This window comes from Lentzea sp. HUAS TT2, assembly GCF_051853195.1.
Lineage (GTDB): Bacteria > Actinomycetota > Actinomycetes > Mycobacteriales > Pseudonocardiaceae > Lentzea.
The window spans coordinates 5,923,451-5,978,707 of the sequence record NZ_CP196667.1 but is presented as its reverse complement, the minus strand read 5'-3'; the positions used below and the strand labels follow the sequence as shown (position 1 = coordinate 5,978,707).

56 protein-coding genes and 1 pseudogene (2 of these 57 only partly in view) are annotated in these 55,257 nt (G+C 70.7%); 21 read left to right on the top strand and 36 right to left on the bottom strand.

What is annotated here, in order from left to right; all coding sequences use genetic code 11:
- The 3 genes in view from ACSHWB_RS29205 to ACSHWB_RS29195 are tightly spaced (each overlapping or abutting the next) and all read left to right on the top strand, a layout consistent with a single transcriptional unit that may run on beyond the window.
- Positions 1–1,104: the 3' portion of an ATP-binding protein gene (locus tag ACSHWB_RS29205; RefSeq protein WP_439656484.1), read on the top strand. It extends 201 nt beyond the left edge of the window; 1,104 of the gene's 1,305 nt are visible here — the last part of the coding sequence; its start codon lies off the left edge, out of view; the stop codon is at positions 1,102–1,104.
- Positions 1,101–1,964: a TAXI family TRAP transporter solute-binding subunit gene (locus ACSHWB_RS29200; protein ID WP_439656483.1), complete on the top strand. Its 864-nt coding sequence runs from the start codon at positions 1,101–1,103 to the stop codon at positions 1,962–1,964. Before ACSHWB_RS29205 ends, ACSHWB_RS29200 begins: the two co-directional genes overlap by 4 nt.
- The gene (locus ACSHWB_RS29195) at positions 1,961–2,494 is read left to right on the top strand and encodes a dihydrofolate reductase family protein (RefSeq protein ID WP_439656482.1); all 534 of its coding nucleotides are present in this window, start codon (positions 1,961–1,963) and stop codon (positions 2,492–2,494) included. The genes ACSHWB_RS29200 and ACSHWB_RS29195 overlap by 4 nt, the downstream gene beginning before the upstream one ends.
- Here the strand turns inward: ACSHWB_RS29195 and ACSHWB_RS29190 are convergent.
- The 5 genes from ACSHWB_RS29190 to ACSHWB_RS29170 all read right to left on the bottom strand — a co-directional run bounded on the left by ACSHWB_RS29190 (position 2,491) and on the right by ACSHWB_RS29170 (position 6,716).
- Complete coding sequence (locus ACSHWB_RS29190) at positions 2,491–3,456, bottom strand: VWA domain-containing protein (RefSeq protein ID WP_439656481.1); 966 nt, start codon at positions 3,454–3,456, stop codon at positions 2,491–2,493. The genes ACSHWB_RS29195 and ACSHWB_RS29190 overlap by 4 nt on opposite strands.
- Complete coding sequence (locus ACSHWB_RS29185) at positions 3,453–4,334, bottom strand: DUF58 domain-containing protein (protein ID WP_439664687.1); 882 nt, start codon at positions 4,332–4,334, stop codon at positions 3,453–3,455. The genes ACSHWB_RS29190 and ACSHWB_RS29185 overlap by 4 nt, the downstream gene beginning before the upstream one ends.
- 59 nt (positions 4,335–4,393) lie before the next feature.
- Positions 4,394–5,443: an AAA family ATPase gene (locus ACSHWB_RS29180; RefSeq protein ID WP_093588020.1), complete on the bottom strand. Its 1,050-nt coding sequence runs from the start codon at positions 5,441–5,443 to the stop codon at positions 4,394–4,396.
- A gap of 62 nt (positions 5,444–5,505) precedes the next feature.
- Positions 5,506–6,036, bottom strand: coding sequence for a molybdenum cofactor guanylyltransferase (gene mobA, locus ACSHWB_RS29175; RefSeq protein ID WP_439656480.1), 531 nt, complete (start codon positions 6,034–6,036; stop codon positions 5,506–5,508).
- The gene (locus ACSHWB_RS29170) at positions 6,033–6,716 is read right to left on the bottom strand and encodes a TetR/AcrR family transcriptional regulator (protein ID WP_439656479.1); all 684 of its coding nucleotides are present in this window, start codon (positions 6,714–6,716) and stop codon (positions 6,033–6,035) included. The genes mobA and ACSHWB_RS29170 overlap by 4 nt, the downstream gene beginning before the upstream one ends.
- Positions 6,717–6,792: 76 nt before the next feature.
- Here ACSHWB_RS29170 and ACSHWB_RS29165 point away from each other — a divergent pair, with 76 nt between their 5' ends.
- Together ACSHWB_RS29165 and ACSHWB_RS29160 are read left to right on the top strand one after the other, a co-directional pair.
- Positions 6,793–7,701, top strand: coding sequence for an ATP-binding cassette domain-containing protein (locus tag ACSHWB_RS29165; protein ID WP_439656478.1), 909 nt, complete (start codon positions 6,793–6,795; stop codon positions 7,699–7,701).
- Complete coding sequence (locus tag ACSHWB_RS29160; RefSeq protein WP_439656477.1) at positions 7,698–8,441, top strand: ABC transporter permease; 744 nt, start codon at positions 7,698–7,700, stop codon at positions 8,439–8,441. The genes ACSHWB_RS29165 and ACSHWB_RS29160 overlap by 4 nt, the downstream gene beginning before the upstream one ends.
- Here ACSHWB_RS29160 and ACSHWB_RS29155 read toward each other — a convergent pair.
- Entirely contained in the window at positions 8,428–9,300 is an 873-nt protein-coding gene (locus tag ACSHWB_RS29155; protein WP_439656476.1) for an oxidoreductase, read from the bottom strand. The two genes, ACSHWB_RS29160 and ACSHWB_RS29155, sit on opposite strands and share 14 nt — an antisense overlap.
- A gap of 27 nt (positions 9,301–9,327) precedes the next feature.
- On the opposite strand from ACSHWB_RS29155, the gene ACSHWB_RS29150 reads away from it, so the two are divergent.
- From ACSHWB_RS29150 to ACSHWB_RS29135, 4 genes are all read left to right on the top strand, one after another.
- Positions 9,328–9,669 carry a DUF2203 domain-containing protein gene (locus tag ACSHWB_RS29150; RefSeq protein ID WP_439656475.1) on the top strand — a complete coding sequence of 114 codons (342 nt, stop codon included), beginning with the start codon at positions 9,328–9,330 and terminating at the stop codon, positions 9,667–9,669.
- Between the two features lie 83 nt (positions 9,670–9,752).
- Positions 9,753–10,301, top strand: a complete 549-nt coding sequence (locus ACSHWB_RS29145; protein WP_439656474.1) for an isochorismatase family protein — start codon at positions 9,753–9,755, stop codon at positions 10,299–10,301.
- Positions 10,298–11,200: a GlxA family transcriptional regulator gene (locus ACSHWB_RS29140; protein ID WP_439656473.1), complete on the top strand. Its 903-nt coding sequence runs from the start codon at positions 10,298–10,300 to the stop codon at positions 11,198–11,200. The genes ACSHWB_RS29145 and ACSHWB_RS29140 overlap by 4 nt, the downstream gene beginning before the upstream one ends.
- Before the next feature lie 73 nt (positions 11,201–11,273).
- Positions 11,274–11,825 carry an isochorismatase family protein gene (locus tag ACSHWB_RS29135; protein WP_439656472.1) on the top strand — a complete coding sequence of 184 codons (552 nt, stop codon included), beginning with the start codon at positions 11,274–11,276 and terminating at the stop codon, positions 11,823–11,825.
- Here ACSHWB_RS29135 and ACSHWB_RS29130 read toward each other — a convergent pair.
- Genes ACSHWB_RS29130 through ACSHWB_RS29115 form a run of 4 tightly spaced genes read right to left on the bottom strand, consistent with a single transcriptional unit; the run spans position 11,822 to position 13,600 of the window.
- On the bottom strand, positions 11,822–11,992 hold the full coding sequence (locus ACSHWB_RS29130) for a hypothetical protein (RefSeq protein ID WP_439656471.1): 171 nt from the start codon (positions 11,990–11,992) through the stop codon (positions 11,822–11,824). The genes ACSHWB_RS29135 and ACSHWB_RS29130 overlap by 4 nt on opposite strands.
- A 56-nt stretch (positions 11,993–12,048) precedes the next feature.
- Positions 12,049–12,438: a hypothetical protein gene (locus ACSHWB_RS29125; RefSeq protein WP_439656470.1), complete on the bottom strand. Its 390-nt coding sequence runs from the start codon at positions 12,436–12,438 to the stop codon at positions 12,049–12,051.
- Complete coding sequence (locus ACSHWB_RS29120; protein WP_439656469.1) at positions 12,435–13,076, bottom strand: epimerase; 642 nt, start codon at positions 13,074–13,076, stop codon at positions 12,435–12,437. The genes ACSHWB_RS29125 and ACSHWB_RS29120 overlap by 4 nt, the downstream gene beginning before the upstream one ends.
- The gene (locus ACSHWB_RS29115; protein WP_439656468.1) at positions 13,073–13,600 is read right to left on the bottom strand and encodes a TetR/AcrR family transcriptional regulator; all 528 of its coding nucleotides are present in this window, start codon (positions 13,598–13,600) and stop codon (positions 13,073–13,075) included. The genes ACSHWB_RS29120 and ACSHWB_RS29115 overlap by 4 nt, the downstream gene beginning before the upstream one ends.
- Before the next feature lie 47 nt (positions 13,601–13,647).
- Here ACSHWB_RS29115 and ACSHWB_RS29110 point away from each other — a divergent pair, with 47 nt between their 5' ends.
- Positions 13,648–14,022: a GNAT family N-acetyltransferase gene (locus tag ACSHWB_RS29110; protein ID WP_439656467.1), complete on the top strand. Its 375-nt coding sequence runs from the start codon at positions 13,648–13,650 to the stop codon at positions 14,020–14,022.
- A 262-nt stretch (positions 14,023–14,284) separates the two neighbouring features.
- On the opposite strand, the gene ACSHWB_RS29105 is transcribed toward ACSHWB_RS29110, so the two are convergent.
- From ACSHWB_RS29105 to ACSHWB_RS29090, 4 genes are all read right to left on the bottom strand, one after another.
- The gene (locus ACSHWB_RS29105; protein ID WP_439656466.1) at positions 14,285–15,193 is read right to left on the bottom strand and encodes a hypothetical protein; all 909 of its coding nucleotides are present in this window, start codon (positions 15,191–15,193) and stop codon (positions 14,285–14,287) included.
- A gap of 61 nt (positions 15,194–15,254) precedes the next feature.
- A complete protein-coding gene (locus ACSHWB_RS29100; RefSeq protein ID WP_439656465.1) occupies positions 15,255–16,565 on the bottom strand; it encodes an NlpC/P60 family protein in 1,311 nt (436 codons plus the stop codon).
- Positions 16,566–16,882: 317 nt separating this feature from the next.
- Entirely contained in the window at positions 16,883–18,397 is a 1,515-nt protein-coding gene (locus ACSHWB_RS29095; RefSeq protein WP_439656464.1) for an AMP-binding protein, read from the bottom strand.
- A gap of 10 nt (positions 18,398–18,407) precedes the next feature.
- On the bottom strand, positions 18,408–19,217 hold the full coding sequence (locus ACSHWB_RS29090) for an SIR2 family NAD-dependent protein deacylase (RefSeq protein WP_439656463.1): 810 nt from the start codon (positions 19,215–19,217) through the stop codon (positions 18,408–18,410).
- 17 nt (positions 19,218–19,234) lie between these two features.
- Between ACSHWB_RS29090 and ACSHWB_RS29085 the strand changes: the two genes are divergently transcribed.
- The 3 genes from ACSHWB_RS29085 to ACSHWB_RS29075 all read left to right on the top strand — a co-directional run bounded on the left by ACSHWB_RS29085 (position 19,235) and on the right by ACSHWB_RS29075 (position 22,605).
- Entirely contained in the window at positions 19,235–19,687 is a 453-nt protein-coding gene (locus ACSHWB_RS29085) for a hypothetical protein (RefSeq protein ID WP_439656462.1), read from the top strand.
- Complete coding sequence (locus ACSHWB_RS29080; RefSeq protein WP_439656461.1) at positions 19,684–21,219, top strand: flagellar basal body protein FliL; 1,536 nt, start codon at positions 19,684–19,686, stop codon at positions 21,217–21,219. Before ACSHWB_RS29085 ends, ACSHWB_RS29080 begins: the two co-directional genes overlap by 4 nt.
- Before the next feature lie 84 nt (positions 21,220–21,303).
- The gene (locus ACSHWB_RS29075) at positions 21,304–22,605 is read left to right on the top strand and encodes an FAD-dependent monooxygenase (RefSeq protein WP_439656460.1); all 1,302 of its coding nucleotides are present in this window, start codon (positions 21,304–21,306) and stop codon (positions 22,603–22,605) included.
- Here ACSHWB_RS29075 and ACSHWB_RS29070 read toward each other — a convergent pair.
- From ACSHWB_RS29070 to ACSHWB_RS29060, 3 genes are read right to left on the bottom strand one after another with little or no spacing between them, the layout of a single operon-like run.
- Positions 22,525–25,314: an ATP-binding protein gene (locus tag ACSHWB_RS29070; RefSeq protein ID WP_439656459.1), complete on the bottom strand. Its 2,790-nt coding sequence runs from the start codon at positions 25,312–25,314 to the stop codon at positions 22,525–22,527. The two genes, ACSHWB_RS29075 and ACSHWB_RS29070, sit on opposite strands and share 81 nt — an antisense overlap.
- A complete protein-coding gene (locus tag ACSHWB_RS29065; protein WP_439656458.1) occupies positions 25,314–25,946 on the bottom strand; it encodes a hypothetical protein in 633 nt (210 codons plus the stop codon). Before ACSHWB_RS29065 ends, ACSHWB_RS29070 begins: the two co-directional genes overlap by 1 nt.
- Positions 25,943–26,653: an ATP-binding cassette domain-containing protein gene (locus ACSHWB_RS29060; protein ID WP_439656457.1), complete on the bottom strand. Its 711-nt coding sequence runs from the start codon at positions 26,651–26,653 to the stop codon at positions 25,943–25,945. The genes ACSHWB_RS29065 and ACSHWB_RS29060 overlap by 4 nt, the downstream gene beginning before the upstream one ends.
- Before the next feature lie 200 nt (positions 26,654–26,853).
- On the opposite strand from ACSHWB_RS29060, the gene ACSHWB_RS29055 reads away from it, so the two are divergent.
- Together ACSHWB_RS29055 and ACSHWB_RS29050 are read left to right on the top strand one after the other, a co-directional pair.
- Positions 26,854–29,670, top strand: a complete 2,817-nt coding sequence (locus tag ACSHWB_RS29055; protein WP_439656456.1) for an aconitate hydratase — start codon at positions 26,854–26,856, stop codon at positions 29,668–29,670.
- Positions 29,671–29,791: 121 nt separating this feature from the next.
- Positions 29,792–30,217 (top strand): DUF1761 domain-containing protein, encoded by a 426-nt coding sequence (locus tag ACSHWB_RS29050; protein WP_439656455.1) that lies wholly within the window; start codon positions 29,792–29,794, stop codon positions 30,215–30,217.
- Here ACSHWB_RS29050 and ACSHWB_RS29045 read toward each other — a convergent pair.
- The 7 genes from ACSHWB_RS29045 to ACSHWB_RS29015 are packed head-to-tail and all read right to left on the bottom strand — an operon-like array spanning position 30,214 to position 35,199.
- Positions 30,214–30,645 (bottom strand): PH domain-containing protein, encoded by a 432-nt coding sequence (locus tag ACSHWB_RS29045; RefSeq protein WP_439656454.1) that lies wholly within the window; start codon positions 30,643–30,645, stop codon positions 30,214–30,216. The genes ACSHWB_RS29050 and ACSHWB_RS29045 overlap by 4 nt on opposite strands.
- The gene (gene ribH, locus ACSHWB_RS29040; protein ID WP_439656453.1) at positions 30,645–31,142 is read right to left on the bottom strand and encodes a 6,7-dimethyl-8-ribityllumazine synthase; all 498 of its coding nucleotides are present in this window, start codon (positions 31,140–31,142) and stop codon (positions 30,645–30,647) included. The genes ACSHWB_RS29045 and ribH overlap by 1 nt, the downstream gene beginning before the upstream one ends.
- Positions 31,139–32,401 (bottom strand): bifunctional 3,4-dihydroxy-2-butanone-4-phosphate synthase/GTP cyclohydrolase II, encoded by a 1,263-nt coding sequence (locus tag ACSHWB_RS29035; protein ID WP_439656452.1) that lies wholly within the window; start codon positions 32,399–32,401, stop codon positions 31,139–31,141. The genes ribH and ACSHWB_RS29035 overlap by 4 nt, the downstream gene beginning before the upstream one ends.
- The gene (locus tag ACSHWB_RS29030) at positions 32,398–33,018 is read right to left on the bottom strand and encodes a riboflavin synthase (protein ID WP_439656451.1); all 621 of its coding nucleotides are present in this window, start codon (positions 33,016–33,018) and stop codon (positions 32,398–32,400) included. Before ACSHWB_RS29030 ends, ACSHWB_RS29035 begins: the two co-directional genes overlap by 4 nt.
- An 8-nt stretch (positions 33,019–33,026) precedes the next feature.
- Positions 33,027–34,010: a bifunctional diaminohydroxyphosphoribosylaminopyrimidine deaminase/5-amino-6-(5-phosphoribosylamino)uracil reductase RibD gene (gene ribD / locus ACSHWB_RS29025; protein WP_439664686.1), complete on the bottom strand. Its 984-nt coding sequence runs from the start codon at positions 34,008–34,010 to the stop codon at positions 33,027–33,029.
- Between the two features lie 14 nt (positions 34,011–34,024).
- Positions 34,025–34,675 (bottom strand): ribulose-phosphate 3-epimerase, encoded by a 651-nt coding sequence (rpe, locus tag ACSHWB_RS29020; protein WP_439664685.1) that lies wholly within the window; start codon positions 34,673–34,675, stop codon positions 34,025–34,027.
- 26 nt (positions 34,676–34,701) lie between these two features.
- The gene (locus tag ACSHWB_RS29015) at positions 34,702–35,199 is read right to left on the bottom strand and encodes a flavoprotein (protein ID WP_439656450.1); all 498 of its coding nucleotides are present in this window, start codon (positions 35,197–35,199) and stop codon (positions 34,702–34,704) included.
- Between the two features lie 83 nt (positions 35,200–35,282).
- On the opposite strand from ACSHWB_RS29015, the pseudogene ACSHWB_RS29010 reads away from it, so the two are divergent.
- A pseudogene (locus tag ACSHWB_RS29010) lies at positions 35,283–35,456 on the top strand (LysR family transcriptional regulator); the annotation flags it as partial.
- A 78-nt stretch (positions 35,457–35,534) separates the two neighbouring features.
- On the opposite strand, the gene ACSHWB_RS29005 reads toward ACSHWB_RS29010, so the two are convergent.
- The 5 genes from ACSHWB_RS29005 to ACSHWB_RS28985 all read right to left on the bottom strand — a co-directional run bounded on the left by ACSHWB_RS29005 (position 35,535) and on the right by ACSHWB_RS28985 (position 39,078).
- On the bottom strand, positions 35,535–35,660 hold the full coding sequence (locus ACSHWB_RS29005; RefSeq protein WP_439656449.1) for a hypothetical protein: 126 nt from the start codon (positions 35,658–35,660) through the stop codon (positions 35,535–35,537).
- Positions 35,661–35,852: 192 nt separating this feature from the next.
- The gene (locus ACSHWB_RS29000; RefSeq protein WP_439656448.1) at positions 35,853–37,295 is read right to left on the bottom strand and encodes an RsmB/NOP family class I SAM-dependent RNA methyltransferase; all 1,443 of its coding nucleotides are present in this window, start codon (positions 37,293–37,295) and stop codon (positions 35,853–35,855) included.
- Positions 37,296–37,404: 109 nt separating this feature from the next.
- A complete protein-coding gene (fmt, locus tag ACSHWB_RS28995; protein WP_439656447.1) occupies positions 37,405–38,331 on the bottom strand; it encodes a methionyl-tRNA formyltransferase in 927 nt (308 codons plus the stop codon).
- A gap of 2 nt (positions 38,332–38,333) precedes the next feature.
- The gene (def, locus tag ACSHWB_RS28990) at positions 38,334–38,882 is read right to left on the bottom strand and encodes a peptide deformylase (RefSeq protein ID WP_439656446.1); all 549 of its coding nucleotides are present in this window, start codon (positions 38,880–38,882) and stop codon (positions 38,334–38,336) included.
- Positions 38,883–38,928: 46 nt separating this feature from the next.
- Positions 38,929–39,078, bottom strand: coding sequence for a hypothetical protein (locus tag ACSHWB_RS28985; protein ID WP_439656445.1), 150 nt, complete (start codon positions 39,076–39,078; stop codon positions 38,929–38,931).
- Positions 39,079–39,220: 142 nt separating this feature from the next.
- Here ACSHWB_RS28985 and ACSHWB_RS28980 point away from each other — a divergent pair, with 142 nt between their 5' ends.
- Complete coding sequence (locus ACSHWB_RS28980) at positions 39,221–39,739, top strand: DinB family protein (RefSeq protein WP_439656444.1); 519 nt, start codon at positions 39,221–39,223, stop codon at positions 39,737–39,739.
- 3 nt (positions 39,740–39,742) lie between these two features.
- On the opposite strand, the gene ACSHWB_RS28975 is transcribed toward ACSHWB_RS28980, so the two are convergent.
- Both ACSHWB_RS28975 and ggt read right to left on the bottom strand, forming a co-directional pair.
- A complete protein-coding gene (locus tag ACSHWB_RS28975) occupies positions 39,743–39,940 on the bottom strand; it encodes a hypothetical protein (RefSeq protein WP_439656443.1) in 198 nt (65 codons plus the stop codon).
- Between the two features lie 189 nt (positions 39,941–40,129).
- Complete coding sequence (gene ggt / locus ACSHWB_RS28970) at positions 40,130–41,899, bottom strand: gamma-glutamyltransferase (RefSeq protein ID WP_439656442.1); 1,770 nt, start codon at positions 41,897–41,899, stop codon at positions 40,130–40,132.
- Positions 41,900–41,964: 65 nt separating this feature from the next.
- Between ggt and ACSHWB_RS28965 the strand changes: the two genes are divergently transcribed.
- Positions 41,965–42,432 carry a hypothetical protein gene (locus ACSHWB_RS28965; protein WP_439656441.1) on the top strand — a complete coding sequence of 156 codons (468 nt, stop codon included), beginning with the start codon at positions 41,965–41,967 and terminating at the stop codon, positions 42,430–42,432.
- A 14-nt stretch (positions 42,433–42,446) separates the two neighbouring features.
- Here ACSHWB_RS28965 and ACSHWB_RS28960 read toward each other — a convergent pair whose 3' ends face one another.
- The 4 genes from ACSHWB_RS28960 to ACSHWB_RS28945 form a co-directional block, all read right to left on the bottom strand.
- The gene (locus tag ACSHWB_RS28960) at positions 42,447–44,711 is read right to left on the bottom strand and encodes a primosome assembly protein PriA (RefSeq protein WP_439656440.1); all 2,265 of its coding nucleotides are present in this window, start codon (positions 44,709–44,711) and stop codon (positions 42,447–42,449) included.
- Between the two features lie 30 nt (positions 44,712–44,741).
- Entirely contained in the window at positions 44,742–45,938 is a 1,197-nt protein-coding gene (locus ACSHWB_RS28955) for a hypothetical protein (RefSeq protein ID WP_439656439.1), read from the bottom strand.
- Positions 45,939–45,948: 10 nt separating this feature from the next.
- The gene (locus ACSHWB_RS28950; protein ID WP_439656438.1) at positions 45,949–47,895 is read right to left on the bottom strand and encodes a phosphocholine-specific phospholipase C; all 1,947 of its coding nucleotides are present in this window, start codon (positions 47,893–47,895) and stop codon (positions 45,949–45,951) included.
- A gap of 91 nt (positions 47,896–47,986) precedes the next feature.
- Entirely contained in the window at positions 47,987–49,315 is a 1,329-nt protein-coding gene (locus ACSHWB_RS28945) for a S8 family peptidase (protein WP_439656437.1), read from the bottom strand.
- 137 nt (positions 49,316–49,452) lie between these two features.
- On the opposite strand from ACSHWB_RS28945, the gene ACSHWB_RS28940 reads away from it, so the two are divergent.
- From ACSHWB_RS28940 to ACSHWB_RS28930, 3 genes are all read left to right on the top strand, one after another.
- Positions 49,453–50,196, top strand: a complete 744-nt coding sequence (locus ACSHWB_RS28940) for a hypothetical protein (protein ID WP_439656436.1) — start codon at positions 49,453–49,455, stop codon at positions 50,194–50,196.
- A gap of 49 nt (positions 50,197–50,245) precedes the next feature.
- Positions 50,246–52,771, top strand: a complete 2,526-nt coding sequence (locus ACSHWB_RS28935; protein ID WP_439656435.1) for a BTAD domain-containing putative transcriptional regulator — start codon at positions 50,246–50,248, stop codon at positions 52,769–52,771.
- Between the two features lie 63 nt (positions 52,772–52,834).
- Positions 52,835–53,317 (top strand): calcium-binding protein, encoded by a 483-nt coding sequence (locus ACSHWB_RS28930; RefSeq protein ID WP_439656434.1) that lies wholly within the window; start codon positions 52,835–52,837, stop codon positions 53,315–53,317.
- Here ACSHWB_RS28930 and ACSHWB_RS28925 read toward each other — a convergent pair.
- A protein-coding gene (locus ACSHWB_RS28925) for a hypothetical protein (RefSeq protein WP_439656433.1) crosses the window boundary here: on the bottom strand, positions 53,307–55,257 show its 3' portion. 950 nt of this gene lie beyond the right edge of the window; only the last 1,951 of its 2,901 coding nucleotides appear in the window; its start codon lies beyond the right edge, outside the window; it ends in the stop codon at positions 53,307–53,309. The genes ACSHWB_RS28930 and ACSHWB_RS28925 overlap by 11 nt on opposite strands.

Sequence of the window (55,257 nt, the reverse complement as noted above, 5' to 3'; positions counted from 1 at the left end):
GAGGAGATCGTGGTGGTCGACGCGGCCGGCACGCCCGTCGTGGAGTCGGGCATGACGGCGGAGGACGTGTCCGCGCAGATCGACGCGGCGCTGCGCAACCAGCCCGCCGCGCCCGTGCCGACCGTGTTGCCGTGGAGCGGTGGCGACGTGCTGTTCGCGCGGCCGGTCGGGATCGGCACGAAGGTCGCGGGTGCCGTGGTGCTGCGGGCCTCCACCCGCGTGGCCGCGCTCGACGTGGCGCGGCGCTGGGCGATCGTGCTGGCCGGGGCGTTGCTGGCGGCCTGCGCGTGCGTGCTGCTGGCGTTCGTCGTCTCCCGCTGGCTGATCAGGCCGTTGAAGGAACTGGACCGGGGCGTGCGGGCGGTCGCCGAGGGCCAGCGGCGCACCCACGTCGCCGACACCGCGGGACCGGCGGAGCTCAGGGCGTTGTCGGAGTCGTTCAACCGCATGTCCGACGCCGTCGCCGAGGCCGCGGACCAGCAGCGGCGACTGATCGCCGATGCCTCGCACCAGCTGCGCAACCCCATGGCGGCACTGCGGTTGCGCGTCGACATGCTGCCGTCCAACGGCTCGTTGCTGACCGAGGTCGAACGCCTGGAGTCGTTGCTGGACGGCCTTCTGGCGCTGGCCTCTGCCGAGAGCACCGCCACCGAACGCGCTGCGGGCGGCGTCGAACCCGAGCTCGCCGACCTGCAGGTCGTGGCGCACGACCGGGTCGACGCGTGGCGCGCCGCGGCCCAGTCCGAGGGTGTCACGATCACCATCGACGACCGCGCGCCCGGACTCGTGCGCTGTGCGGTGTCGGACCTCGCGCAGGTGCTGGACGTGGTGCTGGACAACGCCATCAAGTACGGCGGCACGGAGGTCGTCGTGGTGTGCGACCGCGCGACGCTGACCGTGCGCGACAACGGCCCCGGATTGTCCAAAAAGGACATCAAGCACGCCACCGAACGGTTCTGGCGCGGCGACGACACCCGGCGCGGCACGGGTCTGGGCCTCGCGATCGCGGAACGCATCGTCACCGCGCACGACGGGAAGCTGAGGCTGCACACCGACAACGGCCTGGTCGTCACGGTGGAACTGCCGAAGGAGCCACTGCTGTGAGGCGCCGGACGTTCCTGCTGGGCGCCCTCGCCCTCACCGCTTGCGGCTCCTCCGAACCCGACGGCACGATCAGGATCGCGGGCGGCGAGCCCGGCGGTTTCTACAACGACTTCGCCGCGCTGATCTCGCGCCTGTCCCCCGCCCCGCTGACGATCACCCCGATCGAGACCGGCGGCAGCGCGGACAACCTCAAACACCTGCGCGAAGGCACCGCCGACATCGGTCTCTCGTTGAGCGACAGCGCCCACATGGAACCGGGTCTCGTAGCCCTGGGCCGCGTCTACGAGAACTACTTGCAGCTCGTCGTCCTGAAGTCCTCGCCCTACACCTCCGCCGCCGACCTGATCGGCAGGCCGGTGTCGCTGGGCGCCGACGGCTCCGGCGCCGCCCTGCAGGGGTCACGCCTCGCGCTGGGCGTGCAGGAGGAGCACTACCCGTTGCGCAACGCCGTCGACGCCCTGAAAGCGGGCGAGATCGCCGCCCTGCTGTGGTCCGGCGGCGTCCCGACCCCGGAGCTCGACAAGGCCAGCGGGATCAGGCTGCTGCCACTGGACGGCTTCCTGCCGAGGCTGCGCCAGGACTACGGCAAGGTCTACGAACGCGTGGACGTCCGCATGGGCGTCTACGGCTCCCCCGCCGACGTCCCCACGATCGGCACGCCGAACCTGCTGGTGTGCCGCCCCGACCTGAGCGCGGAGTTCGCGGGCGCCGTCGTGCGGCTGCTCGTGGGCAGGGCCGCCGAACTGGTGCCGGACCAGGCGCTCGGCACCCAGTACCTCGACGTGCGCAGTCTCATCGACACGGGCAAAGTGCCCCTGCACCCTGGCGCGGCGGCGGAATACCGGAGGCTCCACGGATGATCATCACGATGGCGTCGATCTCGCTGGACGGGTTCATGGAGGGGCCCGACCACGACCTCAGCTGGCACGTGGTCGACGACGAGCTTCACGAGCACTTCAACACCGGGCTCGCGCGGATGAGCAGGTTCATCGACGGCCGCCGCAACCACGAGACGATGGTCGAGACGTGGCCGCACACCGACGCGCATCCCGAGTGGCCACGACCGATGCACGACTTCGGCCGCATCTGGCGGGACATGCCCAAGATCGTCTACTCGCGCACGCTGGAGACGATCGACTGGAACACCACGGTCCAGCGCGAGATCGTGCCCGACGAGATCAGGGCGTTGCCCGGCGACAGCATGGTCGGCGGCGCGCAGCTGGTGGGCTCGTTCTTCGAGCACGGCCTGATCGACGAGGTCCGGCTCTACCTGAACCCGGTCGCGATCGGCGCGGGCACGCCGTTCTTCAAACAGCCGATCGCCCTGGCACTGAAGAGCACCAGGGCGTTCGGGTCAGGTGTGGTCGAGCTGGTCTACGGCAGGCCCTAGGGAAGTCTCTGCCCCAGCACCAGTGCGGCCGCGGCGGCGAACATCGCCGTCATCGTGCCGAGCAGCAGCCACGGCTTCGACGCGTCGGCCTGCTTCTTCTCGTAACCGATCTGCTCGCCGAGCGTGTCGTAGACGCGGCGCAGTTCCTCGGCGGACGCGGCCTTGAAGAACTCGCCGCCGGAGATCTTCGCGATCTCCTTCATCGAGTCGTCGTCGACGGGCACGGACTGCTGCCGTCCCTCGATGTCGACCACGCCGTCCTCGGTGCCGAACGAGATCGTGGAGATCGGGATCCCGGCCTTCTTCGCGTCCTCGGCCGCGTCGAACGCCTTGCGGGTGCCGACGGTCTCCTTGCCGTCCGTCATCAGCACGATGCGGGCGGGCGGTGGTCCCTCGGCTCCGCCGACGACCTTGCCGAACGAGTCGATCGACGCCATCGCGGCCACCAGCGCGTCACCCGTGGCGGTCGACTGGGCGAGCTTGAGCCCGTCGATCGACTGCGTGACGGCGGCACGGTCCGTGGTCGGCGCGACCAGCACGGTCGCGGAGCCGGCGAACGAGATCAGGCCGAGGTTGATGCCCGGCGTGAGGCCCTCGGCGAACGACTTGGCGGCCACCTGCGCGGCCTCCAGCCTCGACGGCTTGACGTCGGTGGCCTTCATCGACAGCGACACGTCGACCACCAGCATCACGGTCGCCCGGTTGCGCGGCACCCGCTGCTCGGACGTCGGGCCGGCCAGTGCGACCGTCAGCAACGCGAGCGCGGCCAGCAGGAACGCCGCCGGGACGTGCCGCGACCAGCGTTCCCGCTTGGGCGCGACCTTCTCCAGCAGCTCCAGGTTCGTGAACCGCAGCACCCGCTTGCGCCGGACCCGTTGCGCCACCACGTATCCGGCGGTGAGCAGGCCCACCGCGAGCAGCAGCAGGAACCACAGCGGGGCGACGAAGTTCGAGAAGCTCATGCGACACCCCCAGACCAGCGGCGCTTGCGCGCCACCACGAAACGAACCGTGTCCGCGATCCAGTCCGAGTCGGTCCGCAGCACCAGGTGCCCGGCGCCCGCACGACGCAGGCCGGCCGCCACCTCGCCCCGGTGTTCCGCGGCCGCGGCGTTGAACTCCTTGCGCAGCAAGGCGGACGCGGTCACCTCGCGCTGCCGGCCGCTCTCCGGGTCGGACAGCACCACGGTGCCGACCTCGGGCAGGTCGACGTCACGCGGGTCCACGACCTCGATGGCCACGATGTCGTGGCGCGCGGACAGGGCGCGCAACGGCCGTTGCCACTCCATGCCGCCGAGGAAGTCGGAGACCACCACGATCAGGCCACGCCGGCGCGGGGGCCGCCGCAGCTGTTCGAGCAACGCCGCCAGGTCGCCTCGGGTGCCCTCGGGCGCCCGGTCGATCTCGGCGATCTTGCGGATCATGCCGCGCGCGTGCGCCAGTCCACCGCGCGCCGGGATCCGGACGTTGTCGGCACCCGTCGAGACCGCGGCGCCGATCCGGTTGCCGCCGCCGCGCGTCAGGTGCGCGACCGCGGCCGTCGCGGCGATGGCCAGATCACGCTTCTCGCACGCGGCGGTGCCGAAGTCGAGCGACGGCGACAGGTCGATCGCCATCCACGTCTCCAGCTCGCGGTCGGCGACCGTCTCGCGGATGTGCGGGATCGTCGTGCGGGCCGTGACCGCCCAGTCCATCCTGCGCACGTCGTCGCCGGGCTGGTAGGTGCGCGCCTCGCCCGGTTCGGTGCCCGGCCCCGGCACGAGGCCGAGGTGGTTGCCCTGCAGCAGGCCGTCGAGCCGGCGCCGGACGTCGAGCTCCAGCATGCGCAGTGCGGCTTCCATCCGGACGCCGCGCAGGACGGGCGGCGCCCAGGAAGGACGCTCTTCTGCTTGCTCCCGGCTCACGGCCTACCAGCCGGAACCGGCTGCTGCGGACGGGCCGACACCTGCGGCAACGGCACGATCTGCAGCACACGGGTGATGATGTGGTCCAGCGGCACGCCGTCGGCCAGCGCGTCGTAGGAGAGCACCAGGCGGTGACGCAGCACGTCCGGGACGACGTCCACGACGTCCTGCGGCAGCACGTAGTCACGGCCGCGCACGAGCGCGAGGCCACGCGCGGCGGCGATGATGCCGAGCGACGCACGCGGCGAGGCACCGTAGGCGACCCAGCCGGCGACGTCGGTGAGGCCGTGCTCACCGGGCGCGCGGGTCGCGATCACGAGGCGTACCACGTAGTCGACGAGCGCGTGGTGGACGAAGACGCGCGACGCCACGCCCTGCAGGCGCACCAGCTCCTCCGGCGAGAGGACCTGGTTCGGCGTGGGCGCCTCGACGCCCATGCGGTAGACGATCTCGCGTTCTTCCTCGGCGGTCGGGTACTCGACCTGGATCTTGAACAGGAACCTGTCGCGCTGCGCCTCCGGCAGCGGGTACACGCCCTCGTTCTCGATCGGGTTCTGCGTCGCCAGCACCAGGAACGGGTTCGGCATCGGGAACGTGCGGCCACCGATGGACACGTGCCGCTCGGCCATGACCTCGAGCATCGCCGACTGCACCTTGGCGGGCGCGCGGTTGATCTCGTCGGCGAGCACGAAGTTCGCGACGACGGGACCGAGCTCGACGTCGAACGTCTCGGTGGACTGGCGGTAGATGCGGGTGCCGAGGATGTCGGCGGGCACCAGGTCGGGCGTGAACTGCACGCGGGAGAACGAACCACCCACAACGCGGGCGAACGTCTCGACGGCGAGCGTCTTCGCGACACCCGGCACACCTTCGAGCAGCAGATGGCCCTTGGCCAGCAGACCCACGAGCATCCGCTCGACGAGCCGGTCCTGGCCGACGATGACCCGCTTCACCTCGAACACGGTGCGTTCGAGCAGCTGGGCGTCACGAGCCGGGGTGACGGGCGCCGATGCGTTCGGCGTTGCCTCGGCGGCGGGCTCGGTCACGTGCGGGCCTCCATGCAGAACAGGGTTTTACCGATCGTTGAACAGTCTTACCCCTCGCCTGTTCAACCGCTGTGAAGGGTGTCCAGGTCGGCGGGCGTGTCGACGTCCCTCGCCTCACCGGGCAAAGCGGACACTTCGACGGGGTGCAGTGCCAGCAGAGTCTTGCGCAACGGCAGGTTCCGCGACTCTTCGGGTAGGGCTTCACGCAGCTCAGCGACGTTCCAGTAGCCGATCAGCCACTGCACGCGGTCGTCCTTCAGCACGGCGTTGCGGCCGGCTTCGCGCAGTCTCGCGATCGTGTCCTTCGTGAGGCCGGGCTGGTCCACGGCGAGCACGGCGACCCAGTCCTCGGTGATCTCCGCCAGTCCGGCAGCCAGACCGGCGAGCGGGCCTCCGCCGGGTGGGTCCTCACGCGCCCAGACGACACCGGGAAGATCCTTCTCCGGTCCCACAACGACTTTCTGCACGGCGTCGTCCACAACGGACAGCACGTGGTCGAGCAGTGTCGCGTCCCGATAGGACAGTTCCGCCTTGTCGACGCCACCGAGCCGCTCACCCTTGCCGCCGGTGAGGATGATCGCCGCGTACGTCATGACCGTCCTCCGATGTGCGCCGCGACGCCTTCCAGGAACAGGTGCAGGCCGAAGTCGAACTCCGCGGCCATGTCGTCCGCGTCGAGGAGGTCGTCCACGTCGAAGACACCGGCCGCGACGATCTTCGCGAGCGCAGGCATCCGGTGCGGGTCGACGATCTCCCGCAGCCGCTGCCCGTACTGACGGCTGAACTGGGCCGGGTCGCTCTCGAACCCCTGCGTCAGCGCGACGCTCAGCCACGCCTCGCCGTGCACGAACGTCATCAGGCTCATCACCACGCCGACCTTCTCCCCCGGCTGGAGCGGGGTGTCGTCGAGCGCTCCGAGGGCGCTGTCGAACCAGGCGAGGCTCTTGGGGCCGCTCGGCGGGCCGTTCAGGGGGATCTGCAGGAACCACGGGCGCACGCGGATGCCCGCCAGCAGCGCCTTCGCCCAGACCTCGAACTTGTCGCGCCACCCGCCGTCCGGCAGCGGGGGCGGGTCGTCGAACGCGGCGTCGGCCATCAGCTGGAGCAGCTCGTCCTTGCTCTTCACGTGCCGGTAGAGCGCCATCGTCGCGTTGCCCATCTCCTGCGCGACGCGGGCCATCGACACGGCGGCGAGCCCCTCGGCGTCCGCGATCGCGATGGCGGCCCTCGTGATGTCGGCGGCGTCGATGGTCGGCTTGCGCCCCCTCTTCATGCCCCCTAGTCAAACAGATGCGTATGTCATACGCTAATTCAGGTTTTGCGTATGAGATACGCATAAAGGGGGTTCGATGATCGTCGAGACAGAGGGTCTGACGAAGAGATACGGGTCAGCCACGGTGCTGACCGGGCTGGACCTGAAGGTCGCGGAGGGGTCCGTGCTCGCGTTGCTCGGGCCCAACGGCGCCGGCAAGACCACCACGATCCGCATCCTGAGCACGCTGACCAGGCCCGATGGCGGGACAGCGCGCGTGTGCGGGTTCGACGTGGCACGGGAGGCCACCGCTGTTCGCGGCGTGATCAGCCTGACCGGGCAGTACGCGGCGGTGGACGAGGAGCAGACCGGGCGCGAGAACCTGGTCATGATCGCCCGGCTACGTCGTTTCGCGAGGTCGGCGGCTCGTGGTCGGGCCGTCGAGCTGCTGGAGCGGTTCGGTCTGACCGACGCCGCGGACCGCCGGGTGCGCACCTACTCCGGCGGCATGCGGCGGCGCCTGGACCTGGCGATGAGCCTGGTGGCACAGCCGCGGCTGCTGTTCCTGGACGAGCCGACCACCGGCCTCGACCCGGTCAGCCGCACGACCATGTGGGACGCGATCGGCGACCTGGTGCGCGACGGCGTGACGATCTTCCTCACCACGCAGTACCTGGAAGAGGCCGATCGGCTCGCCGACCGGATCGTGGTGCTGCACAACGGAAGTGTCGTCGCGGACGGCACCGCGGACGCGTTGAAGAACTCGGTCGGCGGCGCCCGCCTGGACCTGACCTTCTCCTGCGCCGAGGACGTGTCGCGAGCTTTGGCCGTGGTCGGCGGGGTGGCCGGCGGGCGGACGCTGAGCGTGCCGTCCGACGGCAGCGCGGCTCATCTGCACCGCGTGCTGGACGACCTGCGGGTGGCGCGGGTGGGCGTGCTGCGGGTGTCCGCGCACCGCCCGACCCTGGACGACGTGTTCACCTCGTTGACGGCGGTGGCCGCATGACCGCCTCGCTGACGATGGTCGGCCGCAGCGTCCGGCTGAGCCGCCGCAACCTCGACACCCTGATCATGGCGATCGTGCTGCCGGTGCTGATGATGGCGTTGTTCGTCTACGTGTTCGGCGGCGCGATCAGCTCAACGCAGTCCTATGTGGACTACGTGGTGCCCGGCATCCTCGTGCTGTGCACGGGTTATGGCGCCACGTCCACCGCGATGTCGGTGGCCGACGACATGAAGAAGGGCGTGGTCGACCGGTTCCGCTCGATGCCGATCAGCGGCTTCTCCGTGCTGACCGGCCACGTCCTCGCCTCGGTCGCCCGCAACGCCCTGGCGACGTTCGCGGTGGTGCTGGTGGCGTTGCTGATGGGCTTCCGCCCGACCGCGTCGCTCGGCTCGTGGGTCCTCGCGATGGGTCTGCTGCTGCTCTACGTGCTGGCGTTGTCGTGGCTCGCGGCGGGCTTCGGCGTGATCGCGGGCAGCGTCGAGTCGGCCGGCCTGCTCGGGTTCTTCATGCTGTTCGTCCCGTACCTGAGCAGCGCTTTCGTACCGGTGGCGACGATGCAGCCCTGGCTGCGCGCCGTCAGCGAGCACCAGCCGATCACGCCGGTCATCGAGACCGTGCGCGCGTTCCTGAACGACCAGCCCGTGACGTCCGGCTGGCTCGCGCTGGCGTGGTCGGGCGGACTGCTCGTGGTGGCCTTCCTGTGGTCCACCTGGCTGTTCGGGCGGATCAGCCGCCGTTGAGGTGCGCGGCGTCGAGGCGGGTGAGCTCCTCGGTCGTGAGGCCGAGCCGCCCCGCCTCGACGTTCTCCCGCAGGTGAGCCGGATCGCCGGTGCCGGGGATGACCAGCACGTGCGGCCCCCGCGCGAGCGTCCACGCCAGCCGGACCTGCGACGGCGACGCGCCGTGGGCCTGAGCGACCTCGGTGACCACGTCGTCGTCGGCCGACGTCCCCGCCTCCTGGTTGGCGCCGGCCAGCGCGAAGAACGGCACGAACGCGATCCCCCGCTCCCCGCACACACCGACGAAGTCGTCGTGCTCGGCGTGATGCCCGAGCCCGTAGGAGTTCTGCACGCACACGACCTCGGCTATCCGCTGCGCCTGGTCGAGGTGGTGCGGCTTCACGTTGGACAACCCGAGGTGCCGGATCAGCCCGTCCTGCTGCAGCGCCGCGAGCTGCTCGAAGTGCGCGCTCACATCGTCCAGCCCGCTCACCCGCAGGTTGACCACGTCGAGGTGGTCGCGGCCGAGCTGCCGCAGGTTCTCCTCGACCTGCCCCTTGAGCTGCCGCGGCGTGGCGAGCGGCAACCACTCCCCCTGCGGTGTGCGGCCGGGCCCGACCTTGGTGACGATCACCAGGTCCTCCGGGTACGGCGCGAGCGCGCTGTTGATCAGCTCGTTCGCCGACCGCGTGGCGGAGAAGTAGAAGGCGGCGGTGTCGATGTGGTTCACCCCGAGCTCGACGGCCTGGCGGAGCACCTCGATCGCCTGCGCGCGGTCCCGCGGCTGCGCCCGGCGGTCGAACGCCGTCCCGCGCTGCGGCAGTCGCATCGCGCCGAACCCGATCCGGTTCACGGTGAGGTCACCCAGTCGCCACGTCATCGTGCCCACTGTGCCAGCCTTGGCGGCGTGGAACTGTTCACCCGCTCCGAGGCCGAGGCCGAACTCCTGCGCCTGCTGCCGGTCCTGGACGAGATCGTGCGCCTGCGCGCCGACGCCGCCGAGCTGGCCGCCGGCGAGTCCCCTCTGGGTGGGCTTCCGGAGTTCAAGGCGGCGCAGGCCCGGCTGGACGAGCTGATGGAGACCGTGCAGGGGACAGGGGCGGAGCTGAAGGGCTTCGCGCCGTTGCTCGTGGACTTCCCGTCGGAGAGGGACGGTGTGCCGGTGCTGCTGTGCTGGCTGGAGGGTGACCGCGAGCTGGCCTGGTACCACCGGACGGATCTGGGGTTCGCGGGCCGCCGCCCGCTGTGATCTTCGCTCGGTGACCGGATCCGTCCGCTCCTCGCCCGGCTCGTGCCTCGTGCCCGCGTCCGGCACCGACCAGGCTGAGGGTCATGAAGCGAGCATTGATCGTCATCGACGTGCAGGAGTCGTTCCGCCAGCGCCCCAACTGGGCCGAGGTGTCCAACCCGGACGTGGTCGGCAAGGTGAACCAGCTGGTCGACATGAGCCGCGACGCCGGTGACCTCGTCGTGTGGGTGCTGCACTCCGAACCCGGCTCCGGCGACGTGTTCGACCCCGCGCTGGGGCACGTGCGGCTGATCGACGGGCTCAAGCCGCTCGACGACGAGCCGGTGCTGACCAAGACCGCGCACAACGCGTTCACCACGACGAACCTTCAGCAGACGCTGACGCAGCGTGGTGTGCGGGAGCTGCTGGTCAGCGGCATTCGGACCGAGCAGTGCTGCGAGACGACCACGCGGGTCGGGTCGGACCTCGGGTTCGACATGACGTTCGTGACGGACGCGACCGCCACCATGCCGTTGCCGCACTGGCGGACCGGGAAGGTGCTCGGGGTCGAGCAGATCATCGAGCGGACCGAGTACGTGCTGGCGGGCCGGTTCGCGCGGATCTCGGATGTCGCTACGCTGACCGGATCGTGACCAGAGTCGTCTTCCTGCTCGTTCCTGGACTGCACCTGCTCGACCTCGCGGGGCCGGCGCAGGTGTTCTCCAGCGCTGCCGACCTCGTGGACGGGTACACGCTGTCCTACGTCGGCGACATGGACACCGTGCTCAGCCATCAGGGCGTGCCGCTCGGTGCGTCGCGTGAGTTGCCCTCTCTCGACGCGGACGACCTCGTGTTCGTGCCGGGGTGGCGGTCGCCGAAGATCGCCGGGACCGGGCATTTGAGCGAACGTGCGTTGGCGTGGTTGCGCGCGCATCACGACCGTGGCGGCACGGTTGCGAGTGTGTGTGCCGGCGCGGATGCGTTGGGGCGCGCCGGTTTGCTCGACGGACGGCGTTGCACCACGCACCACGAACTCCAAGAAGAACTCGCACGGCGCTACCCCGCCGCACACGTCGTGCGTGACGTCTTGTTCGTGGAGGACGGCAGGGTTGTGACGTCCGCGGGCATCGCGAGCGGTATCGACCTGGCGTTGCACCTCGTCGCCGTGCGCCACGGGCCCACGGTCGCCGCCGCGATCGCACGCACGATGGTCATCTACGCGCGCAGGAACGGCGACGATCAGCAGGCGAGTGTGTTGCTGCGGCACCGTTCGCACATCAACGAGACCGTGCACCGCGTTCAGGACGTCATCGAGTCACGGCTCGCCGACCGCCTCTCTCTCGCGGAGCTCGCTGTGCACGCGGGGTGCAGCGAACGGACCGTGACGCGGTTGTTCGGCCGTGCGACGGGCATGACGCCGTTGAAGTACCAGCAGGCGTTGCGCGTCGAACGGGCCGAGCACCTGATCGGTCAAGGCGCCACCGTCGAGACCGCGGCGCGCAACGTGGGTTTCGAGGACGCCCGGATGTTGCGGCGGCTGCGTTCCCGCTGAGCCGCACGCGTGCGGCCGTCCACAGTCGACGGAACACCCTTGCACACCACCGGAAGCGGCCTAAGCTGGCCGCGTGACGACTCTGGCGAACCGCCCCAACACCGCGTTGCTCGTGATCGATGTGCAGAACGGCGTGGTGAACCACGCCCACAACCGCGACGAGGTCGTGGCCAACGTCGCGGCCCTCGTGGACAAGGCGCGCGCGGCCGGCGTCGACGTCGTGTGGGTGCAGCACAGCAGCGAGCACATGCCCAAGGAGTCCGACAGCTGGCAGTTCGTGTCCGAGCTCAAGCTCGCCGACGGCGAACCGGTGGTGCACAAGACCTACGCCGACTCGTTCGAGGCGACCGACCTCGAGGAGGTGCTGGCGGGCAAGGGGGTCGGCAGCCTCGTGGTGTCCGGCGCGCAGACCGACGAGTGCGTCCGCTCCACCCTGCACGGCGCGATCGTGCGCGGCTACGACGCCCTGCTGGTCAGCGACGCGCACACGACCGAGGACCTGTCGGAGTGGGGCGCCCCCACCCCGGACAAGGTCGTCGCGCACACCAACCTGTACTGGGAGAACCACACGGCGCCGGGTCGCACGGCGGGCGTGGTGAAGACCGAGGACGCGTTCAAGTCCTAGCCGGAGAACCTCTTCAGCTCGTCGGCGGTGAAGTAGTTCTGGGTCTGGTCCGTGATCCGGACGAGGATCTTCTCGCGCTCGGTGTCGAAGTGCACCACGGTGCCGACGTTGCCCGTCATCGTGCTGCCGGTGACCTGAACCGTGTCGCCGATCTTGAAATCGCCCATGGAGACCGATCGTAACGACGGGGTCCGACACCGGCATCTCGAACTCGGGACGCAGGTCAGGCCTGCGTGATGAGGTGTCTGCTCGGCGTGTAGTCGATCTTCCAGTCCTCGTACACGCCGCACAGCCCGCACTCCAGGCACCGCAGCCCGACGGTCAGCCAGCGCACCTCGCCGTCCGGGCGGCACGACGACCCGAGCGCGGCGGCGAACCTCTCGCCGCCGCAGGTGCACGCGCACTCCTCCGCGTCGTCGTCCTCCCAGAAGTCGGCGGAGTCGGCGATGAACTCCACGAGACCGCAGTCGAGGCAGGTCCGGCGCAGCGCGCTCGCGTCGGTCACCTGCACCTCGAACGTCCTGCCACCGCAGCCGCGGCACACCGACTCGACGACGTGCGTGACCTCGTAGCCGTCCTCCTGGTACTCGCGGATGGCCTCTTCGAGCGTCATCCCGCGACCCGGTTGATCTCGTCGCTGCGCAGCACCCGCGTCGCCTGAGCGCCCTTGGCCAACGCGACCATCGCGCGCCCGAGCTCGTCGGTGCTCGTGACGTACTTGGGCGCGACCTTCTTCAGCAACGGCATGAGCCACGAGGACCACGAGTAGATGTACCGGTAGATGCGCGTGCGCGACGTGATCCCGTGCCGTGGCTGGATGAAACCCGGTCGCACCACGAACACCGGCCGGTCCAGCGCCAGCAGTTCGTTCTCCGTGCGTCCCTTCACCCGTGCCCACATGGTCTTGCTCTCGGCATCGGCGCCCTCACCGGACACGTACACATAGGTGCCGCCGACGACACGTGCGGCTTCGAGCGCGTAGTCGTGCGTCACGGGCGTGTACTCGGCCTCGGTCAGACCCGCGGACGTGACGCCCATGCAGTAAAAACATGCATCGGCATCGCCCAGGTCCGCGGCGATCGGCGACAGGTCACCGAAGTCGGCGTGCACCACGTGCCGCAGCTTGGGATCGCTCGCGCTCGACGGCGAACGTCCCACGGTCACAACGGAATCCACCGCGGGGTCGAGCAGGCACTCCCGCAACGCGCCCTGGCCCACCATGCCGGACGCACCGAACACCACGATCTTCACGGCACCAACCTAGTCGCCGCGGTGACGCGCTCGCCGTCGCCTGTCGCGAGCAGATCCAGCAACGCACCCCGCAGCAACGCGAGCTCACGCGTGCGCAACGCCAGTCCGTCATCGGTGTCGCGCACGTCCTCCGGCTGCGATGCCTTGAGCACCTCCAGCCAGTCCTCCACGGTCGCGCGCGCGAAACCCGCCCACGGCCCGTCAGGCTCCACAAGAGAGCGTGCGTACGCCTCCAGCCACAACGTCAGCAACGGACGGTGCGCCGGCGCGGACAACCACTCCCACAACCGCCGCACCACGCCCGGACCGGTGCCGATGTCGGCGAGCAACGCCAGCTCGTCGGCCCGTGCCCGCGCGAGCAACGCCCTGACCAGGCCCTCCTTGCTGCCGAACAGGTAGAGCAGCACGCGCGTGCTCGATCCGATTGCCGCCGCCAGCGGACGCAGCGACACGTCAGCGAGGCCGTGCGTGAGCACGTACCGGTAGGCGGCTTCGAGCAGTTCGGTCTCGCGGGCGGACGGCATGGCGGTATCTTGGCATGACTGAAACAGTCGTGTCAGTGGAGGCGACCATGCTGATCCGCCCACTCGGCCACCCCGGCGACCTGGGCTGGGTGATCCAGGCGCACGGCGAGCTCTACGCGGCCGAGCACGCCTGGGACACCTCGTTCGAGGCGCTGGTCGCCAAGATCGTCAGCGACTACGCGGAGGACCACGACCCCACGAGAGAGGGCGCGTGGATCGCCGAGCTCGACGGCCAACGCGTCGGATGCGTGTTCTGCGTTCGCGAGGACGACAAGACAGCGAAGCTGCGCGTGCTGCTCGTGCATCCGGACGCACGTGGCCACGGCGCGGGCAACAGGCGGTCTCTCGTCCGCGCGGAAGATCTACGAGGCGCACGGGTTCGAACTGGCCGAGGAGACGCCCCAGCACAGCTTCGGCCATGACGTGACCGGCCAGCTCTGGGCGCGTGCTCTCTGAGCTGCGGATTTCACGATCGCCGAACAGTCCGCGGGCGCGGCAAGACCGACGTCTACGACTTCACGCTGTCCGAGGCCGGCCCGCTGACGTCCGCGGTCCGCAGGGCGTGACGATCCACCCGCACCACAACTGGCTGCGCAGCGCCACGACGAAGACGAACCCGCTCCGTCTCGGCGCCGCCTGACGCGCTCCGGTGGCCCGCTCACCGGCGGGCCACCGGTCGCCGCGCTACGAACAGGCCCAGGTGGACGGACCCCAGAAGTTGTCCTCGGCGCGCCACCGGCGGAAGCCCGCCATCAGGCCGGTGTCCGTCACGCCCACGACGTGCAGGTCGGAGCTGGAGCCGACGTCACCCACGAGCATGCTGCCCTGCCACGCGCCGTACCTGTTGCCGGACTTGAAGTACCCGCTCGCGAGCAGGCCGTCGCGGTTGATGCCGATCGGGCTGCTCGGGTTGATCACGTAGTCGCGCACCACCTCGCCCGCGGGGGTCCACTCCCGCAGCTTGCCGAACGCGCGGTCGACGCGGCCGATCACCCTGCCGCTCTGGAACTTCTCGAGCTGCACGGCGGGATAGCCCGCGATCCGCACGGTGGTGCCGTCGGCCGACCGGATCACGCCGGTGCGGAACGCGATGCGGCCCTCCTCGTCGATCCCGACCGCACCGCCGGTCCCGATGACCTCGTACGCGCCGGGGTTCGCGGCCTTCCACACGATCGTCGTGTTCCCGCCGTCGAGGTAGCCGAGGACGTCACCGGCCTCGTTGATGTCCCGGACGTAGGACTTGCGCCCGGCAGGAACCGGCAGGTACTGCTTCGCGCCGTCGCGGTACACGAACGAACCGGTGCCGTCGGTGGCGATGACGTGCCCCTTGCCGTTGACGCCGTAAGGCGCCCCGCTGTCCTCGGTGCCGGCGAGCTCGATCAGCTGACGGTCGTGCCAGAGCAGCAGCACGCCTTCCTCGACCTGCCCGGCGAAGTACCGGCCGTCCGGGCTCGCGGCGTTCAGGATCCCGCTGGGCGCGGTCTCCGGAAGTGGCAGATCGGTCGGTCTCCAGACACAACCGGCCTGTGCCTGAGCGGGCACGGCGGCCGCCAGGACGGTGATGACGGCAGCGCACAACGCGGCCACGCGCATGATGGATCCCCCAGGTCGAAATGATGATGCTCTTGCGAGAGCAGCATCATCTACGACGAGGTCACAGCACGCGAGTGACATACGGCATGATGCCGCCGTACCTCACAGGGGAGATCCTCACCACGGCACCGGAATGCGGCGCCTCGACCATCATCCCGCCGCCCAGGTACAGCGCCACGTGCGTGCCGCCGCCCGGTCCCCAGAAGATCATGTCGCCGGGGGCCATCTGCGACAGCGGCACCTTGCGGCCGGAGTTGTACTGGTAGCCGCTGTAGTGCGGCAGGAACACACCGGCGCCCGCGAAGGCGTACATCATCAGGCCGGAGCAGTCGAAGCCGATCTTGCGGAAGTCGCCGTACGAGTCGGCGACGCCGCCGTCGCGCACGCCGTACGTCGGGCCGTAGTGGTTGCCACCGCCCCACGCGTAGATGACACCGCGTTGGGCCAACGCCCGGTTGATCACGGTCTGCACGCGGTTGCCGGACGGCGCCGGGGCCGCCGCGATCGGACGGCGGGGTGCCGGGGCCTGCGGTGCGGCTGCGGCAGCGGCGGCCGCGGCGGCGCGACGGGCGTTCTCCTCGTCCTCGCGCCTCTTCGCCTCGGTCCACTGGTCGTACTGCTGGCGTTGCGCCTCCAGCCCGCTGACCGCGCCGCGCGCCGAGGCGAGCTCACGTTCGACGGCGTCCTTGTCGGACTGCAGCTCCTCGGTCGCAGCGGCCTGCGCGGAGTGCGCGGTCACGGCCACCTGCTGGGCCTGCTCGGCGACCTTCTTGGCCTCGTCGGCGGCGGCCTGCTTGAGCTCGGACTTCTTGAGCGCGGCACGGGCGGACGAGTCGAGGTTCGCGGCGGTGCCCTGGTCGCGGGTCACCTGGTCGAGCCGGTTCAGGCTGGACGCCGACACCGCCTCCAGCATCTGTGCCCTGGCCAGCAGGTCCTCCGGCGACTTGGCGCCGATGTAGGCGGAGAACGACCCGACGGTCGTGCCCTGCGCGTAGGAGGCGGCGGCGAACTCGTCGAGCGCGCGTCTGCTCTCCTCCACGGCGGCGGACGCCGCGTCGGCCTGCACGCGTGCGGCGGCGGCCTCCGTGCGGGCGGCCTCGGCCTCCGAGATCGCCGTCTCCAGGTCGACACGCGCCTTGTTGGCGAGCTCGCGCTTGTACGAGACGTCGTCGAGCAGCTCCTGCAGGCGCGACTCCGCCTGCGTGAGCCGCCCGGTCAGCTCACCGACGCGGGCCGCCTTCGCGTCCGCCTCCGCCCGCGACGCCGAGATCTCCGCGTCACTGGGGTTCGGCGGAGGTGGCGGCACAGCGGCGGCAGTCCCCGTGAGGACGGCCGTCATCAACACCAACACGGCGGAGAGTCGTGTCAACACTGGACATCACCTCCGACCGCATTAGACCAACCAGACTCATTCAGCGCATCCGGAACTAACGCACCGTCAGCCACACGTGTCACAGTGGAACACGCGCGGTGGTCCTTTTGGGACGATCGGAGGCCCGGCGTGTCGCCGGGATGGCCTAGCGCTACTAGTGGCGTGGCCCGGAACGTTGCCGGGCGAATTCGCGGTCAGACGGGCGCATCGCGGCGCCGCCCCCACGTCCTCGTACTGGACGTACGGGGGCGTGGGGGCGGTGTCGTGAGGCGTCCTGCTGAGCGTGAATCACCCAGCCAACGTTCCGGGTCACGCCACTAGTTCACGCCGCGGCCGCGGCCGGTCCAGTACGGCTCGCGAAGCTTGAACTTCTGGATCTTGCCGGTCGCCGTGCGCGGGATGGAGTCGCGGAACTCGATCGACGTCGGCGCCTTGTACCCGGCGAGCCGCTCCTTGCAGTGCTTGACCAGCTCGGCCTCGGTGGCCTCGCCGGAGAGCACGACCAGCGCCTTGATCGTTTCACCCCACTTCTCGTGGGGCACGCCGATCACCGCGACCTCGGCGACGGCCGGGTGCGAGAACAGACAGTCCTCGACCTCGATGGACGAGACGTTCTCGCCGCCGGTGATGATCACGTCCTTCTTGCGGTCGGAGATCGTCAGGTAGCCGTCGTCGTCGAAGTAGCCGCCGTCGCCGGTGTGGAACCAGCCGTCCTCGATCGCGTCCGCGGTGGACTCCGGGTTCTCCCAGTAGCCCTCCATGACCACGTTCGACCGCGCGAGCACCTCGCCGTTCGCGGAGATCCGCAGCTGCGCGCCCAACGCCGGCGCGCCCGCCCGTGACTGCTTCTTCGCCTTCTCCTCACCCGCCGGCCCCGGCTGGGCGCGGTTGAAGGTGAGCAGCGGCGCCGTCTCGGTCAGGCCGTAGATCTGCAGGAACTCCCAGCCGAGCTCCTCCGTGACGCGCTGGATCGTGCGCGAGGGCGGCGGCGCACCGGCGCACACGATCCGCACGGTGTCACGGCCGGGGATCTCGCCGTCCCACGTCTGCGCGGCGTCGAGCACCGCGTTCCACACGGCCGGTGCGCCGCACATCAGCGTGACGCCGTGGTCACGCACACGACGCAGGATCTCGGCGCCGTCGACCTTGCGCAGCACCACCTGCGGCACCCCGAGGCCCGCGAGACCGAACGGCATGCCCCAGCCGTTGCAGTGGAACATCGGCAGCACGTGCATGTACACGTCGCCCTCCCACGCACGGGTGTGCATGGCGAACGTCACCGCGTTGAGCCAGATGTTGCGGTGCGTCAGCTGCACGCCCTTGGGACGCGCGGTCGTGCCGGACGTGTAGTTGATCGTCGCGGTCGCGTCTTCGTCGGGCGCGCTCCACGGCCGTGGGTCCACATCGAACCGGAGCAGCGACTCGGACTCCTCGCCGAGCGTGAACCGGTGGCGTGCCACGACGTCGTCCAGTTCCAGCTCGGGGTCGACGAACAACGCCGACGCGCCGCTGTGCTCGACGATGTACTTCACCTCGTCGGGGCGCAGGCGGAAGTTCACCGGCACGCAGATCCGCCCGCTGCCGGGCAGCGCGTGCAGCAGTTCCAGCATCCGCGCGGAGTTGTGGCTGACGACGGCGACGCGTTCGCCCTCGCCGACGCCCAGTGCGTCGAACCCCGCCTGCCACGCGCGCGCACGGGTGGCCATCTGTCCGTACGTCGTCGTCGCGACCGGTTTCGCCGGCTGGTCCGGCTCGTCGATGGTCGCCGTCGTCGCCGCGAACGCGAACGACGCCCGGTCCAGGAAGTCGGTGGTGATCAGCGGTACGCGCATGGACCCGACCCTACGACCAGGTGCTCGGATCTCCCCAGGACGAGAATCGGCCTCCCCCGGATGGAGGAACGGCGCTGAGGTCGGGCAGCACCTCGCCGACGGGTTCGTGCAGCACCACGGCCGCCACGTCGTCGTACGGCGTCGGCTCGGCGTTGCAGATGATGACCTGGGCACCGGCCTTGGCCGCGAGCGGCACGAGACCCGCCGCGGGCTGCACCGACAGCGACGTCCCCGCCACCAGCAGCACGTCGCAGTCCAGGGCGGCGAGCCGGGCGCGGCGCAGCACCTCGCCGTCGAGCTCCTGCCCGAACGAGACCGTGGCGGACTTGAGGATCCCCCCGCAGCGCGGGCAGTCCGGCTCCTGTTCCCCCTCGGCCACGCGCTTGAGCGCGTCCCGCATCGGGCCCGTGGCACCGCATCCCAGGCACGCGGTGGCGTGCAGCGTGCCGTGCAGCTCCAGCACGCGGTGGGGGTCGGACCCGGCCTTCTGGTGCAGGCCGTCGATGTTCTGCGTGACGACCGTGCGCAGCCGGCCGGACCGTTCCAGCTCCACCAGCGCCTTGTGCGCGGCGTTCGGCTTGGCCGTCCACACGGGACTGCCGAGCTTCGCGCGCCAGGCGAGCCTGCGCAGTTCCGGATCGGAGAGGTAGGCCTGCAGCGACGAGGCGCGCCCGGCATCGGCGTCGCGCGTCCAGAGACCGCCCGGTCCGCGGAAGTCCGGAATGCCTGAATCCGTGGAGACTCCCGCTCCCGTCAGCACCGTGATCCGGTGGGCGGACGCGACCAGCGCCCGTGCCACTGCGCACGCCTCCGAGGCCATCGGTTCACACTAGTCGCGTGCGCAGCGCTGTGGGAGCCGCGATCGCGGCAGTGGGCTTGGTCACGACCATCGCAGGGACTTTCCTTCCCTGGCTGAAATCCGGATCGACCACGAGGGACAGTTACGAAGTGCTCTCGCTGCGTGATCTCGCCGGGTTGGACGGGGTGGCGGGCACCGTCGTGACGTCGGTCTGGGTGGGACTGACACCCCTGGCGATGATCGCGATCGCCCTGTACGTCGTCCGATTTCCTCGGTTTGCCGCATGCGTGGCTGTTCTCTTTGGCACGATCGGGGGAACCGTGGCCCTGGTTGCCACAGTCCAAGGGGACAACAAGGGCGCATTGGTCGGCATCTCCATCGCCGGACCGGTCACGACCCTTGCCGGTGCCGTGCTGACGATCGTGGGGGCGATCACGGTGCTCACCTCGACCAGGCGCAGCACAGTGAGAACCTCAGGAGGGAACCCGTGAGCTACCCAGGTGGTGGCGGCCAGTGGCAGCCGCAGAACGACCCGTACGGGCAGCAGCCCCAGCAGGGCGGCTACCCGCAGCAGGGGGGCCACCCCCAGCAGCCGCAGCAGCCGGGTGGATACCCGCAGCAGGGCGGCTACCCGCAGACCGGGCCGCAGGGCTTCCCGCAGCAGCCCCAGCAGGGCGGCTACCCGCAGCAGGGTGGTTACCCGCAGACGGGACCGCAGGGCTTCCCCCAGCAGGGTTTCCCGCAGCAGGACTACGGCCAGCAGCCGTACGGCTACGCGCCGATGGGCGGCGAGCCGCCGAAGAAGAAGCGCACCGGTCTGGTCGTCACGGCCGTCGTCGCGGTGCTGCTGCTGCTCGGCGGCGGTGTCACGTTCTTCGCGCTGCAGAAGTCCAACCCCGCGGCGAACGCGGGCCAGGACACGCCGGAGGTCGCGGCGAAGAACCTGATCGAACAGCTCGGCAGCGGTGACGTCGTCGGCATCATGGCCTCGCTGGCGCCCGCGGAGGCGGCGCTGTCGAAGGACTACATGGAGTCGATGACGAAGGAGATGAAGCGTCTCGAGATCCTGAAGCCCGACGCCGACCCGAACAAGCTGAGCGGCGTCGAGTTCAAGAGCGAGAACATCAAGTTCGACGAGGCCAAGGCCGAGAAGATCAACGACCACCTCACCATCAACAAGCTGGTCGAGGGCAAGATCACGATCACGTCGGACGCGTCGAAGATCCCGCTCACCGACAAGCTCGTCGACGCGCTCGGTGACGACCTGAACCTGACGTCGTCGAAGTCCGAGACCCTCGACATCACCGCCGAGGTGCAGAAGCGCGGCACCCCGATCGGCATCGCGTCGATCAAGGTCGGCGACAAGTGGTACCCCAGCGCCTTCTACACGATCGCCAACGCGGTCCTGGAGGAGGACAAGAAGAAGTGGCCCGCGCAGGGCATCGCCCCGCAGGGCGCGTCCTCCGCCGAGGACGCCGCGAAGCAGATGGTGAACGCCGCGCTCGACGCCGACCTGTCGAAGGTCATCGCACTGCTGCCGCCCGACGAGGCCGGTGTGCTGCAGGACCTCGGCCCGCTGCTGCTGGCGGAGGCCGGCAAGCAGAAGCCGACCGGCGCCAAGCTGAACGCGCTGGAGACCGACGTCAAGGACGTCGTCGGCGGCAAGCAGGTCACGGTGAAGAAGCTGTCGGTCACCGCCGAGGGCGAGACCGTGACGATCACCCGCGAGGGTGACTGCTACGCGGCCGACGTGCCCGGCCAGGGTTCGCAGAAGCTGTGCGCGGACGAGATCACGCAGCTCCTGCAGCAGCAGGGCGGCAAGAAGGTCCCCGCGGAGGCCGTCGAGATCATCGGCCGCGTCGCCGGGTCGATCATGAAGACCGGTGTCGGCGTCGTCGCCACCGAGGTCGACGGCAAGTGGTACGTCAGCCCGGTCCGCTCCTACTACGAGCTGGCGCTCACGCTGTTCCGCGGCTTCGAGCCGAAGGACGTCGACGCGCTGATCGAGCTGCTCAAGAAGTAAGTTCCCGCAGTTCAGCCCTGGCCCTGTCACCCGCAACAGCGCGGTGACAGGGCCGTGGCAGTTCCTGGGCCGAACGTGGGCGCCATGGACACACAGGTTCTGATCATCGGCGCCGGCCCGACCGGCCTCACCCTGGCGCTCGACCTCGCCCGCCGCGGCGTCCCGTTCCGCATCGCCGACGCGTCACCGGCGCCGTTCGCCGGCTCGCGCGGCAAGGGCCTGCAGCCGCGCAGCATGGAGGTCTTCCACGACCTGGGCGTGATCGACCAGGTGCTGGCGTCCGGCCGGTTCCACATGACCATGCGCGCCTACCAGGGCCGCGAGGTGCTGCGCGAGTGGAACGTGCACGAGGGCCGCGTCCCGACAGAGGAACGCCCGTACGCGAGCACGATGCTCATCCCGCAGTTCCGGGTGGAGCAGATCCTGCGCGAGGCACTCCCCCAGCCCGTCGAGTACGGGAAGCCGCTGACCTCGTTCACCCAGGACGAGTCCGGTGTCACGGCGGTCGTCGGCGGCGAGACCGTGCGGGCGAAGTACCTCGTCGGCTGCGACGGCGGGAAGTCGTTCGTGCGCAAGGAGCTCGGCGTGCGGTTCGTCGGCGAGACCCACGAGGACCAGCGGATGCTCGTCGGCGACGTCCGGATCTCCGGCCTCGACCGCGACCACTGGCACCAGTGGGGTGGCCGTCTCGACAAGTGGCTCGCGCTCTGCCCGTTGCCCGGCACCGACCTCTTCCAGTTCCAGGCGACCGGCGACGGCGAGCCGTCCTTGGAGCTCTACCGGGAGATCGTCCGCGACCGCACCGGCCTGGACGACGTACTCGTGCACGACGCGACGTGGATGTCGTTGTACCGCATGAACATCCGCATGGTCGACAGGTTCCGCGTGGACCGGGTGTTCCTCGCCGGCGACGCGGCGCACGTGCACTCCCCCGCTGGCGCGCAGGGCATGAACACCGGCATCCAGGACGCCTACAACCTGGGCTGGAAGCTCGCGATGGAGACGTTGCTCGACACCTACGAGTCCGAGCGCAAGCCCGTCGCGGAGTGGCTGCTGGGCATGACGACCGCGATCATGATGTCCGGCAACCCGTTCGAGCGCCGCGGCGACGAGACGCTGCAGCTGTCGCTCTCGTACCGGACCACCGACGGCGAGGGCCTGCAGCCCGGCGACCGCGTGCCCGACGGCGTCACCGAGCAGGGCAGGATCTTCGACCTGCTGCGCGGCCCCGACTTCGTGACGCTCGACTTCCCGGACGGCCCGGTGCTCGTGCGCCCCGACGGCTACGCCGCCGCGATCGGCCGGTCAGCGATCGACGCCTACTTCGGCGCGAACCCGGTCACGCAGCTGCACCACCGCAGGGTCGCTGCTAGGACCGCCGCGTAGCCGTTCCGCCTCGCCCAGGGCCTTCCTCGCACCGCGGGGATCGCCCTGGGCGAACAGCCAGTCCGCGTACCACTCCAGCACCAGCGCCCTGGCCGGCCCGTCCGCACTCCGGTTGACGGTGTCGAGCGCCCGGCCGTGGTGCTCGCCGGCCTCACCGAGCTGCCCGAGCCGGGTCAGCGCCAGCCCCAGTCCGGCGTGGACGGTGGCGCGGAACTGGTTGGCGGGCAAGTCCTCGGTGTCGTCGAGCGACTGCCGGTACAACGTCACGGCCTGCTCGAAGTCACCGCTGAAGTACGCCATCTCCCCATAGGCCTGCGTGAGCCGCGCCCGATCCAGCCCGAACGGCGAGGCCGGCACCAGCTCCAGGTCCTCACGGGCGCCGGCGAGGTCGCCGATCCGGATCTTGATGCGCGCCGCCTGCATGAGCACGGACATCGGCACCAGCACGGACTCCGGCTCGCCCAGCTCAGCGGCCACCTGCCGCGCCTCGGACACCGCCTCGAACCCCTCGGCGAACGCGCCCCGGTTGATCAGCACCATGACCAGGCACGACAGCCCGAACACCACGGCCCACCGGTCCCCCACCGCCCGGAACCCGTCGAGCGCCACCCGATACGCGGCCTCCGCACGCGGCGCGGCCCCCTCGCTGAACTCACCGGCCACCAACCCACGCACGAGCGACGCGAACGCACGCATCCACACGTCCGGCGACAGCTCCAGCCTGCTGGCCAGCACCTCGAGTCGTTCTGCCAGCGCGGTCTGCCCCCAGACCTGACCGCTGGTCAGCATCAACGCGCACAGCGCCGTCGGCAGGTCCTCCTCCCACAACCGCTCCGCCGCGGCGAGGGCGGCCGGCGTGCCGAGCGAGGCCAGCACCTCCGAGAGCGGGTCGTCCGGCGTCAGCGCGGCCCAGCGGCGGATCTCCTCGAACCGCTTGGTCATCACCAGCCAATGCCACGTGCGCGCGGCCATCAGGCGCCGCGCGACGGCCAGGTCGTGGCGGACCGCCCACGCTTGCGCGGCGTCCAGGTTGGCCCGTTCTACGTCGAAGACCTTCAGCGCGGTCAGTTGGTCGGGGCCTCGCAGGAGAGGTTCGTTGCGCTCGGCCAGATCCACGTAGTAGGCGGCGTGCCTCGCCGGGTCGGTTCGGGCCTGTTCCAGGGCGTACTCGCGGACGGTCTCCAGCAGGCGGTAGCGCTCGCCTGTGCGGACGATCAGGGACTTCTCGGCCAGTGCGGCCAGGAGGTCCTCGGTGTCCCAGAGGTCCTGATCTTGTCGGACCTCCTGAGTACGTTGAGATGCAGGGGTTCCCGGTTCGGGGGTACCCCTGCGCGAGCCTGCCCCGCACACGAAGTGCACCGCCGCAGCCGTCGCCCCACCCGCGAACACCGCCAGCCGCGCCAGCAACCCCCGCTCGGCGTCGTCCAGCAGCTCCCAGCTCCAGTCGATCACCGCCCGCAACGTCCGATGCCGAGCCGGCCCGGTCCGCGCACCCCGGTCCAGCAACCGCAGCCGGCTGCCCACCCGAGACTCCAGCTGCGCAGCCGACAACGACCGCGCCCGTGCCGCAGCGAGTTCCAGAGCGAGCGGAATCCCTTCCAGCGCAGCACAAATCCGGCGCAGCACATCGGGATCGAACGCCGACCCGACCCGTGCCGAGAACAGCCGCACGGCGTGGTCGAGGTCGAGCGGCGTCACGGGCAGCACAACCTCACCCGGGATCCCCAACGGCTCGCGTGACGTCGCCAGCACGCGCACGTCCGGCGCCTCGGCGAGCAGCCGGACGCACAAAGCCGCGGCCGCGTCCACCACGTGCTCGCAGTTGTCGAGCACCACCAGCGACGAGCCGAGCCGTGAGAACACCGGCGCCGCCAACGGGTTCGGACCCAGTGCGGCGTCCAGGGCCGCCAGCGGTTCGGCCGTCGAGTCCAGCTCGACGAACCACGTCTGCGGCAGAGACGCGGCGTAGGTCAGGGCGAGGCGCGTCTTGCCCACGCCGCCGAAACCGGTCAGCGTCACCAACCGGTTGTCGCGCAACAGCTCCGCCAGCGCAGCCAGGTCCGCGTCACGCCCGACGAACGACCCGACCGGTGCGGGGAGGTTCCCGCGCGCCACGCGTTCGCGCAGCACCGTCAGATGGGCGGCCGCCAGCGCCTCACCGGGGTCCACGCCCAGTTCGTCGGCCAGGGCCGAGCGGACGCGCGCGAACACCGCCAGCGCGTCCGAACGCCGTCCGGCGGCGTTCAGCGCCAGCATCAGCCGGGCCTGGACGTCCTCGCGCAGCGGGTGCGCGGACGCCAGCGCCTCCAGGCCCGCGAGGTCGTCGCGCAGCAACGCCAGGCGCACGGCCTCGTCCACCGCGAACGGCGCCTCCTCGAACGCGGCACCGCGCCACAACGCCGCGTCGCGCGTCCGGACGAACGCCTCGACATCGGTCGGGGCCTCCAGCCGGTAGCCCGTCGCGTGCGACGAGATCACCGCGGCGCCCAGCACGCGCCGCAGCCGCGACACGAGCGACTGCAACGCCGCCGCACCGTCCACGGGCGGATCGTCCGGCCACAGGTCGGCGATCAGCCGCTCCGGTGCGACGACGGCGCCAGGCTCCATCGCCAGCCGGATCAGCAGCCACCGCAGCCGCCTGCCGCGCACCTCGACCGGTGCGCCGTCCGCGGCCAGGACGCGCAGCGGCCCGAGCACGTCGACCCGCATCAGGCCCGCCGCACCCCGGCCACCACCGCGGCCGACACCAGCGCGACACCGACCGCCGCCGCCCCCAGCAAGGACAGCGACACCCTGTTGTGCCCCAGCGCGTCCAGCACCCACCCGAGCGGAGTCGCTCGCCCGAGCGGATACGTCAGCACCACCACCGAGAACACCGCCAGCACAGTGCGCCCGTTGGAGTCGAGCACGGGGCGGGAGAACAGCAGGCCCACACCGACGCCGAGCAACGCACATCCAGTATGCGCGGCGAGTCCGACAAAAAATTCGCCCCACGTGTACGGGTGCGGGTTCGTCACGACCGGCCACACCGCGGCCAGCAGCGCCATCGCCAGCGCGATCAGCACCGAGACCAGCGCCACCGCCGTCAGCACGCGCGGCCAGCCACCGGCCGACACCACGGTGATCTCGCGGCGCACCACGTCCTCGGACGTCGCCACCACGACGGCCATCCACGCCGCGACCGGGTAGAGCAACGCCGACGACCCCGAGTAGGCCTCCAGCGGCTGCCCGGCGTCGGAGGAGAACAGCATCCCCATCACACCGAGGAACACCAGCAGCGGCGCCAGGTACCGTTGCCCGCGAAAGACGTCGGCCGCGACGTACCGGACGAGGGCGATCACCGCACGCTCCGCACCGAGCACCCGAGCCGCAACGCCTCCGCCAGCACCTGGTCACTGCTGCCCGGCTCGACGACCACCCGCACCGACGACCCGCGGGCCTGCACGGAACGCACGCCCTCCAACGCTTCCAGCGCATCCGGTTCAGCGACCCGGCTGAGCTCGATCGTCACGTGCCCGCCGGCGAGGTCCACGCGCGTCGCCGACGCGAGGTGTCCCTCGTGATCGGACACCAGCGCCGTCCGCCCCTCCAGCATCGCCACCAGCTCGGCGGACGCGGCGGGGTCGAGGCCGGTCCACGGCTCGTCGAGCACCAGCAGGTCCGAAGCCAGGAAAGCCTGCGCCAGCGCCACCTTCTGCGCGTTGCCCTTGGACAGCTCCGACATCGGCGCCGTCCTGGATCCGACGAACCCCAGCCGCTCCAGCACGTCGTTCGCCCCGGCACGCCGGATCCGCCCCATGTGCGCCAAATACGCCGAAGCGGACATCCTGACGTCAGACGGAAAGCGCTCCGGCACATACCCGACCGACGCGGGCCGCGCGACACGTCCCGACGTCGGCTTCAGCACCCCGGCGGCGATCTTGAGCAGCGTCGACTTGCCGGTGCCGTTCGCGCCGGTCAGCACTGTCAGCCCGGACACCTCCAGCGTGAGGTCGCGCAGCACCCAGGGCCCGCGCCCGTACCGCTTCGAAACCTGATCGAGGTGCACCACGCCAAGATAGCCATCCGCGCGGCGGTCATCCCGCGGAACTGATCAACACCCGCACCGTGACTTAGGGCAACCTGGGTTGAACCGGCTTACAGGACAAGCGTACTGTTTGGGGTCGAGGGGCAGGGGTCGACCAGGTGAGGAAGACTCTCCCCCATCCCGAACTGACCACCGCGCTGTCACCAGTTATGGAGTTGCACGTGACTGCACCAGCTAGCAAGGACAGCTTCGGCGCCCGCGGCACGCTCAACGTCGGCGACGCCTCGTACGAGGTGTTCCGGCTGAGCGCCGTGGAGGGCGCCGAGCGTCTTCCGTTCAGCCTGAAGATCCTGCTGGAGAACCTGCTGCGGACCGAGGACGGCGCGAACATCACCGCCGACCACGTGCGCGCTCTCGCCAACTGGGACCCGGCCGCCGAGCCGAGCACCGAGATCCAGTTCACGCCGGCCCGCGTCGTGATGCAGGACTTCACCGGTGTGCCCTGCGTCGTCGACCTCGCCACCATGCGCGAGGCCGTCACCCAGCTCGGCGGCGACGCCGAGAAGGTGAACCCGCTCGCGCCCGCCGAGCTCGTGATCGACCACTCGGTCATCGCCGACATCTTCGGCCGCCCGGACGCGTTCGAGCAGAACGTCGACCTGGAGTACGAGCGCAACCGCGAGCGCTACCAGTTCCTGCGCTGGGGCCAGACGGCGTTCGACGAGTTCAAGGTCGTCCCGCCCGGCACCGGCATCGTGCACCAGGTCAACATCGAGCACCTCGCGCGCGTCGTCATGGTCCGCAACGGCCAGGCGTACCCCGACACGCTCGTCGGCACCGACTCGCACACCACGATGGTCAACGGCATCGGCGTGCTGGGCTGGGGCGTCGGCGGCATCGAGGCCGAGGCCGCGATGCTCGGCCAGCCGGTCTCCATGCTGATCCCGCGCGTCGTGGGCTTCAAGCTGTCCGGTGAGCTGCCCCCCGGCGCCACCGCCACCGACCTGGTGCTCACGATCACCGAGATGCTGCGCAAGCAGGGCGTCGTCGGCAAGTTCGTCGAGTTCTACGGTGAGGGCGTCAGCGCCGTGCCGCTGGCGAACCGCGCCACGATCGGCAACATGTCGCCGGAGTTCGGCTCCACGGTCGGCATCTTCCCGATCGACGGCGAGACCATCGACTACCTGCGCCTGACCGGCCGAACCGAAGAGCAGATCGCGCTCGTCGAGGCCTACGCCAAGGAACAGGGCCTCTGGCACGACGCGTCCAACGAGCCGGTGTTCTCCGAGACGCTGGAGCTGGACCTGGCGACGGTCGTCCCGTCCATCGCCGGCCCGAAGCGCCCGCAGGACCGCATCGAGCTGACCAACGCCAAGGAGTCGTTCCGCCAGGCTCTGGGCGCCTACGTCGCGCACACCGAGTCGGCGGAGCTGACCGGCGTGGACGAGGCCGTCGACGAGTCGTTCCCCGCGAGCGACCCGGCCGCCATCCACGAGGGTGGCAACGGCTCCGGTGCGCCGAAGGTGTTCCAGTCCGCCGCGGAGGGCGCGACCGGCCGCGTGTCGAAGCCGGTCAAGGTCTCCCTCGACGGCAACGAGTTCGAGCTGGACCACGGCGCCGTCGCGATCGCCGCGATCACGTCGTGCACCAACACCTCGAACCCGTCCGTGATGCTCGGCGCGGCCCTTCTCGCGAAGAAGGCCGTCGAGCGCGGTCTCGAGCGCAAGCCGTGGGTCAAGACGACCCTGGCGCCGGGCTCGAAGGTCGTCATGGACTACTACGAGCGCGCCGGCCTCATGCCGTACCTGGAGAAGCTCGGCTTCCACCTGGTCGGCTACGGCTGCACCACCTGCATCGGCAACTCGGGCCCGCTGCAGGAGGAGATCTCGGCGGGCGTGCAGGAAGGCGACCTCGCGGTCGTCTCGGTGCTGTCCGGCAACCGCAACTTCGAGGGCCGGATCAACCCGGACATCAAGATGAACTACCTCGCGTCGCCGCCGCTGGTCGTGGCGTACGCGCTGGCCGGTTCGATGGACAAGGACATCACCACCGAGCCGCTCGCGTACGACCCCGATGGCAAGCCGGTGTACCTGTCGGAGATCTGGCCGACCCCGGCCGAGATCGCCGAGGTCATCTCGACCTCGATCTCCGCGGAGGGCTTCACCAAGGGCTACAAGAACGTGTTCTCCGGTGACGAGCGCTGGCAGTCGCTGCCCACGCCGACCGGCAACACGTTCGAGTGGGACAGCGAGTCCACCTACGTGCGCAAGCCCCCGTACTTCGAGGGCATGGAGATGGAGCCGAAGCCGGTCACCGACATCTCGGGTGCCCGCGTGCTCGCGCTGCTGGGCGACTCGGTCACCACGGACCACATCTCCCCCGCCGGTTCGATCAAGGCCGACTCGCCCGCAGGCAAGTACCTGACCGAGCACGGCGTGGAGCGCAAGGACTTCAACTCCTACGGCTCCCGCCGCGGCAACCACGAGGTGATGATCCGCGGCACGTTCGCGAACATCCGCCTGCGCAACCTGCTGCTCGACGACGTCCAGGGCGGCTTCACCCGCGACTTCCTGGCCGACGGCGCGCCGCAGACCACGATCTACGACGCGTCGGTCTCCTACGCGGAGGCCGGTGTGCCGCTGGTCGTGCTGGCGGGCAAGGAGTACGGCTCCGGCTCGTCGCGCGACTGGGCCGCCAAGGGCACCTCGCTGCTCGGCGTCCGCGCCGTCATCGCCGAGTCCTACGAGCGCATCCACCGCTCGAACCTCATCGGCATGGGCGTGCTGCCGCTGCAGTTCCCGGCGGGCGAGAACGCGGCGTCGCTGGGCCTCGACGGCACCGAGACGTTCGACTTCAGCGGCGTCACGGACCTGAACAACGGCACCACGCCGTCGACGGTCCACGTCGTCGCCACGAAGACGGACGGCTCGAAGGTGGAGTTCGACGCGGTCGTCCGCATCGACACGCCTGGTGAGGCCGACTACTACCGCAACGGCGGCATCATGCAGTACGTGCTGCGCAAGATGGTCCGCAGCTAGTCGCTTTCGCAGCGAGAGGGCCGCTCACCAACGGTGGGCGGCCCTTTCGCCGTCTATGCACTCGTAACGACGGACGCGCACCCCGCGATGCCAAGTAACCCTGATCATTGCGGAGATCCTCATGAGCTTGAGCGTGCTCGGCGACCTCAACTGGTTGGCCGTCGTCGTTGCCACGATCGCCTACTTCGCGCTGGGCATGGTGTGGTACGCGGAGTACGCCTTCGGCAGGGCCTACCAACACGCGTCCGGCCAGGACCTGAGTCCACCGGAGAACCAGAGCGCGGCGGTCTACGCCATCCCGCTGCTCACCTGTTTCGTCATCACGCTCGCGACCGCGATGATCGGCCACGCCTCGCGCACCGACAACATCATGGAAGGCATCCTGCTCGGGCTCGTCGTCGGCATCGGCATCGCGTTGCCGGTCAGGCTCGTGACAGGCGCCTACGACATGACGAAGCCCGCCCCGCTCACCTTCGCGGCGATCGGGGCGGGCTATCACATCGTCGGACTCACCCTCGCGGGTGCGATCCTGGGGCTCTGGGTCTAGACCCGCGCGGCCTTGTGCAGCTCACGCAACGCGCGCACGGACGAGACGGCGTACTCGCGGTCCACGGCCTGCACGGCCATCACCGAGATGTACTCGTCCTCCGGCAGCTCCAGACGGGCCCACGCGGCGCCGTCAGGGAAGCTGACCGACAGCACGTCGTTCCAGTCGTAGTGGTGCGACGTCACGACGTTGCGCACGTCGACACCCTCGGCGTCGGCCGTGACGCGCGGACGGGTCAGCAACAGCACGCCACCCGCCAGCAGGAAGCCCAGCACGATCATGGCGACCTGGTCGGAGGTCCGGAAGATCACGCCGGTCGGCGTGTTCCCCAGCAGCAGCCCCACCACCGTGAACACGACGACGAGACCGACCGCGCACGCCCACGCGACGCGGCGGATCTTCTTGGGGCGCAACACGATGGACGTCATCACTCGAAACCCCGCTCGGTCCAGGGCTGACGCAGGCCGCGCAGCACGAGTGCCGTGTCGATCGCGGCGACGGTCGCCTCGTATCCCTTGTCCTCCACCGAGTCCGGCAGGCCGGCGCGCGCCAGGGCCTGTTCCTCGGTGTTCGTCGTCAGCACGCCGTTGCCGACCGGCGTGGACTCGTCCAGCGCGACGCGGGTGAGCCCGTCGGTCACCGAGTCGCACACGTACTCGAAGTGCGGGGTGCCGCCGCGGATGACCACGCCCAGCGCGACCACCGCGTCGTGGTGACGCGCGAGTTCCTGCACGACAACGGGAAGCTCGATCGCCCCCGCCACGCGCACGACGGTCGTGTCGACGCAGCCCGCGTCCTGCGCGGCCTGGAGGGCGCGCTCGACGAGCTGGTCGGTGATCTTGGTGTGCCAGCGCGTCGCGGCGATCGCGACGCTCAGGCCCTTGCCGTCGAGCCTGGTCTGCTCTGGACGGCCCTCGCCGCTCATTCCTGGTCCTCCGTAGCGGAAACAACGGTCTCGTACTGCTCCAGCTGGTGCAGCTCGTGACCCATCCGGTCGCGCTTGGTGCGCAGGTACCGCAGGTTCTCCGGGTTCGGGGAGATCGGCAGCGGCACCCGGTCGAGCACCCGCAGACCGTATCCGGCCTCCAGTCCGACGCGCTTGGCCGGGTTGTTCGTCAGCAGCCGCATGGACTTGATGCCGAGCTCCACCAGGATCTGCGCGCCCGTGCCGTAGTCGCGCGCGTCGGCGGGCAGGCCCTGCACGAGGTTCGCGTCCACGGTGTCCGCGCCCTCGTCCTGCAGCTGGTACGCCTGCAGCTTGTGCATCAGGCCGATGCCGCGGCCCTCGTGACCGCGCATGTACAGCACGACACCACGGCCTTGTGCCGCAACGGCTTCCAGCGCCGCGTCGAGCTGAGGGCCGCAGTCGCAGCGCAACGAGCCGAGCACGTCACCGGTGAGGCACTCGGAGTGCACGCGCACCAGCACGTCCTCGCCGTCGCCGATCTCGCCGTAGACCATCGCGACGTGCTCGATGCCGTCGAGCAGGCTGTCGTAGCCGTACGCGGTGAACACGCCGTGCGCGGTCGGGATGCGGGCCTCGGCGGCGCGCACGACCTGGGTCTCGACCCGGCGGCGGTACGCGATGAGGTCGGCGATCGTGATCAGCGCGAGGTCGTGGTCGGCCGCGAAGACCTCCAGCTCGTCGCGCAGCGCCATGTCCTCCTCGACCTTCTGCGACACGATCTCGCAGAGCACGCCGGCGGGCGCCAGCCCCGCGAGACGTGCGAGGTCGACGGAGGCCTCGGTGTGGCCGGGGCGGCGCAGCACGCCACCGTCCCTGGCACGCAGCGGAACCACGTGACCGGGCCGGTTGAAGTCGCTGGCCTGCGCGGCCGGGTCGGCGAGCAACCGGATCGTGCGGGCGCGGTCGGCGGCCGAGATGCCGGTGGTGATGCCGGCGCGCGCGTCCACCGTGACCGTGTACGCGGTGCCGCGCTGGTCCTGGTTCGTGTGGTACATCGGCGGCAGGTCGAGACGGTCGCAGTCGGAGTCCGTCAGCGCCACGCAGACGTACCCGGACGTGTAGCGGACCATGAACGCGAGCAGCTCCGGCGTCGCCTTCTCGGCGGCGAAGATCAGGTCGCCCTCGTTCTCGCGGTCCTCGTCGTCCACGACGACGACCGGCCGACCGGCGGCGATGTCCTTGATCGCCCGCTCGATGTCGGAGAAGTCGGTGCTCACTGGGCCTCCTCGCCCGCGATGGCCCGCAGGTGCGGGATCGCCAGTCGTTCGACGTACTTCGCCAGCACGTCGACCTCCAGGTTCACCAGGTCGCCGGGCGAACGACGCCCGAGCGTGGTGAGGTCGAGCGTCGTCGGGATGAGGCTCACGGTGAACTCGTCCTCGGAGACGGTCACGACCGTCAGCGAGACCCCGTCGACCGTGATGGAGCCCTTCTCCACGACGTAGCGCGCGAGCGACGGCGGGAGTCCGATGTGGACGATCTCCCAGTGCTCGGCCTTCTCCCGCGCGAGGATCGCGCCGGTGCCGTCGACGTGGCCCTGCACGATGTGGCCACCGAGGCGCTGGCCGACCGCGGCCGCGCGCTCCAGGTTGACGCGGTCGCCGGCGGCGACCTTCGCGAGGCTGCTGCGCAAGAGGGTCTCGCGCATCACGTCGGCGGTGAAGGTGTCGTTCTCGACCTCCACGACGGTGAGGCAGACGCCGTTCACCGCGATGGAGTCGCCGTGCTTCGCGTCGCTGGTCACGATCGGCCCCGCGACGCGGATCCGCGCCGCGTCCGGCAGGTCCTCCGTCGCGACGACGTGGCCGAGTTCCTCGACGATCCCGGTGAACAACGCTCCTCCTAAGTTTGCGGAACCGCGCTGATCCGCAAGTCCGGTCCGCTCATGGTGACGTCTTCCACGGTCAACCGGACAGCGTCCGTGATGGTTGACACGCCCGCGTCCAGCACCGCCGCGGGACCGTTCCCGAGCAGCGCAGGCGCGATGTAGGCGAGCACGCGGTCGACCCTGCCGGCCCGCCAGAACGCGCCGGCCAGCGTCGGTCCACCCTCCAGCAGCACGTCGACCAGCCCGCGTTCCGCCAGTGCGGCGAGGACGTCGTCCGGGTCGTGCGTGCGCAGGTGCAGTGCGGTGTGCTGGAGCTTCGCTCCTTCCGGCAGATCGCTGGTGCCCACGACCACCGGCAACGGCTGGCGGGGCAACGGCATTCCATCGGCGTCCCTGGCCGTCAGCGCGGGATCGTCCTTCCGGACGGTGCCGGAGCCGACGATGATCGCGTCGAGCTTCGCGCGCGTGCCGTGGACCTCCTCGCGGGAGGTCTCCGAGCTGATCCACTGGCTGGTGCCGTCCTGGGCGGCGATCCTGCCGTCGAGCGAGGCCGCGTACTTCCACGTGACGTGCGGACGGCCCGTGCGCGCGTAGTGCAGCCACGCCCGCAGGGGGCCCCTGCTGACCTCGGTCGCGAGCAGCCCGCCCTCGACCGTGATGCCCGCGTCCTCGAGGACCTTCGCACCACCCGCGGCGCGCGGGTTCGGGTCGCTGAGGGCGTGGAAGACGTGTTCGATCCCGGCTTCGCGCAACGCCTCTGTGCACGGCGGCGTGCGGCCGAAGTGCGAACACGGCTCCAGGGTGACCACCGCGGTGCCGCCCTGGGCTTTCGCGCCCGCTTCCCTCAACGCCATGACCTCGGCGTGTGGTCCGCCGACGGGCTGGGTGGCGCCGAACCCGACCGCGTTGCCGTCGGCGTCGAGGATGACGCAGCCCACCGGGGGGTTGGGGCTGGTCGTGCCCCGCACCCGTTCGCTCTGCGCGATGGCGAGCACCATCGCGTCCTCGGGGGTCACCTCGACCCGGCTGCCTGGGCGCGCAGGGCCTCGACGGCCTTGCCGGGGTCTGCGGCGTCGTACACGGCGGAACCGGCGACGAAGCAGTCCACCCCGGCCTGCGCGGCCTGTTCGATCGTGTCGGCGTTGATGCCGCCGTCGATCTCCACGAGCAGCTTGAGGTGCCCGGTGTCGACGAGGTGGCGGGCCTGGCGGACCTTGTCCAGCACCTCGGCCATGAAGCTCTGGCCGCCGAAGCCCGGTTCGACCGACATGACCAGCAGCGTGTCGTAGTGCTTGAGGACCTCGACGTACGGCTCCAGCGGGGTGCCGGGCTTGATGCTCAGGCCCGCCTTGGCCCCGGCGGCCCTGAGGTTGCGCGCCAGTGCGATGGGGTCGCTGGCCGCCTCGACGTGCACGGTCACGTTGTACGCGCCCGCCTCCGCGTAACCGATGGCCCAGCGGTCCGGGTCCTCGATCATGAGGTGGCAGTCGATCGGGATGTCGGTGACCTTCAGCAGCGACTTCACCACGGGCAGGCCGAGCGTCAGGTTCGGCACGAAGTGGTTGTCCATGACGTCGACGTGGATCCAGTCCGACGTGGGCACCGCGGCGAGCTCGTCGGCGAGGCGCGCGAAGTCGGCGGACAGGATGCTGGGGGCGATCATCGGCGTGTGGACCACGAGGGTGAAGTCTAGGTGTCCAGCAGGTCGAGCAGCCTGCCGGGAGCCTCGTCTGAGACCACGACGACACCCGCTCCGGTGAGCGTCGTGACGTGCGTCTCCCACAGAGGGTGACGGCGCTTGTCGGCGCTGGCCTGGGGCATGACGACGACCTTGCAGTTCTCGGTGCCGATGGCCTCGTTCAACGCGGTCAGCGCCTGGTTGTCGCCGATGCCCAGTGCCAGCTTCGCCACCGAGTTCGCGCTGGCAGGGGCGAAGATGAACGCGTCGGGCGTGCGGTAGGGCTTCGGCTGGCTCGGCAGCCTCGGCTCCCAGCGGATCGGGAGGTCGGTCAGCGCCTGGAGCTTCTCCAGCTCGCCCGCCTCCTCGAACCACGGGACGACCGTCGGGGTGAGCGTGATGGCCAACTGCCACCCCAGTTGTGCGGCGGGCTCGGCGAGCTCCGTGCGGAACCAGCCTTCGACCCCGCCGCAGCCTGAGGCGACCAGTCCGAGCAGCCCACGTGTCATGTGGACGATCTTAGAGAAGCAGGCCGACCTTGCCGGGGGCGTGGCCGCCGGCAAGGTCGTGACCTCGAGGCAAGGATCAGCGGCTGGAGACCAGGGAACCGGCCTATTTCGCCGCGGTCGCCGAGGAGCTCCCCTCCGGACGTGCCGCCGCACGGCCCGGCATCGCCGCACCGCCCCTGTCGCGAGCGATCGCCCAGCTCGAACGCCGGGTGGGCGCGCGGCTGGTCGACCGCACCAGCCGACAGGTCGAGCTGACCGAGACGGGCCGCGTGTTCCTGACAGACAGCCGGGCCGCCCTCGCCGCCGTCGACACGGCGCCGCGCCCGGCAGGCGGGTCAATCGGGGAAGCCGGCGGCGGCGATCCAGATCGTCGACGTGGTGACGCTGAAGCGGCTGATCGTCATGGTCGGGCGCCGCGCGGTGAACCGGGTCGGGGCCGATGTGACGGCGGTGCCGCTCACGGCGTGCCCCCGACGAAGCTCGCGCTCGCCCACCCGTCGGGTGTTCCCGTACCGGCCGTGCGCGCCTTCGAACGCGGCGCGGCGGACGTGACCTACCGCCGCGCCTCCACAGCCAGGGTCTGAACCTGGATCCCTTGCGGCACAAGGGATCCAAAACTGTCAGACCTCGTCGTTAGAGTCTTCCCCGAGCGCTCACACAGGGCGTCGCAGCACCACGCAGAACATCGCGTCGGTGCCGTGCAGATGGGGCCAGAGCTGAACGTGCGGTCCTTCCCCGAGGTCCGGAACTCCCGGGAAGAACTCCCGCGTGTCCAGCACCTCGGCCCCGGTGCGCTTCGCGACGTCCGTCAACACCCCTACGGTCTCCGAGAGATGAGGTGAGCACACGACATAAGCCACCACGCCGCCAGGGCGCACGAGTCGCAACGCCTCGGTCAGCAGCTCGCGCTGCAGCTTCGTGAGCGTGCCGACGTCGGCGGGCTGGCGCCTCCACCGCGCCTCCGGGCGCCTGCGCAGCGCACCGAGACCGGTGCAGGGCGCGTCGACCAGCACGCGGTCGAACGCCCCTTCCAGGAAGTCGGTCTCACGGCCGTCGGCCACCTCCACGGTGACCGGCAGGCCGGTGGTGAGCTTGCGCACGAGCTCGGCGCGGTGGGGCGCCTTCTCGACGGCGATCAGCTCGCCGCCCTCGATGCCGACGAGTGCGCCCAGCAGGGCGGCCTTGCCGCCGGGGCCGGCGCAGAGGTCCAGCCAGCGGTCGTCTGTGTCCGTGCCCTCGAGCGGCGCGCGGGTCAGGGCCAGGGCGCAGAGCTGGCTGCCCTCGTCCTGCACGTTGGCGAGGCGTTCCCGGACGGGCTCGAGATCGCCCGGGTCGCCCGCGCCGGTCTCCAGGTGCACGCCGTAGGGCGAGTAGGGCGCCACGTCGCCGCCGGTGATGGCGGCGAGCTCGTCGGCGCTCACCTCGCCGGGGCGTGCCACCAGGTGCACGGCCGGGCGCGCGTCGTCGGCCTGCAGGGCCAGCCTCAGCGGCTCCTCGCGGCTGCCGAGGGCCTCCGCGAACGCCTGCGCGATCCAGCGCGGGTGGGCGTGGGTGAAAGCCAGGTTGCCGATCGGGTCGGTGTCCGGGTCGGGCGCCAGCTCGTCGACCCAGGCGGCCTCGTCCTGCTCTGCCACCCGGCGCAGGACGGCGTTGACGAAGCCCGCGATGCCGGACCCGAGCTCGCCCCGCACGAGGTCGACGGTCGAGGCGACCGCGGCGTGGGACGGGATCCGGGTGCGCAGCAGCTGATACGCGCCCAGCCGCAACGCGTCGAGCGCCGAGCCGTCCACTTCGGACAGCGGGCGGTCCGAGCACGCCTCGATGACGGCGTCGAGCAGGCCCTGTGCCCGCGCCGAGCCGTAGGTGAGCTCGGTGGCCAGCGCGGCGTCGCGGCCGGTGATGCGCCGGTCGCGGAGCATCTGCGGCAGCACCAGGTTCGCGTAGGCGTCCCGCTGCCGCACGGCGCGCAGGGTCTCCAGCGCGGCGAGGCGGGCCGGGTCCTCCACGGGCGGCCGGGAGGGCCCGGTGCGCCGGCTCGGCGGGTGCGGCCTGCTGGGGCGGGAAGGCTTCGAGGCGCCTCGCGAGTGGCCGGTCATGCGTTGTACTCCACTGTCTCTGGCTCCCCTGCGGCTGCGCGGATCACGCGCGCCACGTTCCTGTCCTGCCGCTCACAGGCGACGCCTGCCGAGCTCGTCCGGGAGCACGTCATGCGATGCGCTCCCCTGATTCGATCCGCACGCCGCGTGCCCAGTCGGTGGCGGCCATGCGCTTCTTGCCCTGTGCCTGGACCTCACCGAGTGCCACCGCCGTGGTCGCGGTGCCCACGAGCACGCGCTTGCGCTCGACGAGCACCTCGCCCGCCGGGAGCGTCACGTCGGCCACCGGCGTCACCGGGCCGAGCTTGAGCCGTTCGCCGCGGAACTCGGCCCATGCGCCGGGTTCCGGTGTCACGGCGCGCGCCAGGCGGTCGAGCGCCGTGGCGGGCGTGGTGAAGTCGAGGCGCGCGTCCTCGACGGAGATCTTGGCGGCGTAGGTGATGCCGTCCGCGGGCTGTTCGACGGCCCGCAGGGTGCCGTCCTCAATGCCGTCCACAGTGGACAGCAGCAGGCCGGCCCCCGAGACGGACAGCCGGGTCAGCAGGTCGCCGGAGGTGTCGCGGTCGCGCACCTTCTCGGTCACCACGCCGAACACGGGGCCCGCGTCGAGCTCCTTGACGATGCGGAACGTCGAGGCGCCGGTGATGTCGTCGCCGTTGCGCACGGCGGCCTGCACCGGCGCGGCGCCGCGCCACGCGGGCAGCACGGAGAAGTGGAGGTTGACCCAGCCGAACCTGGGGACGTCGAGCGTGCGCTGCGGAAGCAGGTTGCCGTAGGCGACGACCGGGCAGAGGTCGGGTTCCAGCGCGCGCAGGCGCTCCAGGAACTCGGGCTCTCCCGCCTTGACGGGGGTGAGGACCTCGATGCCGTGCTCGTCGGCGAGCGCGGCCACCGGGGAGCGCTCGAGCCTGCGGCCACGGCCGGAGGGTGCGTCGGGACGGGTGACCACGGCGACGACGTCGTGGCGGGAGGAGTCGATGAGGGCGCGCAGCGAGGGAAGTGCGACCTCGGGCGTACCGGCGAACACGAGTCGCATGGTCAGCTGGACCTGCCGAAGAGTGGGTGCGGGCTCTGCTTCAAGGTGGGGACCGTACCGTCGAACCACTCGGACTGCCGGATCTCCCGCATGGCCTGCTTGCGGGTGTCGGCGTCGAGGCGGTCGAGGAAGAGCACTCCGTCGAGGTGGTCCGACTCGTGCTGGATGCAGCGCGCGAGCGTCTCGGTGCCCTCGACCTCGACGGGCTCACCGTGCATGTTCCAGCCCTTGGCCACCACGTGCAGGTGGCGCTTGCAGTCCCACGTCATGCCGGGGATGGACAGGCAGCCCTCGGAGCCGTCCTGCATCTCCTCGCCGACGACGTCCCACGTCGGGTTGACGAGGTGGCCGGCGAAACCGTCGCAGTGGTACGTGAACACACGCAGTCCGACACCGAGCTGGGGCGCGGCGAGTCCGGCTCCGCCCGCGTCCTGCATCGTGTCCCACAGGTCCTTGACCAGGGTGCGCAGTTCCTTGTCGAAGTCGGTGACCTCGGTCGCCGCGGTGCGCAGCACGGGGTCGCCGAACAGGCGGATGGGTTGGACGGTCACGCAGTGCTCCTCGTGTGGACTGGAGGCCAGTCTACGAGGAGCGCGGTCAGTGCTCGGACGCGCTGCCGAGGAAGATCACGCCCACCAGCGCCACGACGAAGTGGCCGGTGAACCGCAGGGCCGTCAGCACGGGACGGAACAGCGCGTGGAGGTCGAAGTGGGCTGCCTGGGCGCTGGGAACAGTGGTCGTCGTCATGCCATGAACTGTGCCGTTCGCGCAGGTCAGCCCACATCGGCTCGCGGTATCGAGCCTGCATCAGCCCACGGTAGGAAGATCACGGGTCCCTCTCGGCCATAAGGTGGAGACACCCAGGTCATGAGGCTGATGCAATGGGCGCATGACCTGGACGGCACCCGAAGTCACCCCGGCCGACGAACCACTGCTCGGCGCCGAGCGCCCGATGCTCGAAGCGTGGCTGGACCGCCACCGGGCCACGTTCCTGGCCAACTGCGCGGGCCTGACCGGCGAGCAGCTCGCCCTCGAGTCCGCACCTCCGTCGAACCTGTCCCTGCTGGGCCTGATCCGCCACCTCACGGACGTCGAACGCGTCTGGTTCCGCCGCCGCCTGGCCGGCGAGGACGTCCAGGGCCTCTACAGCGTGCCGGGCCGCAGCGGCGGCGCCTTCGAGGGCCTGGACCCCAGCAGGGCGGAGGCGGAGTACGCCGCGCTCGGCGCCGAGATCATCGAGTCCCGCGCGGCAGCGGCGGGCCGGGACCTCGACGACACCTTCGTGCACGAGCGAGCGGGTGAGACCTCGGTGCGGTGGCTCTACATCCACCTGATCGAGGAGTACGCGCAGCACAACGGTCACGCCGACCTCATCCGCGAACGCATCGACGGCCGCACCAACAAATAGTGCTCAGTGCATTCCGTCGATCACCCGGACGATGTGCCGCGGGTTGAGGGTGACGGGGTTCCCAGGTTTCTCGATCCCCATGGGAAGGGTGAGAAGGCCTCCGGCCTTCAGGGCGTTGTCGACGGTCTCGACGAGCTCCGTGAAGTCGACGAGAACGCGATACTTGCTGCCGTCCGTCATCTCGAGCATGTTCCACGCCATTTAGAACCTCATTTCACGAAACGACCGTGCCGCCGCGCAAGAAGGATCGAACCGCCGGCGAGCTTCGTTACGATTCCGGACCAGCTGGAAATTCCGCTGGTCTCTGAAATGCGAATGCCGGACCGAGCGACACGAAAAAGGACGGGCCATGGCACGGCCCGTCCTTTCCGCGTGCGAAATCCGGCTCGATCAGCCCACCTTCACGACGCGGGCCGCTCCACCGCCGCGCCGGGTCGGCTCGGCGACCGCACGCCAGCGGCCGTCCTTGGCGCGTTCGACGGCCGTGGCGGCGCCGATCTCGGCGTTCTGGCTGAACCTGTGCCCGATGGCCTGCAGGCCCGCCGTGGTCGAGGCGGCGATGAACTCCGCCTCCGCCGGGGTCGTGGCCGCGTTGCGCTGGGAGGCGCGCGGGGCCGCCACGGCGTCGACGAGCGACATCTTGCGGTCCAGGCGGGCGGTCAGGATCTGGGTGACCGTGGTGATGATGGTGGAGCCACCCGGTGAGCCGACGGCGAGCAGGACCTTGCCGTGGTCGACGACGATCGTCGGGGCCATGGACGAGCGCGGGCGCTTGCCGGGGCCGGGGAGGTTCGGGTGCGGGACGCCGGCGGTCGGGGCGACGAACTCGAAGTCGGTGAGCTCGTTGTTGAGCAGGAAGCCGCGGTTCGGGACGACGATGCCGCTGCCGCCCTCCGCCTCGATCGTCAGGGTGTAGGCGACGACGTTGCCCCAGCGGTCGGCCGTCGTGAGGTGCGTGGTGCGTTCGGCGTCCTCGCGCAACGCCGAGAGTCCGGCGGTGGCCTGGCAGGCCTGGGGGTTGCGCGGGTCGGCGGCGGGCTGCGGGGCGGGCAGCACGGCGTCGGGCTTGATCAGGCACGCGCGGCTGTCGGCGAACTTCTGCGAGAGCAGGCCCTCGGTCGGCACTCGGGAGAAGGCCGGGTCGCCGACCCAGCGCAGACGGTCGGCGAAGGAGAGCTTGGTCGACTCGATGAAGCGGTGCAGGTACTCGACGTCGGAGACCTTGGAGAGGTCGGTCGACTCGAGGATGTTGAGCGCCTCGCCGACGGTCGTGCCACCGGACGACGGCGCCGCCATGCCGTAGACGTCGAGGCCGCGGTAGCGCGTGTGCGTCGGGTCGCGGCGTTCGACCTGGTAGCGGGCGAGGTCGGAGATCTGCATGTCGCCGGCGCGGACGTTGCGGGTCGAGCCGGGCACGACCGGCGGCTTCTGCACGGCCTTCACGAGGTCACGACCCACCGCGCCGCCGTAGAGCGACGCGAGTTCGGTGCGGGCGAGCTCGCGGTAGGTGTCGGCGAGCTGCGGGTTGCGGAACGTGCTGCCGATCGCGGGCGGCTGGCCGCCGGGCAGGTAGAGGTCGCGGGTCGAGGTGAAGTCGGCGAAGCGCGCCGCGTTGTTCGCGATCTGCGAGTTGAACGTCTTGTCGACGACGAAACCACGTCGCGCCAACGCTTCCGCGGGCGCCATGGCCTCGCGCAGGTCGAGCGTGCCCCACTTGCGCAGCGCCTGCTGCCACGTCTTGGGCGTGCCGGGGACGCCGACGGACTTGCCGCTGGTCATCGCCTCGGCGAACGGCAGTGGCTGGCCGTTCTCCACGAAGAGCTGGTCGGTGGCCGACCGGGGCGCGGTCTCGCGCCCGTCCAAAGTGGACACACGGCCGGTGCGGGCGTCGTAGTGGACGAAGAACCCGCCGCCACCGATGCCCGCGCTGAACGGGTCGGTCACGCCGAGCGCGGCGGCGGTGGCGACGGCGGCGTCGACGGCGTTGCCACCGCGGCGGAGCACGTCGACACCGATCTGGGACGCGTCGGGGTCGACGCTCGACACGGCGCCTCCCCAGCCCACCTGCTCGGGCACGCGTGGTGATGACTCCGCCGCTCCCGCCGGGACGGGAGCGACCAGTACGACGGAGAGCGTCAGTGCGGCAACCGTTCGCAACATGCGGAAACTTCTACTCCGTTACGACCGGATGGCAACACTCCTTGAGGAAGGCCTAAGGTGCGGGCGTGTCGATCGATCTTGACCAGTTGCGAACCAGTTTCACGAACACCCCGCTCGACGAGGCGGACCGCGAGGAAGCACTGCACCTCCTGCTGCGCGAACGCCGCGACGACGACGCCGGCCTGCTGCGCCACCTGCTCGCCGAGGAGACCGCCGCCCACCAGGAGGGCTGGGGCGTGAGCGAGGCCCTGGTCCTCGCCGCCCTGCTGCTCGCCGAGTGCGGCCGCGAGGAGGACGTCTGGGCCCTGTGGGAGGCCAAGAACGCCTCCTTCGACACGATGGCGGGCCTCGACGGCTTCCTGCTGTTCCCGGCGGGAATCGCGGGCACGACGGCGCACGTGATCGCGGGCGAGGACCACCCCGAACGCGGCGACCTCATGACGTACCTGAGCGAGTACCTCGAGTACGAGAAGCTCACCGACGAGGATATCCGCGAGCACATGGCGGCCCTGCGCTCGCACTACGTGGACTGAACGCCGGCCCCGCCCTACAGGACCTCCAGCGGGTCGAGCTTGATCCGCACGAGGTCCTGTTCCTTGCGGGCCGTCCGCACGGCCTGCGCCTCGGCCAGCACGGCGGCCAGCTGACGGCCCTCGCCGCGCGCGACCCGCACCAGGGCCCGTTCCTTGGTCTCGTCGTCGCCCAGCGGGACCGGCCCGAGGATCTCGCCGGTGGGCGGTAGCCGGAGCTCGTCGAGCATGGCGTTCACCGCGTCCGGGGTGCCGTCGACGGTCGCCATCCGCACCGCCGGCGGGAAGCCCAGCTCGGTGCGCGCGGCGAGCTCGGTGGCGGCGTGCCACACCGGGTCCCAGCGGACCAGGGCCTGCACCGGCGTCAGCGACGAGTCCGCGATCACGACCACGCGCCCGTTGCCCGGCCGCACCAGCCCCGCGGCCGTCATCCACCGCCGCAACGCCTCCTCGGAGGCCCGGAGATCTGCCCTGCCGAGCAACGCCCAGCCGTCGAGCAGCAGCACGGCGCCGTAACCGCCCTCGGCCACGGGTTCGGCGCCGGGGGTGGCGACCACGAGCGACGGCTTGCCCGGCACCTTGGTCAGCACCTCGTCCGCGCCGCTGGTCCGCACCGGGAACCCGGGAAACGCGCGCCCGAGCTCCTCGGCGGTGCGCCGGGCACCGATGATCTGCCCGCGCAGCTTGCGCGACCCGCAGGTGGGGCAACGGAAACCGGCCTCGGTAGCCGCACACCACCGGCAGTACGCGGGCTTGGGCAGCCCGTTGTCGGTCCCTCCTGGCAACGCCAGCGGACCCGCGCACCGGCGGCACCTCGCAGGACCACGGCACTGACCGCAGGCCAGCGACGGCACGTAACCGCGGCGCGGCACCTGGATCAGCACCGGCGAGTCGGCGAGGGCGAACCGCGCCGCGTCGAACGCGATGGACGGCAACCGCGCAGTACGCGCGGCCGAGTCCTTGACGTCCTGCCACTCGTTGTCGCCCACCGACACCACCCGCGGCGCCACGGACCGCAGCGTCTCGCGCGACGCCACGATCTCGTGCGCCCAGCCGGTCTCAACCAGCAGCTGCGCCTCGGCCGTGCGGGCGAACCCGCCGATGAGCAGCGCCGCACCCGTCATGTGTGCGCGCTGCACCAGCACGTCACGGACGTTCGGATACGGCGAACGCTGCTCGACGTGCAGGTCGTCACCGTCGTCCCAGACCACGAGCAGCCCGGGATCCTTGACCGGCGCGAACGCCGTGGCGCGCGTGCCGACCACCACCCGCGCCACCCCGCGACGCACGGCCAGCCAGCGCTTGTACCGCTCCGACGGCCCGAGATCGGCCGACAGCGTCACCACGCCCTCGATCAGCGCGGCGCACGCCTCGGCGACGCGGGCCAGGTCGCGGTGGTCGGGCACGACGATGGCCACCCCGCGCCCGGACGACGCGACCGCGGCGGCGGCCTCCGCGAGGCGGGCGGGCCAGTCCTCGGAGGGCAGGGCCTGCCAGACGGCGTGGGCGGGACGGCCCTCGTGCAGGGCCTCCAGGTACTTGGGGCCGCGGGGGTAACGCGACCAGGCGTCGGCGGGGACGGGAGGCAGCGATGACCGCGCGGGCGGAGCGGGGTCGACGGGCTGACCGGCGTCCGCGAGGGCGCCAGGAGCCGGGGACTCGGCAAGCCCTTCCCCTGCGGACGCGGGAACCCCAGGCGGCGTGGCCGGGGCGGGTGTGGACGCTCCGGCTGGAGGAGCGGGTTCGACAGGCTCCTCGGTGGGCGCGGAAGCTCCGGCCGACGACCCGGCCTCGACACTCCCCCCAACGGACACGCCTCCCGGCCCCGCGGTCTCGCCGGCCCCCTTCACCCACGCGGGCAGTTGCGGCAACGGCGGCGCCTCCCCCTGCGCGGCCGCCTCCACGCGGGCGTGCCGGGGCGGGATCGCCAGGCGCAGCACGTCGATCATCCCGCCCGCGTACCGATCGGCGATCGCACGAGCCAGGACGGCGATCTCCGGCGCCAGCACCGGTTCGGGCGACACGACCTTCTCGATGAACGCCAGCTTCTTGCCGTACTCCGAGGTCTCCACGCGCTCCAGCAGGTAGCCGTCGACCAGCTGGCCCGCGAACCGGACGCGGACGCGGCAGCCGGGCACCGCGGCAGCGTCCAGTTCGGACGGAACCGAGTAGTCGAACGGCCGGTCCAGGTGGGCCAGCGGCACGTCCACCACGATCCGGGCGACCGGCAGCGACTCCGCGGGGACCCGCTCCCCTTTTCTCGCTGCGGTCTTCGCGCTCATGCCTCCTGGTGTATCAGACAGCCCCGACAGTCACGCGTTGCGCCTCACCAATCCCGTGAAACCCGCCACGAACAGGGTCGCGAACGCCCAGGCCAGGATCTGCAGCAACCACGTCGCCGCCAGCACCACCTGGCCGGCGCTCGCACCCGCGTCGACCGTGCAGCGGGCCGCGTCCACCTTGACCAGCGGCGTCGCCACGTTGAGGGCGTAGCCGACCTGTTCGACCGTCGAGCAGCGGACGGCGCCGGAGATCAGCACCACACCCACCGACACGGCCAGCACACCCGCCAGCCACACCAGGGCGAGGCCTGGGCGGTAGCCGTGGCCGACGGTCACGCCGCGGATCAGGTGCCACAGGCGGCCCCAGCGCGAGAGTTGGCCGCGGCGGCGCAGGTCGCGTTGCTGGGCCACGCGGATCCGCCGCACGTCACGTTCGTGGCCTGCCGCCTGGTGGGCGGCGGCCAGCTGCACCCATGGTTGGGTGGAGTAGCGGAGGGTGCGCGTCGCCAGGAACGACAGCCATTCGTCCAGAGTGGCGTCCCGCGCCAGGCTCTCGTAGGTCAGGCCTTCGAGCTGCGCCTTGCCCTCGACGCCCTCGAACGGCAGGAACAGCTCCTTGCCCACCCGGACGTGTCGCAGGTCCAGTGCGACCTCAGGGGAGCTGAAACGCCCCTCCCGCAGGACGAGCTGCCCGTCGACCCGCGTCCCGCGCATCCGCACCGACGCGTGCCTGCCGCCGCCGGAGACGTGGCACCCCTGGGACAGGAAGATCCCGTCGCCGACCCGCAGGTCGACCACGAACAGCCCGTCCTCGAACCGCGCGCCGACGCAGCTCAGCACGGCGGAGATCTGCGAGCCGCTCAGCGTCACGGAACCCGACGCGTGGAACCCGTCGTCCAGGTAGACGCTGCCGCCGATGCGCATGTGCAGCGCGTCGATCGTCTCCAGGCGGGCGCCGCTCAGGCTGAGGTTGTGCTCCACGGACAGGCCCCGCGCGTGCACGGAGGGCGCGGTCAGGCCTCGCAGGTCCAGTTGCGAGAACTGCGCCCTGTCCAACAGCACCGGCTGGTCGGTCGTGCAGTCGCGCAGCACCAACGGCTTTTTGGCCACCACGTCGGACAGGTCGAGCTGCCCCGTGATCCTGGCTCCTGCGAGCACGAACCCGCCAGGGTCCAGCAGGTCGTGCTCGATCATCCGCCGCCGGATCTCGTCCCCCTTGATCTCCACGGGGACAACGTTATCCGGAGATCGACTCCTGGCCGTTCTCGATGTGACCGCACAGCCGGCGTCGGAACGCGGGTTCTTCCTCCACGGTCACCGTCAGGTCGTACCAGCCGGAGTTCATGACGGTCAGCCACGGGATGACGTGCCGATGTCCTGGCCTCACGACGTAACGACGCCGCCCCAGCACGAACGTCAGCCGCGACGGCCCGCTGTTCTCGAACGTCAACGTCAGCACACGGCTGTAGCCACGCACCGACGACGAGACGCGCGCACGGTCAGAGGAAGACCCTGCGAACTCACGGCGGAAACCGTTGGGTCCCAGCAACACGAGGTCGTGGTCACCCGCGACCTCCAGCGACGCCGACGACGAGACGTCGAAGTGCTGCGGCAGCGCGAACTGCCCCGAGTACGGGTACAGGGCGAAGTGCACGGACGCCGAGCCGGAGTTCGACATCTCCAACGAGGCTCCGCGCAACGACGCGTCGGGCTGGTACGGCAGAGCGCGCGCACGCCGCCGTCCGGGCTCCTGCTCCGGCATCTTCTGCTCGGACGGAGGTGCGGGACGCCAGCGCGGCGTGGCGGGCGGCACCGCGGCGGGCTCCCCGACCTCGGGCCACGTCCGGCGCCGGTCGAAGTCGAACGCCGAGGTCAGGTCACCGGCGACGGTCCGGCGCCACGCGGAGATCTCCTCCGAACGCACCCCGGTCCACTTCTCCAGGAACCGCGTCATCGACGTGTGGTCGAACACCTGCGAGTTCACGTAACCGCCGACGGACCACGGCGACACGACAGTCATCGGCACGCGCGCACCGAGCCCCAACGGCCGGTCACCCACGTACTCATCGCTAAAAGACAACGGCGGGCGCGGCGGCGGCATGTGGTCGTAGAAGCCGTCGTTCTCGTCGTAGGTGATGAACAGGACCGTCGACTCCCACACCTCCTGGTTGGACGCCAGCGCGTCCAGCACCTGGTAGGTGATCGAGGCGGAGGCGGCGGGCGACGACGCGCCGGGGTGCTCCGAGTCCACAGAGGACGGAACGAGGTACGACACGGCGGGCAGCCGGCCGGCGGCGACGTCCGCGCGGAACGTCTCCCCCAGCCCGCCGGGCTTCACGCGGTGCAGTCCGCGCGTGTACAGGGACTTCTCCGCGGCGGTCAAAGCAGAAAGATCGAGGGAACCGATCAGCGCGGGGTCACCGGTGCCGTACAGCTTGTCCAGCGACTTGAACCCGGCGGGCAGCACCTTGCGCGCGATCTCCTTGAAGCGCACGTAGAACTCCAGGTTGTTGTCCTGGAAGTTGTCCCACTCCTGATAGACGCGCCACGACTTCCCAGCGGCCTCAAGACGTTCCGGGTACGTCTTCCACGTGTAGCCGGCGTGCGTGTCCTCGCTGTAGGCCGCGTTGCCGGTCGCACGGCCGCCGGTGGGCTCGAAACCCGTGTACCCGGACACCCAGTAGTTGCGGTTCGGCGAGGTCGAGGACGGCACCGAGCAGTGGTAGGCGTCGCACAGCGTGAAGGTGTCCGCGAGCTCGTAGTGGAACGGGATGTCCTGGCGCGTGTAGAACGCCATGGTCGCCCCGGTCTTCGCCGGCACCCAGTTGTCGTTCCACCCGCCGCGCAACGCCGAGTGCCCGCCGTTCCAGCTGTGGTCCAGGTCGCCGATGTACTGGACGTCCCGCCCGGACGCCGCCTCACGCACCGGGAACGGCAGCACGCCCGACTGGTTGAACACACCCCTCAGCGCGTTGCGGTCGGAGAACCCGCGCACCCCACGGAGGGTCCCGTAGTAGTGGTCGAACGAACGGTTCTCCTGCATGAGCAGCACGACGTGCTTGATCGCGCGCAATCCTCCCGCACGGGGCTCACGGGCCAACGCTGCGTACACCGACGGTGGCAGCAGCGTGCCCGCACCAGCAGCAGCGACAGCAGCCATGAACCCACGACGAGAGAGCGACATGAACTGAGTTTGTAGTCGCGGTACATGGCGCGGAACCGTCAGCAGTATGAACAAAGGCCCTGGATGACCAGGGCCTTGTTCACAGATCACATCAGGGAGCGGCGATGGCGGCCGCCACGCTCTGCCGCGCGTCGACCAGCCCCTTGCCGCACTGGGCGGCCGCGGGCAGCACCTTCGCCTTCAGGTAGAACAGCACCTGCGCGGGCGTCAGCAACGCCTTGCCTTGCTGCACACGGGCGTGCTGCATCAACGCCACGACACCGGCCACGTGCGGTGTGGCCATGCTGGTGCCCTGGTAGTGCTTGTAGATCGACCCGGCCGGCACCGTGGGGCCGTTGTTCAGCGTCGACAGCACCCCGTTCGCCGCCGACGGCGAGGTCTCGCCACCGGGCGCGCACACCTCGATCGTCGCGCCGAAGTTCGCGTACGAGGCCCGGTTGGCCTGCCGGTCCGTGGCACCCGTGGTGATCACACCGGCGCAGTTCGCCGGAGTGGCCCCCGCCGCGTCCACGGCGCTGTTGCCCGCCGCCACGACCACGGTCGCGCGGTGCACGTTGCGGGCGGTGTTGATCGCGTTCTGCAGCGTCGCGGGGCAGGCAGCGGACGGGCCGCCGAGCGACAGGTTCAGCACCTTCGCCGGGTTCGGGTTCGCCGGAACACCGGGCACGGCGCCGCCAGCCGCCCACACGATGCCCGCCGCGATGTCCGCGAGCGTGCCACCGCACGTGCCGAGGACGCGCACGGGAACGACCTTGGCCAACGGCGCGACGCCCGTGACACCGGTCGCGTTGTTGCGCAACGCCGCCACGGTGCCGGCGACGTGCAGCCCGTGCCAGCTCGACGCGCGCGCCGCCGTGCCGGGACCGCACTGGTTCGCCAGCCGCCAGTCGCCCTGGTCCGTCGGGTTGGCGTCGCGGCCGTTGCCGTCCTTGGCGTAGACCGCGTTGCTGATGAAGTCGTAGCCACCGATGTAGTTGGCGGACATGTCGGGGTGCGCGGTGCGGCCGGTGTCGATCACCGCGACGCGCTGGCCGGAGCCGGACGGCCCGAGATCCCAGGCGGGCGACAGCTGGATGCCGCCGGTCGCCTCCCAGTAGTGCCACTGCGACGGCCACAACGGGTCGTTGGGCACGGCCATCGTCTCGAACACCATGTTCGGCTCGGCGTACTCGACGTCACCGCGCGCCATCAGCACGCGGATCGACTCGGTGGCGTCCCGCGACGCGAGCACCTCGGCTCCGTCCGTGGCGTCGGCGACGGCCCGCGTCCGGGACTCGGTCAGCGCGTCCCCTCGCGACGCGCCTTCCTTGAACTTGACGATGATCTCCTGCTCTTCCGGTTCTTCCTGGGCCGCCGCGGTCAGCGGTGTCACCGTCAGCGCCATCACGACGCCGAGCAGGGCTGCCATGCCTGTTCTCACGGTCTTCCTCCCCTTCACAAGCGGACTGACGACGTGCAGCACAGGCCAGGGCGGTTGTGGCACGGATGCGGCCGCCACAACAGATTCACAACAGGCCGCGCGTACCCACGTGCACAACGCCTTCGAGGGGAGACGCCATGCTCACGCTGTTCGTCGCGGCCGCACTGGCCGCATCGGGAACCGCCGCCGCACCGGAGCCCGCGACCGTCGCGCGGGTCGAGGCCGGCAGGCTCGTCGTCACCGGGGCGCCGGCGCGCGCCAGCCAGATCCACGTCTCCGGCACCACCGTCAGCGATGCCGGCACGATGCGGCCGGGCACCGGGTGCACGCGCCTGTCGGCCTCCCGCGTCCAGTGCGCGCAGGTCCAGAAGATCGTCATCCACCTGGGCAACCGCAACGACAGCGTGCTCTACGACAGCGCCGTGCCGACCGAGCAGCACGGCGGCGACGGCGACGACTCGCTGCACGGCGGCTCCGGCGCGGACGTCCTGCAGGGCGGTGAGGGCGACGACTCGCTGAGCGGCGGGCTGGGCCCTGACCAGCTCTTCGGCGGGGACGGTGACGACGTGCTGGACGAGCCGCAGGCCGACGCGGGCGGCAACTTCCTGCAGGGCGGCTACGGCAACGACAAGATCGACGGCGCGAAGCTGAACATGCGCGACAGGGCGGACTTCAGCGACCACACCGAGGGCATGACGATCGACCTCGCGGCGGGCACGGCGAGCAGGCCGGGTGAGCTGGACGAGGTCAAGAACGTGCAGGACGTCTACGGCACGCAGGGCGACGACGTGCTGAGCGGTAACGCCTGGCCCAACAAGCTGTACGGGCTCGGCGGCACCGACACGTGCACGCAGGGTCCCCTCGACCAGTGCGTTCAATGAGTTCGGCCGGCCGATGTATCAGGACGGGCCGTAGGAACTCCGCTCGTGCGTGGACCAACTAGACGTCCGCCTGCTCGGGCCCCTCGAAGTGACCGGGCCAGGCGGCGTGCTGCGCCTCGCCGGCACGCGCCAGCGCTCCCTCCTGGCGCTGCTGGCGTTGCGCGCACCCTCGGTGCTGCCCGCGGCGCGTCTGATCGACGCGCTGTGGGGCACCGAGCCCCCGGCCACGGCGTTGCGGACGCTGCACAGCCACATCGCGCGCGTCCGTTCAGCGCTCGCCGCGATCGGTCTCCCCGATGTCCTCGTCACCACCAGCGCGGGCTATGCGTTGCGGATCGATCCATCGCACGTCGACGTCACACGGTTCGAGCGCGCTCCCTCACCCCGTGCGGCACTTGCGTTGTGGCGCGGCGATCCGCTGACCGACTGCGCCGTCTCCGAGTGGGCCTCCGCCGAGATTACCCGGCTGCACGAGGCACGTCTCGCGGCCGAGGAAGCGTTGGCACAGCAGGAGATCGGCCGTGGCGCCTGTGGCACCGCCGCCGCGCAGCTCGAACGGCTCGTGGTCACTCATCCGTTGCGGGAACGCTTCTGGGAGCTGCTCGCCGACGCACAACTACGTGACGGCCGACGCGCTGATGCGTTGAGCACGGTCCGCCGGGCGCGCAAGGTGCTCGTCGAGGAGCTGGGCGTCGATCCCGGGCGGGGCCTGCGGGCGGTCGAGGCGGAGGCGCTCGCCTGTCCGCCCGCCGACCCCGGCGCCGGGCTGGTCGGACGGCAGCGCGAGACCCAGGACGTCGTGCGGCTGCTGGAGAAGACGCGGCTCGTGACGCTCACCGGACCGGCGGGCTGCGGCAAGTCCCGGCTCGCCCAGCACGCCACGCCGTCGTCCACGGTGGTCGACCTGACCTCCGCCTCGTGCGTGGAGGACGCGGTCGCGACGGCGTTCGCGATCACCGCGCGCGAACTGGGCACGCTCGGCAACACCTTGCTGGTGCTGGACAACTGCGAGCACCTGCGGGCCGGATGCGCGGCGTTCGTCGAGGCGCATCCACGGCTGCGCGTGCTCGCCACGAGCCGCGAACCCCTTGCTGTGCCAGGCGAAACGGTCTACCCGTTGCCGCCGCTGGCCGTGCCCGACCCGGACGTCCCGCGCTCGCTGGCCGAACTGGCCGCGTACGACGCCGTGCAGCTGTTCCTGGGCCGGGCCGCCCACACCTACACCGACGCGGACGCACCCGCGATCGCTCAGCTGTGTGCGGCGCTCGACGGCCTGCCGCTGGCGCTGGAACTGGCCGCGGCCCGCACGTCCGTCCTCACACCGGCCCAGATCGTGCGGCGGCTGCGCGACCGGTTCGGGCTGCTCGGGCCGTTGCGGGCCGCGATCGCGTGGAGCCACGACCTGCTGACGTCCTCGGAACGCACGCTGTTCGCCGATCTCGCGGTGTGCGCGGGCGGGTTCCCCGCGGACCTGGTCGAGGCGCTGGCCAGTTCGCTCGACGCGCTGTCCGGCCTGGTCGCCAAGTCGCTCGTGCGGGTGTCCCGGGTCGCCGGCGAGACCCGTTTCTCCATGCTGGAGACCGTTCGCGCGTTCGCGCTGGAACAACACACGTCGGCGCACGCGCGCGCCGCCGACTTCTTCCTGTGCCTGGCCGAACGCGCCGAGGGCGACCCCACGGGCACGCTGCTCAACGAACTGCGCGTGGAGCACGCGAACCTGCGACGCACCATGGACTGGTTCACCTCGACCGGCGACACGGACAAGATCCTGCGGCTGGTGGTGGCGTTGAACCGCTACTGGCACCGCACCGGCAACTACGGCGAGGGCCGGCGGTGGCTGGAGGTGGCGCTGCGCGGCTCAGGACCGTTGCGCGGCAAGGCTTTGGCATCGGCGGCAGCCCTCGCGTTGCTGGAGTGCGACTACCCGCGGGCGATGCGCTACGCTCAAGATGGATTGGCGACCGATCCAACCCTGGCCGGCAGGCTGCACCGGCTGCTCGGCTCGATCGCGCGCGAACGCGGTCACTACGAAGCCGCGCTGCACCACTACCAGGAGGCCGCGTCGGCCTCGAACCCGATGAACGCCGCCTACGCCCGGCAACTCGCGGGTGCGACGTCCTGGCTGGCCGGTGACCTCGTGGTCGCGGAGGCCGACCTTCAGGCATCACTGAAGTCACTGCGCGAGCTGGGCGACCAACGCGGTGCCACGTCGTCGCTCGCCTATCTGGGCGCCGTCGCCTGGTACCGCGGTGAGCCGGCGCAGGCCCGCAGGATGCTCGACGAGGCACTGGACACGTTCGGGGAGCTGGAGTTCAAGGAGGGCATCGCCTGGGCGCTCAACCTGCTCGGGGTGGTCGAGCAGGGCACCGGCAACCCGCTGGCCGCGCGGTCGCTGCTGGAGCGCAGTCTCACGCTGCACCGCGAACTGGGTGACCGCTGGCGGGAGGCGAGCGTCCTGGAGGCGCTCGCCCACGCGACGGGCCGCCGGGAACTGCTGGCCGAGGCGGCGGCGATCCGGACCAGCATCGGGGCGCCGGTACCGGCCGTCGAACGGCACCTCGCGCGCTCCGGTTAGCGTTCGGGCAACGCGGCGTTGCGACTCTCTTCCCAGGCAAGAAACCGAAGAGGGGAAACAACAATGAGACTGCGCATCGCCGCCGCCGCGCTCGCCGTCGGACTGTGCACCGCCGGTGTCGCCCAGGCCGACGACGTCCCGCCGGAGTTCCAGAACAGACCCGGCCCGGGGGCCTGCTACAACGCCGTGCCCACGATCGTCGGGGCGGGCTTCATCGTCGGCGGCCCCGGCCCCGACGTGATCGTCGGCAGCAACGGGCCGGACACCATCTTCGGCCTGGGCGCCAACGACATCATCCTCGGGCTCGGTGCCGACGACACGATCTTCGGCGGCGAGGGCAACGACCTGGTCTGCGCCGGCTGGGGTCCCGACAACGTCCAGGGCGGTGCCGGCCACGACACCGTCTACGGCGAGGCCGGCGACGACGACATGCTCGGCGGGGACGGCATGGACCTGCTGTCCGGCGACCCGAACTTCGACCGGGGCGACGGTCAGGCCGGCGTCAACTTCTGCACGGCGTCCACCGAGGTCACCCTCAACTGCTAGTCGTCTGCCGCAGCAGGATCTCCGTGGCGGGATCGGGGCCGACCCCGAGCTGCCGCAACGAGTCCAGCACGCGCGCACGGGTCCGCACAGTCCTTTGTGGATTCCGTGCGCGCAGTGCGGCGGCGAGCGCGAGCCGGTGCCCGCGCGGTTCGAACGGCTCCAGGGCGAGCGCCCGTTCCGCGAGACGGTGGGCCTCGGCCGGATCTCCCGTGACGAGTCTGAGTTCGCCCAGTGCCAGCAGGTTGTGCACGTGCCGTGCGGTGATCTGGGCGATCTCGGCCTCGCACAGCTCCGCGAGGTCGGGCAGCGGCTCGCCCCGCCACAGCTCCACGGCCTCGCCCGCGTCCAGCTCGTGGAACGACCACAGGTCCACGGTCAGCAGGTCACCGCGGACGAGCCGGATCGTCTCGCTGTCGCTGCGCAGGAAGTAACTGGCCTCGCCGCCCGTGCGGCCGGGTTCCAGCAACCGCCTGAGGTGCGTCATCGTCACGCGCAGGTTCCGCGCGGCGCTCGCGGGGTCGAGGCCGGGCCACAACAGGTCGATCGCCTGGTCCCGGGAGAGCGAGGTGCGCAGCACGAGCAGGCCCAGGAGCTGGCGAACGCGTGCCCTGCGCAGTTCGGGTGCGTCCACGGCGAGACCGTTCCTCGTCACGCGCAGCGGCCCGATCACCTCGATGCCGACCGGGTGGTCCGGCGGCGTGGGCACGGTGGCGAGCAGCTTGGCGGCACCGGCGGCGAGGTCCGGGTCCCTGGCGAGCTCACGGAACTGGCGGTGCACGGCCGATCCGACGCGGTCCGCCAGCCAGGTGCCCAGAGTCGTCCTGCCCGCGGCCGCCTGGCGGACGGCGAGCTCGGCGGACCACGGCAGAGGGAGGAAGCAGAGCGCGTGTGCCTCCGGCAGATCGTTGCGCAGATCTCCTTTCCTGGCGTCGAAGAACGCGCGTCCGGCCGCTCGTGCCTTCTGGTGCGACGGTCCCAGGTCGGTGCTGTCCCACCGTTCCCTGAGCTCGTCGCTGAGCACGTACCCGAGGGTCAGGAACCGCCGCAGGTGCCGTTCGGCGAGCTTGATCTCCAGCGTCCACCGGGCCAGGTGCCGCCGGTAGAGGTCGCGGGCCAGGTCCTCCTCGCCGCGCGCGACGGCTGCGGCCGCTTGTGCCGCGCACGCCAGCACCGCGTCGCGCGGGTTGTCCTGCTCGGTCGACAGGTCGGTGGTGGTGTCGCCGAACGACGCGGCGATGACGGTGTGGAAGGCCCGCGCCACGAACTCATCACGCGCCGTGCTGTCGGCGTCGGCCGTCTGGAACTCGACGAGCTCACCGTCGAACCAGCGCGCGACCGTGGCGTGGCGGCGGGCGAGGTCGTCGTCCAGGACCTGTTCGGCGAGCTCGGCCGCGTCCCGGCCGCGACCGCACATCGACAGGCAGTGCACGTGGAACCTGGTGGTGGACACGGCGAGCGCCGGGGGCACCTCGCCCACGGGCGCTTGGGCGAGGTGGACGAGCGCCTCCTCCGGGTCACCGGCAAGCTCGGCGAGCACCGCGGCGGCGCTGTGCCGCAGCAACCGCAGGACGGGCGATCCCGCGGTGTCGAGCGTCCCCGCCCGCTGGGCGACCACGACCAGCCGGACCAGGTCTCCCCTGGAGTGCGCGGTGATCACCGCCTGGCCGAGCGCCACCGCGGCCCCGTCCTGGTCCCCCGCGTCGAGCATCCCCTGCCAGGCCGCGTCGACCAGCTCGTCGATGGACCGGTCGGCGAAGTCGCGGGCGTGCGCCGCCGCGGCCCGCAGCAACAGGAACGCGGGATCGTCCGCCCTGTCCACGGGCAGGGCGGACAGCCACCGGTCGGCGGTCACGCCGGGCAGCACGGACAACGTGGTCCGCACGAGGTCGACGGCGAGCCGCGCGAGCAACCCCCAGTCCCGCGCCCGGCACGCCACACTC

Coding starts and splice junctions, on each gene's coding strand:
- ACSHWB_RS29195 (WP_439656482.1), top strand. CDS start 1,961: ATGATCATCACGATGGCGTCGATCTCGCTGGACGGGTTCATGGAGGGG.
- ACSHWB_RS29190 (WP_439656481.1), bottom strand. CDS start 3,456: ATGAGCTTCTCGAACTTCGTCGCCCCGCTGTGGTTCCTGCTGCTGCTC.
- ACSHWB_RS29185 (WP_439664687.1), bottom strand. CDS start 4,334: ATGGAAGCCGCACTGCGCATGCTGGAGCTCGACGTCCGGCGCCGGCTC.
- mobA (WP_439656480.1), bottom strand. CDS start 6,036: ATGACGTACGCGGCGATCATCCTCACCGGCGGCAAGGGTGAGCGGCTC.
- ACSHWB_RS29170 (WP_439656479.1), bottom strand. CDS start 6,716: ATGAAGAGGGGGCGCAAGCCGACCATCGACGCCGCCGACATCACGAGG.
- ACSHWB_RS29165 (WP_439656478.1), top strand. CDS start 6,793: ATGATCGTCGAGACAGAGGGTCTGACGAAGAGATACGGGTCAGCCACG.
- ACSHWB_RS29160 (WP_439656477.1), top strand. CDS start 7,698: ATGACCGCCTCGCTGACGATGGTCGGCCGCAGCGTCCGGCTGAGCCGC.
- ACSHWB_RS29155 (WP_439656476.1), bottom strand. CDS start 9,300: ATGACGTGGCGACTGGGTGACCTCACCGTGAACCGGATCGGGTTCGGC.
- ACSHWB_RS29145 (WP_439656474.1), top strand. CDS start 9,753: ATGAAGCGAGCATTGATCGTCATCGACGTGCAGGAGTCGTTCCGCCAG.
- ACSHWB_RS29130 (WP_439656471.1), bottom strand. CDS start 11,992: ATGGGCGATTTCAAGATCGGCGACACGGTTCAGGTCACCGGCAGCACG.
- ACSHWB_RS29125 (WP_439656470.1), bottom strand. CDS start 12,438: ATGACGCTCGAAGAGGCCATCCGCGAGTACCAGGAGGACGGCTACGAG.
- ACSHWB_RS29115 (WP_439656468.1), bottom strand. CDS start 13,600: ATGCCGTCCGCCCGCGAGACCGAACTGCTCGAAGCCGCCTACCGGTAC.
- ACSHWB_RS29110 (WP_439656467.1), top strand. CDS start 13,648: ATGCTGATCCGCCCACTCGGCCACCCCGGCGACCTGGGCTGGGTGATC.
- ACSHWB_RS29105 (WP_439656466.1), bottom strand. CDS start 15,193: ATGCGCGTGGCCGCGTTGTGCGCTGCCGTCATCACCGTCCTGGCGGCC.
- ACSHWB_RS29095 (WP_439656464.1), bottom strand. CDS start 18,397: ATGCGCGTACCGCTGATCACCACCGACTTCCTGGACCGGGCGTCGTTC.
- ACSHWB_RS29090 (WP_439656463.1), bottom strand. CDS start 19,217: ATGGCCTCGGAGGCGTGCGCAGTGGCACGGGCGCTGGTCGCGTCCGCC.
- ACSHWB_RS29075 (WP_439656460.1), top strand. CDS start 21,304: ATGGACACACAGGTTCTGATCATCGGCGCCGGCCCGACCGGCCTCACC.
- ACSHWB_RS29070 (WP_439656459.1), bottom strand. CDS start 25,314: ATGCGGGTCGACGTGCTCGGGCCGCTGCGCGTCCTGGCCGCGGACGGC.
- ACSHWB_RS29050 (WP_439656455.1), top strand. CDS start 29,792: ATGAGCTTGAGCGTGCTCGGCGACCTCAACTGGTTGGCCGTCGTCGTT.
- ACSHWB_RS29045 (WP_439656454.1), bottom strand. CDS start 30,645: ATGACGTCCATCGTGTTGCGCCCCAAGAAGATCCGCCGCGTCGCGTGG.
- ribH (WP_439656453.1), bottom strand. CDS start 31,142: ATGAGCGGCGAGGGCCGTCCAGAGCAGACCAGGCTCGACGGCAAGGGC.
- ribD (WP_439664686.1), bottom strand. CDS start 34,010: ATGGTGCTCGCCATCGCGCAGAGCGAACGGGTGCGGGGCACGACCAGC.
- rpe (WP_439664685.1), bottom strand. CDS start 34,675: ATGATCGCCCCCAGCATCCTGTCCGCCGACTTCGCGCGCCTCGCCGAC.
- ACSHWB_RS29015 (WP_439656450.1), bottom strand. CDS start 35,199: ATGACACGTGGGCTGCTCGGACTGGTCGCCTCAGGCTGCGGCGGGGTC.
- ACSHWB_RS29000 (WP_439656448.1), bottom strand. CDS start 37,295: ATGACCGGCCACTCGCGAGGCGCCTCGAAGCCTTCCCGCCCCAGCAGG.
- fmt (WP_439656447.1), bottom strand. CDS start 38,331: ATGCGACTCGTGTTCGCCGGTACGCCCGAGGTCGCACTTCCCTCGCTG.
- ACSHWB_RS28985 (WP_439656445.1), bottom strand. CDS start 39,078: ATGACGACGACCACTGTTCCCAGCGCCCAGGCAGCCCACTTCGACCTC.
- ACSHWB_RS28980 (WP_439656444.1), top strand. CDS start 39,221: ATGACCTGGACGGCACCCGAAGTCACCCCGGCCGACGAACCACTGCTC.
- ACSHWB_RS28975 (WP_439656443.1), bottom strand. CDS start 39,940: ATGGCGTGGAACATGCTCGAGATGACGGACGGCAGCAAGTATCGCGTT.
- ggt (WP_439656442.1), bottom strand. CDS start 41,899: ATGTTGCGAACGGTTGCCGCACTGACGCTCTCCGTCGTACTGGTCGCT.
- ACSHWB_RS28960 (WP_439656440.1), bottom strand. CDS start 44,711: ATGAGCGCGAAGACCGCAGCGAGAAAAGGGGAGCGGGTCCCCGCGGAG.
- ACSHWB_RS28950 (WP_439656438.1), bottom strand. CDS start 47,895: ATGTCGCTCTCTCGTCGTGGGTTCATGGCTGCTGTCGCTGCTGCTGGT.
- ACSHWB_RS28940 (WP_439656436.1), top strand. CDS start 49,453: ATGCTCACGCTGTTCGTCGCGGCCGCACTGGCCGCATCGGGAACCGCC.
- ACSHWB_RS28930 (WP_439656434.1), top strand. CDS start 52,835: ATGAGACTGCGCATCGCCGCCGCCGCGCTCGCCGTCGGACTGTGCACC.